The following is a 57,671-nucleotide window of genomic DNA, read 5'->3' on the forward strand; positions in this document are numbered from 1 at the left end:
CTCGCCTGCTTTTGATCTTGTTGTTGAATGATCAGCGGCAACGTTGAAGATCAAAAGCCCCTCACCCTAGCCCTCTCCCGGAGGGAGAGGGAACTGACCGTGGTAAATGCGAGAGATGTGCCAAACTGAAATACCGCGTCGTATACAGGTTTTGAACAGTCCACAAATCGGCTCCCTCTCCTTCGGGAGAGGGCTGGGGTGAGGGGCGCATCCAAAAACAAATCCCAAGCCATGCGACGCTTCTAACCACTCAACAATGAGCGCCAGCTCGAGTGCTCTTGATCTTGATCTTGCCTAACCAGCGACATCGGAAGGCTGAGTGGAGGGATCGATCCGGGCGTGGGAGCGCAGCGACCGTCTGGCGCAGCCAGACACAGCGGAAGGAGGTGCAGCGCAGCAAACCGTAGCCGCTGCGCCTGGATCGATCCCGGAGCGAAGGGACCCGAGCCTGCGAGGGCCGGACGTAGGAGCAAGCCTTTTTGGGTACTTTTTCGGCGTCTGGAAAAAGTGCCTCGCCGTAAGGGCGAAACCCTAAGCCGCCGTTACCGCAGCAACGGATATGTACCCAAAACCCAAAACCCAAAACCCAAAGATCAAAGATCAAGCCACCCGCGGCACCGTAAACCGAAACTCACTCCCCCGCCCCGGCTCACTCTCGGCAACGATCCGCCCGCCATGCGCCTCAACGATCCCCTGAGTGATATACAACCCCAGCCCCGTACCCGTCGGATTGCCCTCTTTCACCGTCCAGTACCGATCAAACACATGCGGCAGATGCTCCTTCGGAATGCCCTCACCGCTATCGCGCACAGTAAACACAATCTCGTCACCCACCGTCGTCGCATGCACACCCACAGTGCCCAGCCGCGGAGTGAACTTGATCGCATTGCCGACCAGATTCGACAGCACCTGAAACAACCGCTCAGGGTCGGCTTGAATCCGCAGATCAGGATCAGCCTCGAAGGAAATGCTGATGTCCTTGTCCTGCGCCAGCGGCGTCAGCAGCGACTGCGCCTCTTCGAAGATATGCCCGACTTCCAGCGGCTGCGGAGTAATGGTGTAGCGCCCGGCATCGATTTTCGAGGTGTCGAGCAAATCTTCCAGCAGCGTATTCATCCGCGCCGTGGCCTGCTGCATCGTGTCGATGGCTGTAGAAATGCGCCGCGAAGTATGCGCGCCGTCCGAGCTGAAGGCTTTCTGCATCATCCCGCAGAGCATCGAGATCACCGTCATCGGGTTACGCAGATCGTGGGACACCACCGCCACCAGCTCCTCACGGGCGCGCACGGCTTCCTGCTCGCGGCGCACCTGGCGAGCCAGGTCGTTTTCCAGCGCCGAGCGGCGCAGGTCGTTGGCGGCGAACAGGTCGCCATGGCTCCATTTGACTGAAATGCCGGCCATCTCGACTTTCCAGATCTCGAACGAGGTGCGCGGACGCAAGCGCAGGCCGGCGTCGGAGTTTTCCAGGTCCAGTGGTTTACGCGGGTCACCGCTCCAATTGATGTTTTCCTTGGCCTCGGGGCGGAACCACAGCACGCCGTTCTCCACCGGTTTGGGCAGGCTCAGCGCCAGCACCCCGCTGGCTACCTGCTGAAACTGCGCAGCCGGTGGGTAGACGCTGGACAGATGATGGCTGGCGTACACCGGCTCGCTGCGTTCCTGCAGCCATTTGTGCAACGCGCGGATGTCTTCCGGTTCCGGGCAGTTGCCGTAACGGTGCAATTGCTTGTCTTCAATGATCGCGATGCCGCCGGCGCCGGTCAGCGCCATCAGCGTCTCGGGCTGTTGCGCCAGGCCATCGAAAACGTTTTGCGGCGAATCGATCATCGCCTGATTGAGCTGCGCCAGCGCTTCGAGCTTTTCGTCGCGCTGACGGCTGAGTTCCAGCGCTTCCATCGCGCTGATCTGCAGCGACAGCACCTGACCGATGGTCTGGCAGGCCATGCGCAGTTCGTGAGGTACATGCAGCGGCTGGCGATTGCCGCAACTGATCAGGCCCCAGAGTCGGTCACCCTTGAGCAGGGAAATGCTCATCGACGACAGCACGCCCATGTTCTTCATGTACTGGCAATGAATCGGCGAGACGCTGCGCAGCGTGGCGAAGCTCAGGTCCAGCGGCTGCCGGGTGTCCGGGCGCAACTTCGGCACCAGTGGCACCGGCTGATAATCGGCATTGGGGATAATCCGCAGCCAGTTGGTGCGGTACAGCTCGCGGGCCTGCTCGGGAATGTCCGAGGCCGGGAAAAACAGGCCGTTGAACACTTCCATCGATGGATCGGAGGCCTCGGCGATGACCTGACCGTGGCCCTCCTCCTCGAACCGATAGATCAGCACCCGGTCGTAACCGGTCATCGCCTGGATTTCCTTGACGCTGATGTCGTACAGCGCCTGCAGCGACGTCGCCGCTTGCAGGCGTTGCAGCATGCGTCCGAGATGAGTCTTGACCCCAGCGACGTTGCGCGGCTGGAAGTTCTCGACGTGAATTTCCAGCTCCAGAATCAGCACGTCTTGATGGCGGTGCAGCAAACCCTCGAAGGCGGTGCCATTGAGGCGAAAGTACAACGGAGGCGCATCGGCATACACATCGCGTTGCAGCGCCTCAAGCACCTGCGCGCAGTGCTCCAGGCCAATCAGTTCGTGCAGCGGCTGACCGATCAATGGCTCTGGCGCGCGGCCGAGCAAGGTTTCGACGTTGGCGCTGACCTGAATGATCTGCAGCGCAGGCTCGCTCAGGGTCAGCAGCAGGCCGTGGGGCTGAATCGCCCCGGGAAACCGGATCGGCTCGTCGGCGCAGTTGGCCAGGAGTTCTTCGAAGGCTTGTTTGTCTTGCGGGGTCATGCCAGCACCTCCCGGTGCTCGAGCCACTGCTCGAAACAGCTGAATGTAGTTTGCGCAGCGCGGACGACGGCTGCACGTTCGGCAGCGTCCATGGGCCGGCTGCCGAGGTATTCGATGAAATCGCGCCAGCGGCGCCCGGTGGCCACGCCGTAGACATCGAGAAAGGCCGCGCCGTTGTCGGCTTCCAGGCCCAGTCGTGCAGCGATTTCGCGGCGCAGAATCTGCCCGCCGAGGGTCGCGCCTTCCAGTACATACAACACGCCGAGGCAGGCGGCGCTGGAATCGATGCGCGGCAACTCATCGCATAGCGGCAAGCTTGCCAGCGCTTCGGCCGTGGCGCCCAGCGTTTGCAGGTCGGCACGCAGGGTCGCAGCCTTGAGCCGTGGCGTCAGAGCGAAATCGTCGGGGATTGCATTGCTGTCTTGCAGGGCCTGTTCCACCGGCAGATAAAAGCCGTAATAGGCCTGCATCAGACGCTCAAAGGCCGGGATGTCGAGGGTGTCGGAGAAAAAAGGAAGGCGTTTTTCCAGTGCGATGTGCAGTTCGGCTGTGCCGGCCCGCAAATCCTGCAGCACCGGTGGCACATAAACCTCACGGGCCTTTGCTTGCATGTAGATCGCTCTTGGTGGGGCCGCCTGGGGCCATTCGGGGTCGGCATAACGTGCGACGAATTTATCACGGCGCGCGCCAAAACTGCCTGCCGGGCCAGTTTTTTCTGCCGCCCGGTTACCCTCTGACTGGTTCAGAGTGGCGCCGAACGGGAAAAGTTCGCCCGGCCACCTGCCCCACTGTTCAAGGCTTGAGATCGGGATCGCTGTCCAGGTGTGGCTGTTGCACCGCGTCGATGTGCGTCGGCGGGTTGCTCGGCTGCGCCTGATCGATGCCCGGTGGCGGCGTCAGTTGCAGCACTTCGCTGGTGTAGCGCCATTCCTCCATGACCTTGTCCGGGTGCTCGTTCAGGCGTGTGCCGTAGCTGGGCACGATCTGGCGCAGCTTGTCCTGCCACGGCGCCGACGCCAGTTTGTCCTTGAACACCTTCTGCATCAGATCAAGCATGATCGGCGCCGCCGTCGAGGCACCCGGCGAGGCGCCGAGCAACGCTGCAATGCTGCCGTCCCTGGACGCGACCACCTCGGTGCCGAGCTTGAGCACCCCGCCCTGCTGCTCGTCCTTCTTGATGATCTGCACGCGCTGGCCCGCTTGCCACAAGCGCCAGTCCTGCTTCTGCGCCTGTGGGAAATACGCTTTGAGCGCCTCGAAACGGTCATCGTCGGACTGCATCAACTGGCCGGCGAGGTATTGCACCAAGTCGAATTCGCGCACGCCGACCCGGACCATCGGCCAAAAGTTATGCAAAGTGGTACTGGCCGGCAGGTCGAAGTACGAGCCTTCCTTGAGGAATTTGGTCGAGAACGTCGCAAACGGCCCGAACAGAATCACCCGTTTGCCATCGAGCACGCGCGTGTCGAGGTGCGGCACCGACATCGGCGGTGCGCCGGTCGAGGCGATGCCATAGGCCTTGGCCATGTGCCGCTGGGCTATTTCGGTATTGTCAGTGACCAGAAACGAGCCGCCGACCGGGAACCCGGCGTAGTCCTTGGCCTCTTCGATGCCGGACTTCTGCAACAGCGGCAGTGCCGCACCGCCGGCACCGATAAACAGGAATCTGGCATCGGTGGCGGTGGTCGTGCCGTCCTTGAGGTTCTTGTATTCAACGTGCCACGAGCCGTCGTCGTTGCGGGTGATGTCGCGCACTTCCGAGGACAGCTGCAGCGAGAAGTTATCGCGCGATTGCAGATGGCTGACGAACTGCCGGGTGATCTCGCCAAAATTGACGTCGGTGCCGATCGGCGTCCAGGTCGCGGCGATTTTCTGCGCCGGGTCGCGCCCTTCCATCATCAGCGGTACCCATTGCTTGATCTGCTCAGGATCTTCGGAATATTGCATCGGACGGAACAGCGGGCTGGCCTGCAACGCCTCGTAGCGCTTTTTCAGGAAGCGGATGTTGTCATCGCCCCAGACGAAGCTCATGTGCGGCGTGGCATTGATGAACGAACGCGGATTTTTCAACACGCCGGTTTTCACCTGCCAGGCGAGAAACTGCCGGGTGATCTGGAACGCTTCGTTGATTTCGACGGCTTTGGTGATATCGATCTTGCCGTCCTTCTCCGGCGTGTAGTTCAGTTCGGCGAGCGCCGAGTGGCCGGTGCCGGCGTTGTTCCAGCCGTTGGAGCTTTCCTCCGCGACCTTGTCCAGGCGCTCGACCATTTCCATCGACCAGCCCGGTTCCAGCTCGCTGAGCCACACCGCCAGGGTCGAACTCATGATCCCGCCGCCCACCAGCAGCACATCGACGCGCTTGGTTTGCGCGGCATAGGCCTGAGCCATGCCGAGAGAAAAAGTCAGCGCAACCAGCGCACATTTGAGCATCGGCTTATTCATCGCAAACCTCCCGCGATCTGCTGTCGTTACGACGGTTCAATCGGCACTGTCGTTGCTTTGCAGGGCCGGGTCGCCGTTGGCCGGAATGCTGCTGTCGACGCCTTGCGTATCCTTGCCGGCCTTCTCTGCACCCGGATAGCCGGGCAAACCGCGGGTATCGGCGGGCGTCATCACCTCGTCGTTTTCACGCGCATGGTCCCAGTCGGTCGTGGCGTTAGGGTCTTCATCGCGCCCGGCAGTGCCGATAACAAAACCATCGTCGTTCGGGCTGAGGGTTTCTTCGAGCGGCTTGTCAGTGCTGGATGAATGGGTCATGGCTGCCTCCAGAAAAGTCGTGATCGGACTGGTTTGGAATGCCCAAGGCTTTTGGAGTGCGATGGAAAAGACCAACGGTGCCTGCGCTGGATGACCTGAGCTGAATCAGGCTTCGCTCGGCCCTTTGAGTTCGACCTGATTGCCGTCCGGGTCAAAACAATACAGCGACAGGCCATACCCCTCGGCGCCGAAGCGTCTGGCGGCTTTCTCCACAGTCAGGCCGCAGGCTTGCAAGTGAACGGTGAGCGCCGCTTCGTCGAACGGTTCGATGCGCAGACAGAAATGATCGACGTTGCGCCGCTCCGCCTCTGCTGCGCCGCCGCCCTTGCGGCCCAGCTCGCCTTGCAGGTCGACCAGATCGATCATCGAGGTGCCGGCGCGCAGGTGCACCAGGCCCAGCGGCTGATTGTGGCGAACCACTTCGGCGCCGAACACCTTGGCGTAAAAGTCGATGCTGCGTTGCAGGTCGGCGACGCGCAGCACGATGTGATCGATGCGCTGGAGGGTGAACGGTGGCATGGCGTTGATTCCTCACAAACGGTGATCGACTCATTGTGGTGCAGATCGGAAAAAATTCATTGTCGATTTTTCGGTGGAGTCATCGACAAAGCGGTTTTACTCTCAGCCCATGAACATACAGACCACTGCCCTGCCACCCCACGCCGAAATGGTTCGCGCCATGCTTGAACGCGACACTGCCTATGAGGGCGTGTTCTTCACGGCGGTAAAAACCACCGGGATCTTCTGCCGCCCCAGTTGCACCGCGCGCAAACCGAAACCGGAGAACGTCGAGTTTTTCGCCCATGCCGACGATTGCCTGTCGGCCGGCTATCGCGCCTGCCTGCGCTGCAAGCCGCTGGATGCCGCGGCCATCGCCCCGGACTGGGTGCAGCGCCTGCTCAGTGCTGTGGACGCCGACTCCGAGGTGCGCTGGAGCGATGCGCAATTGCTCGCCGAAGGCATCGAACCGCTGAAACTGCGCCGCTGGTTCAAGCAACACTTCGGCATGACCTTCCATGCCTGGCTGCGCACACGACGGCTGGGCATGGCGCTGGGCGGAATCAAGCAAGGCGCATCGATCGACCATGCGGCCTTCGATTCCGGCTATGAATCGCTCAGCGGTTTCCGTGATGCTTTCCAGAAGTCCTTCAACATCACCCCAGGCCGCGTTACCCAGAGCGAGCCGCTGCTGTTCACCCGGCTGACCACGCCACTGGGACCGATGATCGCCATGGCCGAGCGCCGCGGTCTGGTGCTGCTGGAGTTTCTCGACCGGCCGGCGCTGACCCGCGAAGTCGAGCAATTGCAGACGCGCTACGGTTACGCCGTCGCACCGGGACACAACGCGCATTTGCAGCAGATCGAAACGCAACTGGCGGAGTATTTTGCCGGGAGACTGAACGAGTTCAGCGTCGCCCTGCATTTACCCGGCAGCGCGTTTGATCGCCAGGTCTGGGCGGCGCTGCTGCAAATACCCTACGGCCACACCAGCACTTATGGCGCCATCGCCGCCGGGCTGGGCAAACCCGGCGCCAGCCGCGCCGTCGGCCTGGCCAACGGGCACAATCGCCTGTCGATCGTGGTGCCGTGTCACCGGGTGATCGGCGCGGATGGCGCGTTGACCGGCTATGGTGGTGGGCAGCCGCGTAAAGCCTTTCTGTTGCGCCTGGAAAACGCCGCCGCGCAGCTCACGCAACAACTCGCGTTCTGACCTTCTGTCCGATCACAAGGGGATTTCGATGAGCATGCTCGACACACCATTCAACGGCTTGCTGAAATAAGTGGCAGACACTGATCAAGCGGCCAGCGATTTTCTCGCTGCACTCGATGCTGACTGGCAGCGCCATATCGCTGCCATCGGCCCGTGCCTGCATCGCCCGCATCCGGCGCGCGATCCATATGAATCGCTGGTACGAGCGATCGCTTATCAGCAACTGCACGCCAAGGCCGGGGACGCGATTCTCGGGCGTATGCTGGGCTTGTTTGCCGGGCAGACGTTCCCACGGCCGGAGCAGCTTCTCGCCATCGACGTCGAGCGCTTGCGCGGCTGCGGGTTTTCCGCCAGCAAGATCGCGACGATTCAGGGCATCGCCCAGGCGACGCTGGATGGCGTGGTGCCGGATTACGCCACGGCGCTGGCGATGGACGATGAGGCTCTGATCGAACGACTGGTGAGTTTGCGCGGGGTCGGGCGCTGGACGGTAGAAATGTTGCTGATCTACAGCCTGGAGCGCATGGACATTCTGCCGGCTGATGACTTTGGGGTGCGTGAGGGTTATCGGCGGTTGAAGGGGCTGGAAGTGCAGCCGACGCGCAAGCAGATGGCTGAGATCGGGCTGAGCTGGAGGCCTTATCGGACGGTGGCGGCTTGGTATTTGTGGCGGGTGCCGAAATTGCTGCCCTCACCCTAACTCTCTCCCGGAGGGAGAGGGGACTGATTGGGGGATATTGGCGTAATGCGCCAATCAGAACGGTTAGCGCCGAGTGGATAATCGCCAAGCCATTCGCAGTCAAATCCATCATCGCCATAAATCGGCACGGTCATAATCGACTCGATTTCCCAGGTCGATGCACAGCGCAACACACCGCGGTCGGCCCCCTCTCCCTCCGGGAGAGGGCTGGGGTGAGGGTCAGGGCCGACGCGGTCTTAAATGACTAACCACCACGTGTATTCCACTGTATCCCGCCAGACGTTAGACACATCCACCCAACAATTCCCCACCCCAACGACACACCACCGATACACCCCGCCCTTCAAATGCACCGGTCGATTCCACTCTGAAAAACCACCGGAGCCCATCATGAGCAAAACCCTCTCCAACACCATCCAGCACCTGCACCTGCACCTGAATCTAGACCGCGCCGGCGCGTGGCTGGCGCCGTTGACCTTGCGCCTGTTCATCGCCTGGGAATTCTTCGAATCCGGGCTGGAAAAATTCAACGGGCAGAACTGGTTCGAGGACATTCAGGAGCGCTTCCCCTTCCCCTTCGACCGACTGCCGGCCACGCTGAACTGGGAGCTGTCGATGTGGGCGGAGCTGATCTGCGCTGTGGCGATCCTGATTGGTTTCGGCACGCGCTTTTCGGCGCTGGTATTGATGGTGGTGACCGTGGTTGCCACGGCCGCCGTGCATTGGCCCGCCGACTGGTCGTCGCTGAGCGAACTGGCGCAGGGGTATGCGATCACCAACAAAGGCTTTGGCAACTTCAAGCTGCCGGCGATTTACCTCGCCGCGTTGGCGCCGCTGCTGTTCGCCGGGGCCGGCAAGTTGAGTGTCGATGCCTGGCTGGCGCGCCTGTTGTGGAGGCGCGGCCAGCGCTGAGCCTCAATGCGCGCGGTCGAGGCCGGCCAGTAACGCGCTGTCGCGGCTGTAAATGTCCGGCGCATAGCGCACCTGGCCGTTGCCGTCGACTTGCGCGGTCCAGTAGGTCATCAGGATCGGCACCGGCGCCGACAAGCGAAATTCGTGGGTGGTGCCGGTCGCCAGCAGGGTTTCGGTGCGGGCCTTTTCCGCCGGGGTGAGCAGCAGGTCGCGCAGTTGCATCGGGTGTTCGACCCGCACGCAACCGGAGCTGAAGGCGCGGGGGCCCTTGTCGAACAGCGCCTTGCTCGGCGTGTCGTGCAGGTACACCGAAAAGGGGTTGGGAAAGCGGATGACCATTTGCCCCAACGGATTGCGCGGTCCGGCGTCCTGGCGCAGGAGGATGTTGCCGGGGTTTTCCCAGTCAATGTCCGCTGCCGCCAAAGGCAGACCGTTGGCGTCGAGCACTTGCAGGTTGTGGCGGCTGAGGAAGGTCTGGTCCTTGCGGATCTCCGGCAGTTTGTCTTCCTTCCAGATGGTCGGCGGCACGGTCCAGGTCGGGTTCAAGGTCAGGCGGGTTACGCGCGATTTCAGCAGCGGCGTCTGGCGATCAGCGCGACCGACCTGGGTGCGGGTCTGCCACACCGGCGCGCCGCCCTGATACAGCGTCAGTTCGGCGGCGGCGACGTTGATCAGCAGCGCGTTGGGTTCCATGTCCTGAGACATCCAGCGGAAGCGCTCGAGATTGACCCGCAACTGTTCGCGGCGCGTCAGCGGGCTGATGTTCAGTTCGGCAATCGTCCCCGGCCCTACCACACCGTCGGCCTGTAATGAATGGTTGACCTGAAAACTCTTCACCGCATCGACCAGTGCGCCTTCATAAGCAATACCCGACGTGCCGACGGCGCGGCTCAGATAGCCTTCGCTGTACAGCCGCTGAGCCAGTTCCGGTACGCGCTTGTCCTCCATCGCCGGGCGCAACAGCGGCCCGCTGCCGACCGGTTGCCATTGCGGCAAGGTTTGCAGGCGTTGCGCGGCGTAGAGCTGCCGCAGGTCCTGATATTGCGCCAGACGCGGCCGCGCCAGATCGAACGCTGCAGGTATGTTGTGCAGACCGGGAACGGCGATCGCCAATAATTCCGCCTGACGGTCACGCGGGGTGTCGTCGGCATGCCACAGCGGTTCGAAATGCGATTGCAGCAGGCGGCCGAAATGCAGATCCTGCAGCGCTTGCAGGTAATAGCGACTGATCTCGATATCGGCACATAACTCGCCGTCCTGGGGTGCCGTAGCTGCGACCGGGTAGCGTGCCGGATTGAGGCCATCGTCGACCAACAAGCGCAATTGCCCGCGCAATGCCGGCAAACGTGCCGATTCGCTGGCCCACACCGGCAGCCAGTCCTGCTGCTGATAGAACGCTTGCAACTGACTCAGCGCCGCGCCGTCGAGCCGCGTAGCAATCGCCGGGCAGGACTGGCGCAGATTGATCAATACCGCCTGTAACGGGCTTTGCGGTTCGACCGGTATTCCGGCCGCTGGCGTCGGCAGGGTTGGCAACGGCGGCAGCGCCTCCTCGGCACAAGCGACAAACGGCGCAGCGAGCAAACAAATGCTCAAGTAGCATGCGTACTTTTTGAACAACTGCTTTACTCCAATCCATGGCCGTCTCGATGACGGTCAACCTTACATCAGGTGCGCTGAACAGTCAGGCTTGATCATCGAGCCTGCAGGTATCGACTGGACGTCAGGACCGAAAGTGCCCCAAAAGCAGCAAGTGAGGACACTTCATCAATGTTGACGTTTTTGCGCCGACTTTTGCTGAGCACCGCGACCCTTGTCGCTATGACCAGCCCCGTATTTGCCGCCGGCAAGCTCTCGCCGGTTCTTTACACCAGCCTCGCGCACGCCGCGCCAGAACTCAATCCCCACGCGCTCAAAGGTGCCCTGAGCGCCATGCAGTGCGCGGTCAGCAACGGCGCAAAACCCTCGCGGCATCTGGCGATCATCGACTATTCGCAACCGTCCACCGAACGCCGCTTGTGGATCTTCGACCTGAGCAAAAAGAAGCTGGTGCTGCGCGACCTCGTCGCCCACGGTTCCAACTCCGGGGAAAACTTCGCCACCCAGTTCTCCAATCGCGAAGGCAGTTTCCAGTCCAGCCTCGGCCTGTTCCGCACTCAGGAAAGCTACAGCGGCACCCACGGCTACTCGTTGCGCATGGACGGTCTGGAGCCGGGCTTCAATGACATGGCGCGCGACCGGGCGATCGTCATACATGCCGCCGATTACGTAAACCCGCTGTGGAGCAAGCGCCAGGGTCGCATCGGCCGCAGCCAGGGCTGCCCGGCCGTTCGCCCGCAGATTGCCAGACAGGTGATCGATCGCCTGAAGAACGGCCAGTTCATGTTTTCCTGGTACCCCGATCAGCGCTGGCTGAAATCCTCGCCGTACCTCAACTGCCAGCCGCAGCAGATCGCCAGTGTTCTCAGTACCCACGCGAGCTGAATAAACACCTTCAGCACCAATCCCTGTGGGAGCGAGCCTGCTCGCGAATGCGCAGTGTCAGTCACTAGATATAGTGGCTGTGCCGACGTCTTCGCGAGCAGGCTCGCTCCCACGGGGGTCCGTATTTAGTCAGACAGACTGTCTTCTAACTCCCCGTTTCATTACAACTTTGTCATTCAGTTGTCGGTTTGCCGTGCGGATCGCTCGGTAGCCTGAAGTTGTTCCGGCGCCACTGCCGATCCACTTCAACCACTGAGTGACTGACCATGAAAACCCTCCTGATCGCCTTCACCGCCCTCCTCGCCACCGGCAGCGTGTTTGCCGCCAATATGCCCGACAGCGGCGTGATTCATGACAAAACCGGTTTCTACGTACACCTGGATATCGACAAAGTCCTGTCCAGCACCGATATTTCACAGGCCTGCGGAGTGATCCCGGCGCGCTTGAATTACCTCGACCACCAGGGCCGCGAACATGTGCTGGACTATCAGGTACAGGGCAGCGGCTGCACCAACGACCATTGAGACTGACTGATGAATATTCTGGTTGTCGAAGACGAACCCAAGGCCGGCAATTACTTGCTCAACGGTTTGCAGGAACTCGGTTACAGCGTCAGCCTCGCCCGCGACGGTGCCGATGGCCTGCACCTGGCGCTGGAGCACAGCTTCGACGTGATTGTGCTGGACGTGATGATGCCGAAAATGGATGGCTGGGAAGTGCTGCGCCGGCTGCGCAAGGAGGCCGATACGCCGGTGCTGTTCCTGACTGCCCGTGATGATATCGCTGACCGCGTCAAAGGCCTTGAACTCGGCGCCGACGATTACCTGATCAAGCCGTTTTCCTTCGCCGAACTGGTGGCGCGCCTGCGCACCCTGACCCGGCGCGGGCCGATCCATGAAGACGAACAGCTGCGAATCGCCGACCTGCAGATCGATGTGCTAAAACGCCGCGTCACTCGCGCCGGTACGCGCATCACCCTGACCAACAAGGAGTTCGCCCTGCTGCAACTGTTCGCCAGCCACACCGGCCAGGTACTTGCACGTTCGCTGATCGCCTCGCGGGTCTGGGACATGAATTTCGACAGCGACACCAACGTCGTCGACGTCGCCGTGCGGCGCTTGCGCGCGAAGATCGATGACCCGTTCCAGCTCAAGCTGATTCACAGCGTGCGCGGTATCGGCTATCGCTTCGATACCCAGCCATGAGCCGCCCTCGTGCGTATTCGCTGACCCTGCGCCTGGCGCTGGTGTTCGCCCTGCTCGCTTTCGCTGCGCTGGCCGGCCTCGGCGCCGCGCTGTACAACGAGCTGGAGCAGCAACTGATTCGCCGCGATGACACGGCGCTGGTCAGTCGCGTCGATCAATTGCGCAGTTTCCTCAACGACAGCAACACCCTGGAATTGATCAAGCACAAACCGGCGCTGTTTCAGAACATGCTCGGCAATCGCGAAGCGTTGTTGACCATCGGCGCGCCCGGCGAGCCGCCGCTGCTGGTGGTCAATCCGGGCAACCTCACCGCACCGGATTTGCCCGCCGTGCCGATCGACCACCCAATGACCCTGCGCGATGTGCAGCATCTGCCGAGCGTCAACGGCGTGCCGTTTTCGGCGGTGGCGGCGACCATTGATTCCGGCGATCTGGGCAATCTGCAAGTCACCACCGGGCGCCTGATGAGCGAGCGTACAGCGATGCTCGAAAGTTACCGTTTGAGCGTTTACGGCCTGGCCTCGCTGGCGGCGTTGCTGCTGGCACTGGTCGGTTGCCTGCTGGTGTATCGCGGCCTGCTGCCAGTGCGGCGCCTGGCCCGGCATGCCCACGGCATCGGCGTCGGCAACCTCAACGAACGCCTCGACAGCCACGGCGCGCCGCGCGAAATGCAGCCGATGATCGAAGCGTTCAATGCGATGCTCGACCGGCTCGCCACAGGTTTTGCGCAGTTGAGCCAGGTGTCCACCGACATGGCCCACGAGTTGCGCACGCCGATCAACAACCTGCTCGGTGAAACCCAGGTCGCCCTGCACCAGAACCGCAGTGTCGAGGCCTATCAGCAATTGCTCGCCTCCAATGTCGAAGAGCTGGAACGCCTGACGCGGATGCTCGACAACATGCTGTTTCTGGCCCGCACCGACCCGGTCAGTGCCTTGAGCCAACGCCAGGAGCTGGACGCGGCAGAGGAAATGCAGCGCATCGCCGATTACTTCGAGGGGCTGGCGGCGGATGTTGGCATGACCATCGAGGCCCGCGGCGACGGCGTGATCTGGGCCGAACCGATGCTGTTGCGCCGCGCCCTGGCCAACCTCTGCGCCAACGCGATCAAGTACGGCGCGGCGGATTCGACGCTGCTGGTCGAAGCCCTTGCCGAGGCGGATGGCAGTCATCTGCGGGTGCGCAACCAAGGCGCGACGATTGCGCCGGAGCATCTGGCGCGGCTGTTCGAGCGTTTCTATCGGGTTGACCAGTCGCGCGAGCGTTCGGCGCAATCCAACGGCTTGGGTCTGTCGATTGTGGCGACGATCATGCAACTGCATCAGGGGCGCTACAGCGCCAGCAGCGAGAACGGCGTGACCTGTTTCGAGCTGTTTTTTCCCGCTCGTCAACCGCTGGACTGACAGCCTACACAAACCCCTGTGGGAGCGAGCTTGCTCGCGAAAGCGTCAGATCAGCCACCACAGAGGGTGGCCGTACTGGCCTCTTCGCGAGCAAGCTCGCTCCCACATTGACTTTCATTTGTCAGAGGAATCTTCGCAGCTATCGTGCATCCCCGCCCGCGGGCTTATAGAACTGAAACTTGCCAATCGCGGCCGTGCGGCGATATTCGTTGGCCCAGCCCGGGTGCACCCTGCGGTCGTGGAAATACATGGCGCCGTGGGTGCGATCCTTGAGCTGGCGGTTCAGCGCCTTGCCGGCGATTTCCTTGGCCAGCGCGTATTCGGCGTCTTCCTTGACCTGATCGGGTTTGCCGTCGCACCACCAGGAAAACTGGCAGCTTTTGCTTTCCGAGCCTTGTTTGACCACTGCGCACACCGTATCGGGAAAACCGTCGTGACCGAGACGATTCATCACCACGCTGGCCACGGCTTCCATTTCCGGGGTGTCCTTGCCCTTGGCTTCCCAGTAGATGCTGCGTGCCAGACAGGTTAACGGATCGTCCAGCGGCGCCGCGCCGGCCGGGTCAACCGCCTGCGCCTCGGTCGGGGTGATGGCTTCGGATTTCGGCGCCGGGGCGCTGCTGACCTTGTCCGCCGCTTTCTCCTCCAGCACCTGCGCTTTCTCTTCGGCCTTGGCCTCGATCGGCGCCTGCTCGGTGGCCGATGCCACGCCTGCCAGCAAAGTGAATACCAGACAACCCGCCAAGCGTTTCAATCCCATGTCAGTTCTTCCGGCAGCGCCCGTTACGGGCTGGATGTTTCGTCGGTGAGACGCCCGGTTTTCGGGGTCTGCGCAGAGTGTAGCCGGCAAAAATGGCAGAAACATCCCGGATAAAAAAACCGCCGGATGCCGAAAAAAGACGTTGCACCCACCGGGGGCCTTTCGCGCATCATGGGCGCATTCAGCTCAAGGGAGATCTCCATGCGCTTCATGCCATCTGTTTTGCGTCTTGTCGGGTTATCGCTGGGCGTTGTCTTCGCCGCCTCGGCAGTCGCTGCCGATGAGTTGCAACTGATCGAGTCGATCAACAGCTACCGCAGCCAGCCGCAGCGTTGCGGCACGCAGGCATCAAACGAATTGCCGCCGCTGTCCGCCGACCCACGCCTGCGCCTGCCCGCCAGCGGCGCGGTCGATCTGCAGCAAGCCATGGCCAGTGCCCGCTACCCGATGGTCAATGTCCAGGCGATCACCCTCAACGGCCCGCGCGACGCGGCGTCGGCGATGCAAGCGATCAAGGAAAGTTTTTGTCAGGTGGTGCTCGATCCGCAGTTCGTCGATATCGGCGTGAACCGCGTCGATCGCGACTGGCGCATCGTCCTTGCACGGCCGCTGCTCTCGGCGAAGCTCGGCGACGGGCAAAGCGAAGGGCAGAAACTGCTCGCCCAGCTCAACGCCGCCCGCAGCCAGCCGCGCCAATGCGGCGGCCAGGCCTTCGTCGCTGCCGCACCGCTGGCGTGGAACGCGACACTCGGTACCGTGGCGCAGGATCACAGCCGCGACATGGCCAACAACAATTACCTCGACCACAAGGACCGCGACGGCCGCACCCCCGGCGACCGCGCCGAACTCGCCGGCTACAGCGGGCAACTGGTCGGCGAAAACATCGCCGCCGGGCAAGACACCGTCGGCAAAGTCGTCGACGGCTGGCTCGCCAGCCCCGGGCACTGCGCCAACCTGATGAACCCGCAGTACAAGGAACTTGGTGCGGCGTACGCGACCGATCCGAAAAGCAGTGCCGGCATCTATTGGACGGCGATGTTCGGTGCGCAATGACGGCATCATCGACCGTATCAATCAACCGGTCAGCCAGAGTGATTGGACGACAACGGGCGCGGACTTTACCCTGCGCAACTGCGCCAATTGGCCGCACCTGACACCCACGAGGCGAACCCATGACAGAGCGTGAATTGATCGATGGTCACAACCGCCGCGTGGATTATTTGCGCCTGTCGGTGACTGATCGCTGCGATTTCCGCTGCGTCTATTGCATGGCCGAAGACATGCAGTTCCTGCCGCGCCAGCAGATCCTCACGCTCGAAGAGCTATTTCAGGTCGCGCAAAGCTTCGTCGCCCTCGGCACGCGCAAGATCCGCCTCACCGGTGGCGAACCACTGATCCGCCCCGGCGTGGTCAAGCTCTGCGAACAGATCGCCGCCCTGCCCGGCCTGCGCGAACTCTGCCTGACCACCAACGGTTCGCAACTGGGCAAACTCGCCGCGCCGCTGTTCGACGCCGGGGTCAAGCGCCTGAACATCAGCCTCGACAGCCTCGACCCGAAGCGCTTCAAGGAACTGACCCGCACCGGTGATCTGGCCCAGGTGATCGACGGTATCGACGCCGCACGCAAGGCCGGTTTTACCCGCACCAAACTCAACTGCGTGGTGATGCAGGGGCGCAACGATCACGAGATCAACGATCTGGTGAACTTCGCCATCGATCGTCAACTCGACATCTCCTTCATCGAAGAAATGCCGCTGGGTACGATCAGCGAACACAGCCGCGCCGAATCGTTCTTCTCCAGCGCCCAGGTGCGCGAGAAGATCGCCGAGCGCTACACCCTGATCGACTCCGCCGAATCGACCCAAGGCCCGTCGCGCTACTGGCGCCTGGCCGAAGCACCGGAGATTCGCCTGGGCTTCATCTCCCCGCACAGCCACAACTTCTGCGCCACCTGCAACCGCGTAAGGCTGACCGTCGAAGGCCGGCTGCTGCTGTGCCTGGGCAACGAACATTCGATGGACCTGAAAGCGGTGCTGCGCGCGCATCCGGGCCAACCGCAACGCCTTGAGAAAGCCATCATCGAAGCAATGAAGCTGAAGCCGTATCGGCACAATTTCGAAATCAACGATGACGTGCAGGTGGTGCGGTTCATGAACATGACGGGGGGTTGACCGGCCACCCCAGCGCGCAAACGGGACCGTTCAATGATCGTCAGGCCGAAACCCAATCAGTTCGGGGCTGAGGTTTTGGGTAGGTCAGACATCGTAGCCCCTCACCCTAGCCCTCTCCCGAGGGAGAGGGAACTGATCGGGGATGCTGGCGAGCTCCGTCGAGGTGATGGTGCTGTAGTGAATCCATAATCGACGCGGTCATTCAGGTCGATGCATAACGCCAGACACCTCGGTCGGCTCCCTCTCCCTCGGGAGAGGGCTGGGCGGGCGGCGCTCCGATGAGGGGCCGCGGTTTGACCACCACAGATGAACCAAAACCTGCTTAGATACCCGCTCCGCCGAGCCCACCGCAGGAGCTGCACTTGAACCCAACCCCCGAAGCCCCGCCGCGCCCAGCCCCCATCACCCTGCAACACGCCTGGCGCTTCTGGCTAAAACTCGGCTGCATCGGTTTCGGCGGTCCGGCCGGGCAGATCGCAATCATGCATCAGGAGCTGGTCGAGCGGCGGCGCTGGATTTCGGAAAAGCGTTTCCTCCACGCGCTCAATTACTGCATGTTGCTCCCCGGCCCCGAAGCCCAACAGCTGGCGACCTATATCGGCTGGCTGCTGCATCGTTCGTGGGGCGGTGTGATCGCCGGTGTGCTGTTTGTGCTGCCGTCGCTGTTCATTCTGATTGCACTGTCGTGGGTCTACATCGCCTTCGGTGACCTGCCCGCCGTGGCCGGGGTGTTTTACGGAATAAAACCGGCGGTGACGGCAATCGTCCTGCATGCCGCCCATCGCATCGGCTCGCGTGCGCTGAAGAACGCCTGGCTCTGGGCAATCGCCGGGGCGTCGTTCGTAGCGATTTTCGCGTTCAATGCTCCGTTCCCGCTGATCGTGCTCGGCGCGGCGCTGATCGGCTATCTCGGCGGACGCTTCGCCCCGCAGCGTTTCAACGCTGCCAGCCCGCGCAACAGCAGCAAATCCTTCGGCCCGGCGCTGATCGATGACGACACGCCGACACCGGAACACGCCCGCTTCAGCGTGGCGAAGCTGTGGAAACTGGCGCTGATTGGCGCGGCACTGTGGTGTTTGCCAATGGCACTGCTGACGACATTGTTCGGCTGGGACGGCACCTTCACGCAAATGGCCTGGTTCTTCACCAAAGCCGCATTGCTGACCTTCGGCGGCGCGTACGCGGTGCTGCCGTACGTTTATCAGGGCGCGGTCGGCCATTACGGCTGGCTCACACCAACGCAGATGATCGACGGCCTTGCCCTCGGTGAAACAACGCCCGGGCCGCTGATCATGGTGGTGGCGTTTGTCGGTTTCGTCGGCGCTTACGTGCAACCGACGTTCGGCCCCGAACATGCCTTTGCCGCCGGTGCCTTGGCGGCGACATTGGTGACCTGGTTCACCTTCCTGCCCTCGTTCCTGTTCATCCTCGCCGGCGGGCCGTTGGTGGAATCGACGCACAACGAACTGAAATTCACCGCACCGCTGACCGCCATCACCGCCGCCGTGGTCGGGGTGATCGTCAATCTGGCGTGCTTCTTCGCGTACCACGTGTTCTGGCCGAACGGTTTTGCCGGCGCCGTCGACGTATTTTCGATCGTTTTGGCGATTGCGGCAGGTGTGGCGCTGTTCATGTTCAAGCGTGGGGTGATCAGCGTGCTGATCGTTTGCGCCCTCGCCGGGCTGGGCTTTCACCTGATGCGCTGAGGCGCGGCGCGATAATCTCCCGTTTACATGCCCGCGGATTCCCCCTTACTATCCGGGCACACCGGTCGGCGGGTCAGCAAGCCACCGACGTTTTCCGCCAACGGAAACACGCGTTATGAGTACGTCACCTCAACAACCACATTGGTTGTACGTCTCACCCCCGCGCGCCCTCGTCAGGAGCGGCGTATGAACCGTATCGTCAATCTGCCAATGGCCCTGCGCCGTTCCAAGCTGCGTCACTCCGCACGCCCGCCGGATATCGCCCTGCCCGTCTGATCGCGTCGGTCAAAAACCCGCGACAGCCTTCTGTTCCCTGATATCTCTGCCAGGACAGCCACGCCTTTTGCCGCGTCGTGTCCGGCCCGATTCTGCGCGCCTGTGCGGCGCCCCCGTGAGTGATTGCCATGAAATTCGCAGCCCTTGAAGACGCACGTCTGTTCCTTGCGCAAAACCCCGATATCGACATGATCGAGCTGTTCATCCTCGACGCCAACGGCGTGCCGCGCGGCAAGCTGTTGCACCGCGAAGAACTCCTCGCTGTGTACGAAAGCGGCCGGCCATTGCCGAGCACTATCCTCGGCCTGACCGTGCAGGGTGAAGACGTGGAAAACTCCGGTCTGGTCTGGGACGTCGGCGACATCGATTGCCGCGCCTATCCGCTGGAAGGCAGCCTGGTGCGCCTGCCATGGCGGCAGATTCCGACCGCTGCTGTGCAAGTGAGCATGCACCCGACTGAGGGCCTGCCAGCGAGTATCGCCGACCCGCGACACTTGCTGATCAAGGTCATCGACGCGCTCAAAGCCGAGGGTTTCCACCCGATCATGGCTTGCGAGCTGGAGTTCTATCTGCTCGACGCCAAACGCGATCACAACGGCCGACCGCAGCCGGCGCTGGACGCTGACGGTGGTCGACCGCGACACACCCAGGTCTATGGTCTGCGCGAACTGGAACAGATCGAGCCGTTCCTCGCCGACCTCTACAGCGCCTGCAAACTGCACGGCATTCCGGCGCGCACGGCGATCTCGGAATACGCGCCGGGACAGGTGGAAATCACCCTCGAACACGGCGATGCACTGGCGGCGATGGATCAGGCGGTGCGCTACAAACGTCTGGTCAAAGCCGTGGCGCACAAGCACGGCATGCAGGCGACATTCATGGCCAAACCGTTCGATGACCTGGCCGGTACCGGTATGCACATGCACGTCAGCCTGGCCGACGGCGGCGGACACAATCTGTTCGCCTCGGAAGATCCGGCCGGCACGCCGCTGCTGCGCACGGCGATTGGCGGCATGCTCGCCTCGCTGCTCGATTCGCTGTTGCTGTTCTGCCCGAACGCCAATTCCTATCGACGTTTCCAGGCCAACAGTTACGCGCCGCTGGCGCCGACCTGGGGCGTCGACAACCGCACCGTCAGCCTGCGCATACCCGGTGGCCCCGCGCACACCCGGCACATCGAACACCGCATCTGCGGCGCCGACGCCAACCCGTATCTGGCGGCGGCGGCGATCCTTGCCGGGATTCATCGCGGCATTCGTGAAAACCTCGATCCGGGTGCGCCGGTCGAGGGCAATGGCTATGCGCAGGCCAAGGAGTTGCTGCCGACCGACTGGCTGACTTCGTTGCAGGCGATGGAGAATTCGGTGTGGGCGCGGGATGCCCTGGGGCAGGAGTTTCTGGGTGTGTATCTGGCGGTGAAACGGGCCGAGTACCGGCAGTTCATGGCCGAGGTGGGTGAGCAGGATTGGCGCTGGTATCTGACCGAAGCTTAACGATCCGACACCGAACCTGTGGGAGCGAGCTTGCTCGCGAAGGCGTCGTCACATTCAACATTTTGGGTGACTGACACACCGCTTTCGCGAGCAAGCTCGCTCCCACAGGGACTGCACTCCGACTTCCGAACTTTGTGTGGATACTGACATGACTCAACGCTGCAATTCCTACTACACCGCCACCCTCAACCGCGACACTGACTACCCGACCCTGCAAGGCCGGCATTCGGTGGACGTGGTGATCATCGGCGGCGGTTTCACCGGCGTCGCTACCGCTGTCGAACTCGCCGAAAAAGGCCTGAAAGTCGCCATCGTCGAAAGCCACAAGATCGGCTGGGGCGCCACCGGGCGCAACGGCGGCCAGGTATTATCCGACCGACGAATGTTTTGTTGACTATTTATATTCTCTTCATTGTAAACGGGAAGTATTGGATTGTTCGGTCAACAAAATGCCGAAAACTGTGATATCAACACTACATTTATACGTCGCATACTACATGTTGACTATTATATAAATTTAGCCGAAGCGCGAATCACTAGTTGATTCATCTACAATCCTGTGCATAATCGGTCACAGTGGCAGCCCCGGCGTAGGTCTGCCCGGTCCATCAGCTAGTTCAACTTGAAATACTGAAATCAGTGTGCGAGTGATCAGCGTTGACTTTGATGTTTACTTTATCAAGGAATCGTTGATATGCCTCACACATCCGTTATTATTGAAAACCCTCAATTTAACATCCTACCAGATTGGACTGAAGCTACTTCATCAGAAATATCTGACTGGTATTTTTTTCCAACATTAAATAATAAATCAAAGAAACGAGCCTCCCCTTCACTACTTTCGGTGCAGGAGCCGGCATGAAAGTATTTGAAAATGGCATCAGCCAGCTTGCAGGAACGTTAAGGACCTACATTTACGTAAATTTTTATGTTGTGATGCCGTGAAGCATTTCCCGCGGTACTGCCCCAATCCACGTAACTCAGAGGCGCGCCTGTAATTCGGTGAGGCTCTTTACCCAAAACTGGTACCACTCATGTATCACGCTGCCTTGGCGAGTTTGCTGACGTGAGCTTCACACCTTGGACACTTGGCCCCCTTGAGGGTGGCTTCAGATTTCACCATAAACTACGGGACCACAAAGCCAGCGAAATTACTGCTCACTTATCTACAGCATTCATTAAGAGTTTAAATTAAGTAATTTGATTCGAAACCGATTGTCAAATACCGGCAACGCAGCCAAAGACTACCAATGCGATTACGACAATGGCAATAGTGAGCAACCAGTCTACAACAGGCATACACCAACTCTTCATTAACGCAGTTTCTTTGAATTTAATTTCGACGCACCGGGCCAGCTCAAGGCTATCCAGAAAAGCTAAATATCGCATACACTACTCTGCAGACGGAATTTTACACATGCGGTTCAAGCCCATCAAGATGAAGAGCTTTCAGCCCGTAGCAACTCCATCCCATTCCAGATTTATTTTTCAATTTTTACTAAGCCGAATTTGAGGCCGAAGCATGTAGTTTTTATTTACCATCAACTTTAGCAGACGGGCCGCAGGCCGTAAAAAAACCTTTGCACGAAAATGACGATCCAGCCAAGCATTGAGTTCGTAAAATCGCACCGGCGCCATACCCGGGTAAGCGCGAAGAGCTGTGAACACTTCACTCTCAGCTTGAGATCTGAAATGTAAATGCCTACTTTCGACATACTGTTTGACGAACCTATTGATGTCACAGGTTTCTTTATTCGATATGAATATTGTGCTCAAGCTATCCGGAAACTGACTTTTAAATTCGTGCACCACCCTCAACTCCTGCTGCAATTTAATACACAACCAAAACTATTAAACACCAGATTCTATGGAGTTTATTGATCCTGAAAATCAGAGACCAGCAAGTAGAACGCTCCGATCGCTATGAACACCTTCCCCGCTGGACTTAGTTTTTAAAATACTTTGCGGTAGCCATCAAATTTACGTCAACAGATTCAGGAATTTACGCTGAATCTTCGAAAGAACTCCCCCCTTCCAGACCTGATGCCATCATATCACTTCACTAATAAGCAATCTGCAAGACACCTTTCTTTATTGCCACTAAAGAATTAAGTACTGAATGGTTCGGTCGAATTTACCCGAAACCGAAACTAATGACCTTCGACACTCTGGACAGCCTTATAAAGCCGACAACACCTACTACCCACTTCCTATTAACCACACCGCATGGGTTCCGAGGACGACAACCTTAATAGAAGCCAGTGAAAGTAATAACTTCGTGAACAGCAACATTTCCGATAGAGATACCCCGCCAGCATTATTTCAGAAGACTTATCGAATAAAATTACCAAATCACATGCTTTCGACTCAACCATCAACGACTGGAGTGACTCGAAATCATCCAGGTTCAATAGAACCAATGCGAACAGCATCTCGCCATAGCACTTTTTAATAATAGGGTGCTTACAGGTGCGAGCGCTATCAGGCAATCCTTAAAAATAGTGAGACGTGGAATTTACTGAAACAGATTTGCCTCCGCACAAAACGTGATCAGCTCCTGATCGCTGCTCACTCTGAGCTTGCGCATAGCGGTGACCTTTTGAGTGCTGATGGTCTTGGCACTACGGCTCTGATCTTCGGCAATGTCTCGCAAGCTCATGCCGGCAATGAAAAGACGCAGGATCTCCAATTCACGAATCGACAGCGACGCCAAGCGCTCCTCAACATTCAGATGGCTCGCGACAACTGAGCGTTTTGCGATTTTCGGACACTCATAGTCGCGCCCGTGAATCACGTCGTTCAGTGCCTTATGGATCTCCATGTGCACATGCCTTTTCTGCACCACACCCGCTACGCCAAGGTCCGCCAGTCGCGAAAGAATCAGGCCATTGGAAATCATGGTTAATATCAAGATCTGCAAGGGAGGAAATTTTTTTCGCAGAAACTTGATTAGTTTCAAGCCATCCCCATAGACAGAGCTTTCGGGCATGCTGTAATCAGTGATGAGGATGTCCGGCACTCGTTTGTTCAGCACTTGGACAAGTTCAGTAGAACTCGCCGCCTCGCCGATCACCTCGAAACACTGAACACGCTGTACCAGCGCGCGCACACCCAGCACCACGACTGGATGATCATCAGCGATGACGATAGTTTTTTTTTGCATGTTCATTGCTATGTCCATGAAAATCGATGCGCGCCTTTATATGCACTGCAACTGTTCAGCCTCTGACCTGCTCTGCTTCAGCCACTCAGACTGCAGCAACCCAGCGCTCCCGCGCTAGCAGTCCAAAAACGTCCGACAGCAGATCCGCTGCGATAACGGCAAGCGAATCACTATCAACAATGCAGAAGTTGTTTGGGGCCGGTTGACTTGCCATGTTCAGGAAACTACGCGCTTACGGCATCCATCACCGATAAAGATGCGGAACGGCAATGGGACTCAATCATCCAGACTCGCGCCTTAAAGTCGGCGCCTGTGGACCAAGTCCATGCGAGTCTTGAATGAGTTCTGCTGACAGCGGGGGCTCCGTTACAGGATCATTGATAAGGCGGATTGGACGCAATGGCGAGAGACCGGAGGTAAGCAGCCGATTGATCCGATTTCTGTTGAGGTATCCAAAAGCACGTTCAAAAAGCTGTAGGTTCCAGGATTTATCAGTTGAGCTCGCCCCACGTGTAGTTGATCGAGGAGTGTGCGTCAGCCTGTAGAACAACGAAAACCTCATACGACCACACACGTCATTGCTGAAGACTGAACCAAGCGAAATTGCCGCGCCTACGGCTCTGCATGGAGCAATAACTTGGGCAGACAGCCATAACAATAAGCGCGCGAGTTTGGGCGTCGACAAAACGTAGAAATCAGGGGTACGAACAATTCGCTTGAGTTTCATGGCGCAACGATATAGCCCGCAGCCCGAAGCGGGCAATCAGGCAAACCCTAAAATTACCAAAAGGGCTTGCCGAAGAATATATTTACCGGCTCAACCAGCATCCCGTTGCGGATTTCGCAGCCTACTCAACTCACCCTCCGGCCCGAGAAAGCCTTTCATGGCACCCGAATATTCCACTTGCATGTGCGCAGTAAAAAGATCGATCAATTCGATAAGCTCCGGGCCTGTCTTTTCGCCGCCGTACAACACCGCCGCCAGCCGCCCCATGATCTCGGCATTGAGCCGCAAACGCTCACGCACCGCCTGCGGTGTCGGTTTTTTGCCTACACCTTTAAACACCACCGGCACCAATGCACTGCCGATGGCGCCGATCAATTCGCGTATATCCAGATCGGCTATTTCCATTCGTCCTCCTCCACCCGCCCCTTTATAGGGCGAGTTGCTTGATCACTAAAAAACCACTGTTGATCGCCTGGCCTGTGCAAACGTGATCAACGCTGCAGCTGAGTCGCAATCCCAGCGCCGATGGCACCGCCAACGCTGGCAGACACAGTTGCGAGCAACGCAGCAAGAACAATCGCGCTCTGAAAAATCTTGCGGGAGCGTTTCTCGAAACACTCCATGGCAGAGCGATGTTTGACCTCGGAGATGCACAACACACTGCAGAGCTGCCGTGCGCCTGCACCAGTTCGTTATTGGCCACCAGCATGTTTACCGCAAGATCGTTCGCAGCCTTTGTCACCGAGCTTCCAATATCAGCAACGCTAGTCACGGCGCGACTGACTTCCGCTACGAACGGATCAAGACCAGGGAAAGGCTGTTCAGAGCATTGATCTGTCATCGCAGTGGGTTGACGTGAATTGTCTTCTTCCATCTCTACCTCAAAATACACATGACAGTCTTTCGAGTTGCCACTGGAGTCGCGCCTGCGGATAACTCAGGTCCGGAAGCGTTTGGCCAGGTCGGCCATGGCAACTGCCAACTTCGAAAGCTCATTACTGGCAATTGCCGCCTGGTTAGCGCCGGCTGAAGTTTGTATCGACAGGTCGCGAATGCTGACGAGATTGCTATCGACCGAACGAGCAACTTGAGCCTGTTCTTCCGAAGCGGTAGCAATCAGGAAATTTCTTTCGTTGATCTCGATAATCGACTTGGCGATTTCCGCCAACGCAGCGCCCGCCTCATTTGCCACGCTCAATGTGTCCTGCGCATTTACACAGCTATTAGACATCGCCAGTACAGCCTGGTCTGCCCCCGCTTGAATGTCTGCGATCATGCTCTCGATTTCCTTGGTCGACTCCTGAGTTCGATGGGCGAGCGCCCGCACCTCATCAGCAACAACGGCGAAGCCCCGCCCTTGATCACCCGCTCTCGCAGCTTCGATGGCCGCGTTCAACGCGAGCAAGTTAGTCTGCTCAGCAATACTGCGAATGACATCCAGAACCCTGCTGATGCTTTGCGCCTTGATCGCCAGGCCCTCAACGTCAGTACTGGTCTCTTCCACTATCACGCTGAGACTCTGGATCGCCTCGACTGTTTTAGAAACCCGATCCGCTCCGGCGCGGGTCGAAAGCTCCGACACCTGCGCAGACTCCGAAGCGGACACAGCATTGCGCGCCACCTCCTCGACGGCGACACTCATTTCATTGACCGCAGTAGCGGCCTGCTCGATTTCGTTGTTTTGTCGATGAATGCTGGCACTCGCCTCTTCAGTGACGGAATACATTTCCTCTGCCGCCGCGGCCAGCTGGGTAGATGAATCGCTCATGTGGCGAATGGTTTCACGCAGACTGACCTGCATCGCTGCTGTCGCCGCCATCAGATCTGCCAGTTCGTCTTTACCGGTGACCTCAAGATCGGAGCCCAGGTCGCCTTCGGAAATCCTCCTGTTGACGTCCAGCAACACTGTCAAGGGCGCCGTAATACTGCGCGCAAAGATGCCCCCTAGAAAAATACTGATCACCATGACCAGTAGGTCAATGCCAACCACTGTAATGATCGAGCTTTGATAGATCTCTTCAGCTTCGATGCCGGTTTTCTCGCCACCGAGTCGGTTCAACTCAATCAGCTTGCCGACAGCAGCCTCTAGCTCATTCGTCTGTACGCGTATATTTCGTTCAATATAGTTGGCCGCGGCTTCGGCATCTCCTGCCTGCGCGAGCTCAAGAAAAGTGTCAAGTTTAGTGTTGTAGTTGGTGACGCTGGATTTGACCAAATCGTAGATGACCTGTTCTTCAGCACTGCTGACATACGACTGATAGGCATCAACCAACTGTTTCAATTTGAGCCGGGTATCGATAACAGAGCTTGCGGATATACGCTTGACATCGGCGCTACTAGCGGTAACCAGCCGGGTGCTTTCCAGGCGAAGGGTCAGCACCATGGAATTTATAGCGCTGGCCTCGCGAATACTGTCCATCCAGTTATCTTCGATCTCTAGCGCTGCCGCCCGCACGCGGCTCATTTGCCACAAGGCAATACCGCCGAGGGCCACCACCAATATATTAATGATGAAAAAAACCAATATCGCTCGTTTAGCGAGCCTGAATTTCCTAAGCAGCATCTTCTCAGTCCTACAGTAAAGCGAGTTAGTCGCAACGTGATTTTATAAGGGTCAATCACCAAAAACGATCAGGCAATCCTTAAAAATCGTGAGTGGACGCTGCTTATATTTATCGGCTCTTTCAAAAATGGGCGTCGACCTTCCTGTCGACGCCATGGATTATGAATGGTCTTTTGATGTAACCACGCTGTAGGTCGAAGCGGAAACATTATTAAGCGACACTGAGGTAAATCAATGTACATACATAAAAAAAACAGCCCAATCAGGGCGGCTTTTCCAGTTATTTACCATCAATGTAGTCTCTTAGCATCTGATCCGGAGGCATATCAATCACAGCGTCGATATCAGGACCTCCATTTTTCAAGTAGGTCACTTTAGCAAACTCGGGAATTACAACATAATGGTATGCCCCCCGCCACGAAACTTGTGCATATCCTCGATAAAAACTTTCTGATAACAGATGGTTTTTTCTGGATGCTATCCTTCACCGGCAATCCACTGCGAAAAGAAATAGTTCCGCGGACAATTTCTCTCTTAAGATCGAAGAGCAAACTCACGCAAATACCTATCGGCTCGCGCCAACCGACCTTGTAAATGCCGGGAGCAATGTACAGCATTGATTTTTCTAATTGGTTACCCATCGACCACCGACCAATCATCCGGTGTCGAAATTTGCGGACGCAACAGTAAAACCCGGCGTACCCGCTCGCAGCCTACGACAGGCAGCACTTGCAATACACCATGTTCGCCGCTTAAGCACGCACCCACGAACTGGCCGTTATCCAGACTTCCAATGACGCCGACCTGGCCATTATCGAAAAGTAGGCGTTGTACGAGGTGTGTGATGTAGGTGTCTACGACTAAGAACAGGCATAATCCTGAATCACAACGCACCCTGTCCCGACAACTAGGACCGATCAACCGCTTACTGCCACAGCAGCGTAATTTACTAAGGGTCTCAAAAAGCAAAGTAAATCGCTCTTCAGATGACTCTGTGCTCCTTGCAAAACGCGAAAAGCTCCTGATCGGAATAAACGCCCAGTTTACGCATGACGGAAGTCTTTTGCGTACTGACTGTTCTCGCGCTACGTTGCAGATTAGTGGCGATATCTTTGACACGGACACCGGCCAAAAAAAGACGCAGAACCTCGGCCTCTTTGGCCGACAGGCTTTCGATCCGCTCGCTGGCCAACGACGTAGACTCCAAGACGCTTTCAGGTCCAAGTGAATTAATACTTTTAAATATTTCTCCCCTGGAAATTGCCAGAAGCGCAGTATTTATTTCACTGAGGTCAATGCTTTTCTGTAAAACGCCACGCACACCACAGTCGTAGAGACTGCCAAGAAGTGATCGATTGCTAAGCATTGTCAGCACCAAAAAACGCACATTAGGAAAGTGTCTAACCAAATAATTGATAAAACGCACTCCATCACCGTAGTTTTCGTCTCCAGGCATATAGAAATCAGTGATGACAATTTCCGGGGAGTGTTCCGTGATCGCGCCCACCAACTCACCAGACGTTTGGGCAACTCTGACGACCTCATAAAGACCTGTACTTTCAATCGTCTCTTTTACCCCAGCCAACACGATGGGATGGTCATCAGCCAACACCACTTTTCTTTTTTTCATGCTCGAACTACCTTCGTGAAAGAATGAATTGCTGAGGACTCTTTCCCTACCCGTCATAGTTCTTCCATTTCCTGCTTGATGCTTGCCAAGACCTCTTCTATTTCTCGCGCACTGTCATCGCCCCAGCCGTGGGCATTCAACCGCGCCTCAATAGCTGCGCAGCGATCCAGAAGGCTTTGTGCTTGAACGACCGATAATCCCCCTCGTATCCGATGCATCAATGCACACACGGCATATACATCCTTGCCTTGCAATGCAGCCCGAATTTTTACTAGATCTTCGTTGAAAGTCTGGATAAAAACCTCGCGTAGTTGACTGGAAACCTGCAGGATGCCTTGGCCTGCCAAGGGGTCCTCGCCAGGCAATACCGCGCCGTCCAGATGCCCACAAAGCGACAACAACGCATCATGCAGAGTTGACAACAAAATGGGTTTGACAATGCACGCATTCATGCCAACTCCTACGCAACGTTCTTCCTCTTCTCGCATTGCATTGGCCGTCACACCAATAATGGGTGTGTGACTGTCGTCGCGACGTATCGCAACAGTCAGTTCGTAACCATTCATCTGCGGCATGTTGACATCAGTCAATATCACGTCGAACGCATCATGTTCCCAAAGTCGCAACGCCTGCACACCATCGGACGCCAGTGTTACGCTGCAACCCAATTGCTCAAGCTGCTCTTTGAGCAGTGTCTGATTGATCGGGTTATCCTCAGCCACCAACGCATGTAGGCTGAACCGACACCAACGACTTATAACCCCGACGCCATCATCCGCGGCCAGCGGCACGCCTTGAGATAATGCAACAGCGCGCAGCAGGTCCCTTAAGCTATATAGGCTGATCGTATAACCATTAGAAGTGTGCTGAGGGGTAAGCAGCCCGCTTTCCGAACACGCAATTCGCCTACCACTCCAAGCGAGATCTGATAATAGCTCAGGCATTACATCAACCAGCACGGCATGCGGGTAACGCCCTTCTGAGACATCAGTACCGATGACCGCCAGCGCCCCGAAACGCGTCAGCCAATCACGCACGCAGACTGCCAGTTCCTTGATGGGCGCACGCACTACCACAGCCTCGCTTCTCAGTGCCATCTCTGGCAGCAGAGCACGCTCTCCGGGAACTACCGCAAGGGGAAGCTCTAAAGTGAAACTGCTACCTAGTCCCTTATCACTTATTACTGAAAGGCTGCCACTCATCATTTGTGTCAGGCGCCAGCAAATTGAAAGGCCTAACCCTGTGCCACCAACGGTATGTTGCCGATTGTGTACTTGATAGAAGGGTTCAAACAGGTGTACCTGATCTTTACTCGCAATACCACAGCCTGTATCGGTGACTTGCCATTGGCAGTACCAGACACCCTCTATCCGCTCACTCTTTAAACGCAAAGCGATGTATCCGACATCCGTGAACTTGATCGCGTTGCTGACTAGATTACTGAGTATCTGGCGGATTCTATTCACATCGCCTATTACCCGTAGTGCAATGTCAACATCCACGCAGCCATAGAGATGAAGGCCCTTAATAGCCGCTGCAGCTGAATAAGACTGGAGAACTTCCTCAACCATTTCCAGAGGCGAGAACTCCTCCTGCTCAAGCGCCAGCTGTCCTGCCTCGATCTTCGATACGTCTAGGATATCGCTGATGATTTGCAACAAGATCGTCGAAGATTGCTGCATGGTTCGCACTTGCGACTGTTGCACGTTGTTCAGCTGAGAAAACGATAGAAGCTCAAGCGTTCCGAGAACACCGTACAATGGTGTGCGAATTTCATGGCTCATTGTTGCCAGGAAAATTGATTTTGCTTCGCTCGATGCGTCAGACGATTGTTTTGCTGCAGCCAGCGCCTGCTCAGCGAGCTTGTAAGAACTAATGTCATTAAAGGCACAGAGCACCACTTCTTCGCCTTGGTAACGAGAGAGTGAGAAGCTGACTTCAAGCTGTCTGTCATTAATTCTGATCGAGATTGGCATGAGCCTCTGATCCGCTTCATTACCTGGTTCCACAGACCTCCATACACGATTCAATTGAAGGATACTTTGCTCATCCCCAAACCAAAGGCGCGCCAATTCGTTTTCCATGACGACGGTGTGATCCTTACGTGCCAACACACACAAGGCCACTGGTGCTCCCTGAATAATTGTTCGACTAAAGGTGTCGCTTTCTACGATTCTTTCGTGGGCACGGCGGGCCGGTACCACCACTTTTAAGTTATACCAGCGTACAAAAAAATAGCCGGCCACAACAACAACCAACCAAACCCTTAACAGCGCCAGCAGATGCCATTTCGTATACTTAAAAAAGCTGCCATACGTCAGATGATAGTAGCCGCGCCAGCCATCTTGAGCAGTGACCTTGATCAAAAGACCTGCACTAGTTAAAGTCAGCCCGTCTTGCGTTTCGTGGAAGCCCGGAATTCTACGCGTGAGCATCAACCCTTCAGGGGTAATCAACTCCATCGTATCGAATACTGTCAGATCGCTCAGTCGCGACGTGTCGAAAATAGAGTTCAAGTCCAACAACGTGCTTATAACTAATTGACGCTTCTGATTGTCAAACCATAAGTTATCCGTGATATCAGTGTTGGTATAAGCAATAAATTGTATAGGCGGCCCGTCTGCTTGCGCAGGGATTGCTGGCGCCCATCGTACGTGTCCCTCGTCCATGTTCTCGGGACGATATTGTAGAATTTGTCGTTTAATCGCTTCGCTCTGTTCCAGAAAGCTCGTTTGCGCGTCCAACTCTGCTCCCGAGGAAATTTCGGCTGCAGGAATGCCCATACTGATCGAACTATCAAGATCAATCAGCAACGTTTGCGGCGCCACATAAGACGATCGGCTCCAAAACGAACCATAATAATTGGCGATCAAAACGCCGTAACGTCCTATGTCGTTGACTTCATCTAATGAAGCTACTTTCGTTGGCATGGCGAGCGTGAACGGCATTGCGAAAGAGAATTCAATGCCCTCGAAAATCGAGATACCTCGCACTTCTTTCAACAATCGATTATGTAGGGGAATAACCGCTTGGTCTTTTTTCTTGGTGGCGTCATCACTCTGTCTGACAGCTCGCATCAAAAATGCTTCATGCTCGTGAACCGTGCCCATCAGGCGTGAAAAGTGAAAATCAATCTTCGACACTTGCTCCTCAAGCAAGCGTTCGACAGCCACATATGTCACCGCGAAAAGTAGAAACGCTGAAGAGGCAGATAATATGAGCAGTCTGTTCAGCCGTAACGCGGTACGGATAAATTTTCTAAAATGATTTTCCTGCCTCATGGCATCTTCCACATTACGCAACCGATTGACTAGCATGGTGCATGGACTGCATCAACGCCCTTATTGTTGCAACAAATCCGAGAGCGCTTGCGTCGGCAAAGCTTTGGATATCAAAAACCCCTGCACTGCATCACAATCGAATTGACATAAAAGCGCTAACTGCGCAACATTTCCACCCCCCTCTGCGACGACTTCGAGCCCCCAATACTGGGCCAACGCTCTTATCCCCTTTTGCGGCACACCAATACTTTCTTCATTTTCGCAGTTAGCAATCAAGGCGCGATCGATTTTTAATTCTGTAAAGGGTGTATTGACCAAATGGTAATACGATCTGAACCCTTGTCCAAAATCATCTCGAGCCAAGCCAAACCCTTTCAAGCGCAAGCGGCAGACTCCCGCGATGTAATGAATCTGCAATTCGGTCATAGAACACTCTGTCAATTCAAAGCATAGCTTAGTAGGTACTCCGTTCAAGTGTAGAACATGCACCAAAAGCCGGTCAGGCAAGGTCTCATCATTCAATAAGTGCGCTGGGAAGTTAATCGATACCGGTACCCGATAACCGATGTCCTGCCACGCGAACTGAGCCTCAATCGCTTGCTCGATCATACTGAACAACAATATCTCCGTGAGTCCAGCATCGATCAGCTGCGCTAGAAAGGCCCCGGTAACAAGGTGCCCAATCTCGGGTGGTTCCACCTGACCAAGGCTTCGGCAGAGGCGATCCGACCGCTTCGCAAAGACGTTTTCGGCTGGAACCCCCGTTTTTTTGGGCATGTCGAGTAAACTCTAAATCCCTTTTTTGCATTACGTTATCGCCAATTATTGCTACCGGAGACACAGTAAGGCGTGCTCCAAAGCAACAATGGCTTCTTCAACTTGCCCAACCAGCTGTTGGAGCCGTACCAATGAAACCTTTGAGTCCTGACATGCGACTTCCAGTCTTCTGCAGCACTCTACCAGTTGTTCACCCTTTACTACGCGGGCGGCGCCTTTTATCCGATGGGCCAGCTCTACAAGATTTTCTATTTCACCGTTTCGCAGTAATGCCTTCATAAGTAGGCAGTCATTTCGATTGCTTTTAATCAGTTCAGCAAGTATCTGTCGAAATTTGATCGGCTCGCTACTGATCATAAGCTCCAGCGGCGCAAGATCGATCAGCTTGAGCGGGCCAGGTGTGGATATTAGTTGCTTTGTTTCGGGCAAATCGGCTTCATCAACCACATAGTGCTCCAACAAGCGTGCGTCCAGATCATCAACACCGATCGGTTTGATCAAGCAATCGTTCATGCCCGCTAGAATGCACAGCTCTAGCTCCTCCGGCTGTGCATCGGCCGTAAGGCCGATGATCACAGTAGGTTCCAATGCGCTTTCGAGTTCTTCTCGCCGGATAGCCCGTGTCAGTTCGACACCGCCCATGACCGGCATATGGCAGTCAGTAATGACAATATCAAATGGTTGCTCACGCCAGTGTTCTAAGCCCTGCTGGCCGTTTTCAGCCTCGCTGACATCGTGGCCTAGAAATGCCAACTGCTGATACAACACCTGTCGACTGACCTGATGATCATCTACCACAAGTACTTGCAGACGATAACGTTGCTTGTTCGGCCCGGACGCTAAAAGTGGCGCGACGCTGATGCACTCAAGAACTTGTAAGCGCAAGTTAATGTCGACTCGAGTGCCTCGGCCTAGAGTGCTACTCATAATTAACAAGCCACCCATTAGTTCGCAGAGTGAACGAGAGATTACAAGGCCCAAGCCAGTGCCTTCGGCGTGCTGTACTTGGACAAATGGGCGAAACAGGCGCTGCTGATCGGTCGGACTTATACCGATCCCTGTGTCTTCGACGCTCAGGCTTACGTTGAGCAGGTTGCCATCGATCAAGACACCTATAATACTGACCCTGATCTCTCCCTCTTCGGTAAATTTTATCGCGTTGCTGACTAGATTAGAGAGGATCTGCTTAAAACGTAAAGCATCAATTAACACATCGCAATTTACAGTTGAGTCGATCTCGAGAACTAAGTTCAGACGTTTCTGTCGGGCCAGCCCTTCAAACACCCGGGCGACCGACTCAACCAACACTCGTAGATTGGCGCGCTTGGGCGAGAGACTTAGGCGACCAGATTCGATACGCGCAATATCAAGAATATCGCCGATTAACTCCAGTAGGCATTTCGCTGAGGTATGGGCGATTTCGATACTAGCGCGATCGATAGATTCACTATTAGCGCGCTTGAGCGCCAGCTCCAGAATGCCGATAACGGCGTTCATTGGCGTGCGAATTTCATGGCTCATCGTCGCCAGGAAATTGCTTTTGGCCTTGCTGGCGTCGTCTGCATAACTCTTCGCCTCTTGCAACTGCTGCACCAGTTGTCGATGCTCAGTAATATCCAACCAGCCGCAGATAAGGCCCTTAGTGACGCCCTGTGAGTTCTGGAATGGTTGTACCCAGTGACTAATCCACACCTCTCCACCTTGTAGCTGAATAGCATGTATCGACTCAATCGTCTGGTCGTCACGTATGGCATGCAGGTAATCGAGATGAAATTCAGGCGGAGCCTCAAAATTTTTTCTGGGTAGCCGATCCGAGGTCTTGTTTAGCACCTGCTCAGTACTCAAACCTACACTCTTGAGGTAACTACGGTTGCACGAGAGGATGCGTCCGTTTAAATCACACACGTACATGGGGGGCGGCATAGAGTCAGTCAAGGTCTGAACAAACCGGAGTTGGTCGTTGAGCATCCGCTCAGCCGTGACCCTTGCTTTGATCTGCCGACGTAGATAAATCACCCAGAACAACGCTAGCAACAACAATAACGCAGCGCCTAATATAACTTGACGGATCACCCGCTCGTAATCGATCCATGTTTGCCCGTTCATGTTAGGTAGGGGACGCCATCGATTATAAATCGCGTTGAGCTCGTCCGGCGCTATACTCTGGAGTACTTTGTCGATGATGGACTGTAATTCCGCATCACTTCGGCGGTAGGCAAAGTTAATCGTGCCTGGCCCCACATCAAGCACTTGATTGATGGCTAGCTTGTCACGAAACAACCTCTCGATGTAATAGCGCGCTGTGGGTAGCGCCGTTACAGCGGCGTCAGCCTTTCCTTCATAAAGTAGACTCATTGAGTTCAGTGTGCTGCCGGCTTCGATCAGTATCGCTCTGGGATATAGCTCACGAAGTCTTTTTAACGCGACATGGCCAGTCGCTATTGCGATGCGCTTATCGGCCAAGTCTACTAAATTTCCTTTTTCTTGATTGTTGGTGAGCAACACAAACGGATCGGCGAACAGCGGTCGGGAAAAACGCAGGAATTCTTCACGCTTAGGGCTGGCGGTCATCAGTGCCAAATCAGTCTCGCCACTTTGCAGTGCTTTTATGATCTGCGGAAACCCCCCGCTATACGATGTAACCTGAAAACGCAGACCGGTACTGAGTGTTATGACTTCAAGAAGACCGGCGACACCACCGATAAACATCCCATTGGAGTCGAAGTATGCACTTGGGGCCAAGTCATCATTCACCACTAATCGGACAACCGGATGACGCTCAATCCAGCGCGACTGTTGCATAGTGAGCTCGATAGGCTCTTCTCCAGGAATGAAGCTGTTACCGACCCAGCGCATCGCTAAACGCCTCAGTCGACCATTACCGATCACGGCGATGGCGTTGTTAACCAAGCCCTGCAGTCGAGTGTCGTTACCACGAAAGGCATAGCTGTAACCGCCAATGGATAGCTGACTGAAGCGCTCAAAGCTCAAATAACCGTAAAACGAGCGGTTAATTTGGTAATAAGCGCTATACAGATCGTCTAGATAAACATCCGCCTCACCAAAGGCGGCGGCGGCGATCGCTTTACCGTGGTCAGCGTATACTTGGAAGTTAGCGTGAGGATAGCACTGTTTTAATTGGTCGATGTGCTCACGAGTGACAGCGACCCTTAAGTCGGCTAGATCGATGGGTAAATTACGTGACTCTCCTCTACGTTTGAAAACAGCGAGTCGATCCAGAGTGTAAGGAGTGCTGAAAATCAGATCATCACGTGGTGCCAGGCCGCGCTGCCCGCTGATCAAATCTATGCTTCCCGCTATCAGCGCCTGTTCAGCATCTTGATCGTTGGCAAATGGTACGACCTTCAACTGCACTCCCAATAACTGCGAAACAAGTGCAGTTGCATCAGCACTGATTCCCTCATACTGATTCTCCACTGCATTGATCGAGAACGGCGCAGATTCGCTGGGCGTTACACCGACCCTAAGCTCACTTTTGCGTCGTAGCCAGAGCCAATTCTCAGGAGAAACCTCCATATCGTGGAGGTCAATATGTAATTCGCTGGCAAGCGCATGAAAGGGCAGAGGCAGTGGTGCAGATGCCACTGAGGTGGTTATCAGGAGTGGACACAAAATCATCCAGAGAGAGCGTAAGTACATATGAGTTCAAACCGAATGTGCCCAAGGATGCTGAAGCCAACGATTGCGGCAGTGGCATCCGGGAGTCATGACCTAAAATAGTAGCTGTCAGTGACTATGGATAGCGCGATTATAGTTCAATACTATTGCCGTTGTTCATTCATCAACTGGTGACTCGGCCCCGAAGTGTGTGAATTCATGCAGTATTTTATGAAATGACTTCCCGGCATCGGCCGGGCAAATAGAAAGCCTTGGGCTGTAGTGCAACCCAGATCAATCAGGCGAGCCTGCTGGTCCACGGTCTCTACACCTTCGATCACCAAGTCGATGTTCAGAGATCTAGCCAAGGCCACCGAACAACTGATGATTGCGGCGCTTCGGGGTTGGCTTTGCATCTTGCGTACAAATGCCCGGTCAAGTTTAATCTCGCTGAACGGTAGTTCGCTGAGCCTATCGAGAGATGAGTAGCCTGCACCAAAATCATCCATGGAGAGACCACATCCGAGGATGCGCAAGCGGACTAGGTTATGCAGGCTATTGACCGGTGCACTGATCAGGCCTGACTCGGTGATCTCGAACATCACAAAGGACGGTGACACACGTGCCTGCTTGAGCAGCATCGAAATGCGTTGACTCAGTGCACTGGAGGCCAGTTGCATCGGATGTAGATTAAACGCCAAGCGCGCCTCCAAACCCTGCTCTGCCAGTCGCTGATGCAGCGCCAAACCCTGCTCGAACATGTGCCAGAACATTCTATCGATAAGGTGGTGCTGTTCCATCACCGGTAAAAAGTGTGCAGGTGTTAGAATCCCTAACTCCGGATGCGCCCAGCGCGCCAGCACTTCCGCGCCTACCAACGTTTGCCCTTGAAGGGAAACTTTTGGTTGGTAATAAGCCTCGAATTCGCAATTGTCCAAACCTAGCAGTACATCGTTCAAAGTTGGCAGTTCAGCCGGCGGCAGTAATCTAGGCGTAGCATTATCGTTTGTCCGGTAGCGGGTGATAAATTCTTTGAAGCCCTCGTTGCTGAATGGTTTACCCAAATCACCGAGATAGGTTATGCCTAGGCAGCGGATCATCGATGCAGTGACATGACGAAGCATTGGATCCAGTTCGCTGCACAGCGCCACTGCCCCCACTTTTCCACTCCTGCCGGCATAACTCAGAAAGGCTAGCCCATCCGTACCTGCCACTTTAAGGTTGCAGAGCACAATATCTACGTGGCAGCGAGTTTCGAGGATGGCAATTGCTTCATCGCCGTCAGCGGCTTGTAGAACCGGGCCCGACAGTAAACTCTCCAGCGCGGTCACGGTGACCAGACGTTGGAATGGTTCATCCTCCAACACCAAAACAATCAGGTTTTGCATTGCACGTCTACACAAAAAAGGTGATTCAGTATGGGAGTGTGCTGCTGGAGTCTAAATGAGAAATTTCCCATTCTTCCTAGGAAATTTCCGAAGACAAGCAACCAAAGGTCCTACGGCAGGCCCCATTGAGCTAATGATGCTAGCCTTAGCCAACCCTAATTTTGCACAGCTGCGCACTGGCGCGCTAACTAAAGAGGCTAAAAATTACAATGCACAGCGTTCTAATTGTTGACGATCACCCCGTGATTCGGCTAGCGGTCAAGACACTTCTGGAACAACACGACATGCGCGTGGTGGGCGAAGCAGACAATGGAATCGATGCCGTTCAGTTAGTGCGTGAGCTAACGCCACAAGTGGTGATTCTCGACATTGGCATTCCTAAGCTCGATGGCTTCAGCGTCGTCACAAGGATCAAGGCCCTGAATGTACGCAGTGAAATACTTATATTGACTTCACAGCCAGCCGACGCAGTGTGTCGGCGATGCATCCAGCTCGGGGCCCTTGGCTTTGTCAATAAGGAAGAAGGTCTCGACAAACTGATCACCGCCATCAAGGCTGTGGACGCTGGCTACACCTTTTTCCCTTCACTGCCATCTGACAGGGTAACTCCAGCGGATGAGTTGACCGAGCTTAAACAGATTCAATCGTTGACTGACCGAGAATTGACAGTATTGAAATACCTGGGCCAAGGCTTCTCGAATAAGCAGATTAGCGAAAAGCTATTTCTCAGCAATAAGACCATCAGCACATACAAGACCCGCCTATTGCAAAAGCTTGGTGTTGCATCGCTAGTCGATCTAGCTGAGTTCGCCAAGCGCAATGCGCTGACTGCCTGATCGGCGCCCGGAATTATGTAGGAAATTTCCTAGCCGATCTTCGGCAACGTCCTAGGTACTTCTGCGGTCCTCGCTCCTAAGATGGCTCCAGCTCAGAAATATCGCGATACCTGAGCTTACTCATGGACAACGAAGCCAATTTAGGAATGAAAAATGAAATTAAACAAAATCGCAGTAGCTGTAGCCCTCATGTTAGGTGCGTCCACTGGTATCCAGGCTGCAAACGCAGCTCCAGCTATAGTCAAAGCAGGAGATCAGGGTCACGGTAAAATTACGTTTACCGGCTCTATTATTGATTCGCCATGCTCTATTGATCCCAACTCTGTTGATCAGACGATCCAGTTGGGTGCTGTCTCTAGCGTGGCACTGGTTGATGGTGGTACCTCCGCCCCAAAACCTTTTGAGATTCGCCTCGAAAAATGCAGCCTGGACACCGCTAAAACCGTTAAAACGACCTTTAATGGTCCGACAGGCCAGGGTGATTTACTCGGTATCACCGGTGACGCTAGCGGCGCCGGCATTGCACTGACTGATGGTGACGGTGCTTTGATCAAGCTGGGTACTGCCTCTACGGGTCAGTTGGTCAGTGTAGGGGCTTCCAACGCCACTTTGGCCTTCAGTGCCCACCTCAAAGGTAACGGTGGTGGTGCTGATAGCATCATTCCGGGTGAGTTCAGCAGTGTGGCCACCTTCATGCTGTCCTACAACTAAGGGACTCCCAAGCCTGGGCTCGCAATGCATGTGGACGCACCCACATGCATTCCTGGTCTGAAAATACAATTTACCAACTGTAGAGTTTGGTTAAGAAGCTGTGTTTGGGGACCTCTCGACGCCTGCTAGGCAATCAAAAAAATCTGAGTAAAGGCTTAATTAAGTTCTGTGATATCCCGTGCGTTGCGATCGAGCGAGCGTCATATCTCGTAAGTTACTGGCATACTTTGTGGTGTGAATATAAATGACATGGCCTTATTAATCGTGAGTACGCAGCACTGGACACGTGTATCTTTTCGCACGCGCATTTTGTGCTTTTCTATAGCTTGCGCACTCAGTGGCGCCGGGCAACTCGCCAGTGCAGAGGAAGTACAATTCAATACTGATGTTCTGGATGTTAAAGATCGCAAAAATATTGATTTGGGCCAGTTTTCCCGCGGCGCTTATATAATGCCTGGCAACTACGAGATGCTCGTGCGTATCAACAAGGAGGAACTGCCTGAGCAGTCTGTGGCTTTTTATCCCTCGGAACAGAATGTCGACGAGAGTGTGGCCTGCCTCAGTCCGACTCTGGTCGATAAGTTCGGTTTAAAGCCGGACATCAGCAAAAAACTCATATGGTGGCACCTAGGGAAATGCCTGTCACTGGACAGTCTGCCAGGTGCAACAGCCCACGCGGAACTTGGTACTTCCAGCCTGATGGTAAGCGTACCGCAAGCCTATCTGGAATATGCCGTAGACACCTGGGATCCGCCATCGCGTTGGGACGAAGGCATCCCCGGCCTGTTCGTTGATTACTACATGAACGGCCAAAGCCAGCGCCAGGAACATGGCGGTGGCACTTCTTACAACTTGAGTGGCAATGGCACGATGGGGGCCAATATGGGCGCTTGGAGGCTGCGTGCCGACTGGCAAACGCGGATGGATCACCGGCGCAATAGTCAGGGGCCGGGTAATAGCTGGGACTGGAGCCGCTATTACGCTTACAAGGCGTTGCCAGCCCTTGGGGCGCAGTTTTCGCTGGGTGAGAACTACCTTTATTCCGATATCTTTGACAGCTTTCGCTTTACCGGCACCAGCCTGATCACCGATGAAAGCATGCTGCCGCCGAACCTGCGTGGATATGCCCCGGAAGTGGCAGGCGTGGCGCGGACCAACGCCAAAGTGGTGATCAGCCAGCAGGGCCGGGTGTTATATGAAACCCAGGTCGCATCGGGGCCGTTCCGCATTCAAGACATTAATGATGCCGTTTCCGGGCAATTGGATGTGCGGGTAGAAGAGCAAGATGGCAAAGCGCAGTCGTTCACTGTCGAAACCGCCAGCGTTCCCTATCTGACCCGGCCTGGCTCTATACGTTACAAGGTGAGCAGCGGACGTCCATCGGACTTCAGCCATAGTACCGATGGACCAATGTTCATCACCGGTGAAGCTTCGTGGGGGGTGAGCAACGGCTGGTCGCTCTACGGCGGTGGTCTAGAGAGCGGTGATTATAAAGCCCTGGCCTTTGGGGTGGGTCGTGACCTGATGACATTTGGGGCATTGTCATTTGACGTTACCCAGTCGCGGGCGCGACTGCCTCAATCGGATCAGGACACACTGAGCGGTGCCTCTTACCGGCTGCGCTATTCGAAAAACTTCGACAAATACGATAGTCAGGTGACCTTTGCCGGGTATCGCTTCTCGGAGAAAGACTACATGTCCATGAGCGACTATCTGGATGCCCTTAACTTCGGCACCCGCAATGAAAACAACAAAGAGTTATACAACGTCAGTTTCAGGCGGAACTTCAGCGACAGCGGGTTGAGTACCTACCTCAACTACGACCACCAGACCTATTGGGATACCAAGGCTAATGACCGATACACGATTACAGCGTCAAAGAGCCTCAGCTTCGGTCAGTTCAGGGCAATAAATCTGTCGGTGACAGCGTACCGAAATAAATACGGCGGTTCCGACAAAGACGGCATGTACCTCTCTCTCTCTATGCCGCTGTGTGGCGGAAACAGTTCTGTCAGCTACAGCGGCGGCTATGACCGCGATGCTAACACTCATCAGGTGGCTTATTACAATCGTCTCAAAAATGGCGACAGTTATCAGCTCAATGGCGGCAAAAGCAGCAACGGTAACTCTGCCAGTGGTTTCTACAGCCATGACGGGACTCTGGCCCGGCTAAATGCCAACACCAGTTACCAAGAAGGGCGTTACGCCTCCGTCGGTATGTCGCTTCAGGGTGGGGCGACGGCCACCATGAAGGGGGCGGCGATACACCGCTCTAACATGGTCGGCGGCACTCGAATTCTGGTCGACACCGACGGCGTAGCGGACATTCCTATTTCAGGATATGGCACAGCCATCCGCACTAACCGATTTGGTAAAGCAGTGGTCACCGACGTCAACAGTTATTACCGCAGCCAGGTAAGCATTGACGTCAACAAGTTGCCGGAAAGCGCCGAAGTGGCGCGCTCGGTGACTCAGGCCACTCTGACCGAGGGGGCCATTGGTTATCGCCGGTTTGAGGTTGTGGCCGGTCAGAAAGCGATGGTGGCGATCCAGCTGGACGATGGTTCAACCGTACCCTTTGGTGCCACGGTGAAAAACCACAAGGACCAGGAGGTGGGCATCGTCAGCGATGATGGCAGCGTCTACCTCAGCGGTATCAACCCAGGTGGGAAAATGAGCGTGCAGTGGAATGGTCAGGCGCAGTGTGAACTGCAGATACCAGCGCAGATTTCCGAGGGCGACATGGCAGAACTGGTGTTGCCATGCACCCGGCTACTCGCCAGCGATTCGCCAAAAAAGGCGCGGGTTGACCCCGTACGGCTAACACATCTGTAGTGGTTGGGGCAGGCCAGTGTGACGCTCTCTTCAACGGCCTGCCTTTGAAATTTTTACAGTGACACAAACAGTGAGTAATAAAGGATGAACATTCTTAGCAATCCCCATTTTAGCGTGGCTGGCGGCCTGCTGTTATGCATGCTGGGTCTGCAACAGGCGCAGGCGGCCGTGGCATTGGACCGTACCCGGGCGGTGTTTAACGATGGCGAAAAGTCCATCAGCCTCAGTATCAGTAACGACAACAAGACTCTGCCTTACCTGGCGCAAGGCTGGGTGGAGGATGCGCAGGGTAACAAGATTACCAGCCCATTGACCGCTCTCCCCCCCCTGCAGCGCTTGGAGCCAGGAGCCAAAAGTCAGATCAAGATACAAGCCCTGCCGGGTGCCAACCTGTTAGCGCGGGACCGCGAGACGTTGTTCTACTTCAACTTGCGCGAAATCCCGCCTAAGAGCGAAAAGCCCAACACCTTGCAGTTGGCACTGCAGACGCGCATCAAGTTGTTTTATCGGCCAAAGGCACTGGGCGCAACGACCGGCATGGTGCCCTGGCAGGAACAACTGACCCTGAGCAAGCAGGGCGACAAATACCAGGTGAACAACCCGACACCCTATTACGTGACGATAGTCGACGCGGGTAGCGAACCTGGCCCCAACGGCGCCGATGGGTTTGAGCCGATCATGTTGGCGCCACAGGGAAACGAGATGCTGAACCTTGGGGCTTCCGTGCTGGGCCCGACGCCGGTGCTGACCTACGTCAATGACTACGGCGGTCGCCCGCAACTGCAGTTCACCTGCAACGGTAACGACTGCAAGGCAAAGCCCACCAAGCCAAATTGATCACTGGAGAAATGGTGTCTTGACGCAATGTAGGAGCCAAACATGGAACAGCGAAAAAAACCATTACCGGCCTGTCACTCCACCCACGGCAAGATCAGCGGGTCAGGCCGGCGGCGCGCAGGGTACCGCCGCTACCGAATGCCCACGCAGAGAGTCATACCGGTGTGGACGGCATCGCTGGCGTGTGGCCTGTACATGACACGTTGAAAATGACCTCGTCGCACCAGGCTTTGCGACAAGGAAACATGGGCAGCACCCGGTTGAGCCAAGCGGGGTGGTATTCAGCCCAGTGGAACTTGCGACAAGAGTCACGGGAGAAATATGGCCACTGAAAAACCACTCCGCTATGCGATGCGTGCCCTGTACATTGCTTTGTATGTCGCTCTGGTTGTATTTGGGACGACAGTTCACCCGGTCATGGCTGCTTCACACAGCACCATCAACGTAATAGTGATTCTCACGGCGCCGCCTTGCGAAATTAACCACAACAAGCTTATCGAAGTTAACTTCGGCAACGACGTGCTTACCACCTTGGTGGACGGCAACTATAAAAAAATGCCGGTGCCGTACACGGTGCAGTGCCCAACTGGTGCCACCAGTGCGATGAGTATCCGTATAGAAGGCACAGGCGCGGCGTTTGATCCTGACGTGTTGATGAGCAATATCACCGACTTTGGCATTGCCATATCAAGTAACGGGACCTCCCTGCCGATTAACAGCTCGAAAAACTTCACCTACCCGAATTGGCCGCAACTTGAGGCGGCTCCGGTCAAGCGTAGAGGCGCCACCTTGAGTGGCGGTGTCTTCTCCGCGGGGGCAGTCATGAAGGTGGAGTACCGATGAACATGCGAGACGTGATGAAACTGTATGCAGGCAGGGTGCTGTTACTGCTCAGTGCCACTTTGAGCGCGCCGGGCATGGCGGCGGACAACATGAAGCTCTTCGGTACTCTTATTGAGCCACCCCCGTGCACCATCAACGACGGTGGTCAGGTGGAGGTGAATTTTGGCAGCCGTGTAGGTGTGAAAAAGGTGGATGGCGTGCACTACTTGCAAGTGATGAATTACCAGATCAAGTGCGATCCAAGTGCGAGTGCCCGAGACATGACATTGGAAATCATGGGTACCCCGTCGGATTACGACACCGCGGCAGTGACCAGCAACGTGACTGACCTAGCGATCCAGATCAAACAGAACGGCAAGCCTTTTGAATTGAACAAGCCAATCGCCATTAGCCTGACCAGCCCGCCGACTCTATCGGCCGTGCCGGTCAAACGGGTGGGCGCAACGCTGAAAGAAGGGCCGTTTGAGGCCACTGCGACCTTGCGGGCGGCGTACCAATGAACCAGCGCAAGAAACATCTGTATTCCCTGGCGTTAATGTTGATGCTGATGTTGAACCAGACGGCGCAGGCGGAGAATGTTCGGCTGTACGGCGCCTTGGTGGCTGAGCCTTGCGTCATTGCACCCGGAGGCGAGAGCGTGACATTGGACTTCGGCACGGTGACTGACAAGTACCTGTATACCAACCAGCGCACCCTCGGCCAGCCGTTTGATATACGCCTGACGGAGTGCGATGTGAGTCTCGGTAAAACGGTCAAGGTGACCTTCAGCGGTATTGAGAACCCGCATCTGCCGGGGTTGCTGGCGATTGACAGTGCCAGCCAGGCCAACGGTATTGCCATTGGCATGAAAACCCGGGCCGGTCAGAAGTTACCGCTGAATAAGACCATCGAAGGCGTCCGGTTGGTCAACGGTAGCAACACCCTGACGATGATTGCCTTCGTGCAGGGCGAACCGGCGGCAATTGCCAGCAAGACCATTGGGCGCGGTCCGTTCAGCGCCATTGCCACCTTTAGTCTGGAATATGAATAAGGCTGAGAGTGGCTGGTTGGCGGCGTATTTCTGGTTGGGCAAACGATGCCGGCATGCACCGTCAGATGCAGTTGTTTGGCACCCTAGTTTCCATTGGCGAGACAAGGTGAGGCTTTGTATCGGCAGGTGTGTCGCGGTAATTATCTCTTGCAACCGATGCAGGTACATCGGTACCACCACCATCGCTGGGACGGTGATGCGCCGAAGACGGCCTTTTGCTGAAATGGGTTGCGCTGCAGGTAGAAAATTGGCTGACGCTGCACGAACGCTGCCCCACATCAAAGGCTGGGATGGGGGACGGTAGTCGGTAGTCGGTAGTCGGTAGTCGGTAGGTGGAGTGTGGAGAGCACTAGACTCGGGGGACTTTTCCTTAATATATCGCACGGATATTCGCGGTTACTGCCGCCATGTCCTCGAGCAGAAGTTGCTGAGTCATGTACTCCAGCACCTTGGTAACAAGGTACTTGCCGAGCTTGTCGAGCAGTATCTGCATTACAGCGTCGAGGACGGTAGGGATATTTTTACGCCTGACCATGGGGTATGTCGTGGCTGCGCACCCAGTCCGCTGATGGGTGCCGCCCTGCTGTACCACGTTGAAGGCCATTTGCTATTCGGAAGGCCATCTTTTACGCGCGCTGCATGGACGATTTTGTGCTGCAGGCCCGCACGCTTTGGCAACTGCGGCGCAGCGCAAAGCAACTACATGAATTTTAACTTGGGTGGCTTTAAACCCCATCCTTACAAAACGCAACTTGGGAGGATAGAAAATAGTTTTGACTGGCTGGGCGTCTGGTCTCCCCCACGGGGACCCCCATCGCGCCTCGCGCATCAGAAACCATCGTGCACAACACCTGCGGCTTTAAGAGCAAGCTCGAAGACGGGAACTGTCAGCGACAGAAACCGCCGCGCCGGTCCTAGCGTATGAGGCACGGTGGAACAAATGGGCAATGCGAATGTTGGGGGCAAAATAGAGTTTTCTCCTCCAGCATAAACGGAAGCCTTTTTGCTGCCGCCCACCGATACGCCGAGAGGAAACGACCAAACGCAACAGGGATCGACCAACTTGGAGGACGCCCCTCCCCCCCCCCCCGAAAACCGAACAAGGGAATACCCAATGAATATAGCTCAAACCCTCGTAAACGTAGCGGCAGCGCTCGCAGTCTCCACGACGGCAAACGCGGGATCTTTGATCCTTGGGCCACTAGGCCATACACCGAATGGGGATGCCCAGTACAGGATTGATTGGATCGAACTGCAACTCGGAATCGGGCTAGACTATGGGGGCAGCGGGGCTGGATTCGCCCTTACCAACACCGCCGGTACAGTAGTCTTTAGCGCCTGCGGAAGATATATCGGGCAATGGGGAACGAATTGCAACCGCGTTCCGTGGCCTATGTCCACTTTTTGCGCTACAAAGAGCGATGCCGAGCGAGAGCTCAACCAAGCTAGGAATACTATCCTCTACGTGCCCGCGTCTACCGCAAGTCTGGCCCCCAAATGGGCATGGCGTTTTCAATGCGATAACGGCGGAGGGATGGTATGGCAAGCATCGGGAACACTACCGAATCCAGACCCAACCCCCCCACCCGCGTCATGCACTAGCAGTAACTCATCCATCACCCTGACCGGCAACGTTGGGGAAACAGTCCTTGGGGCTACCACGTTTATGATCCAATGTGACCGAAAAACCGACCTAAAGCTGAGTATTGCTAACCGCGGCCAGGTAGCTATCTCAGGGGGGGGGCAGGTCCAGCTGAAATTCAAAAAAAATAACGGGACTGCCCTAACCATAAACGCGAAAAGCACGAGCATCGGCCTAGTTGGTGAACTGACCAAATCGCCAACCACTGCTGGAACCTACCGTGGCTCAACTGTCCTGTCTCTCGACATTTTGTAAATCCAGTAGATCACCGCCGAAAACAGCCCCGTTGTCGATCCCGCCGACAAGCGGTGAAATCCGGTTGCGAACCTAGTAGGTCGAAACACAACTTGGAAGTGGGGTTGGGCTCTACAATTAAACCCCGCCGGGATCTGTAGGGTATCAACCCAAAGCACCATAGATCTAACTAAAGTAGCTTGGAATTGGTCACTGGACTGCCACACTGACCGAGGTTGTCGGCGTGAGGGATTGGAGCAGATCATGCGACTAACCAAAGTGGCTGCAGTTGGCAAGCACCGAACAAGACTTTGGCTAATTTATTGTCGCTACCGGCAGGGCAAGGCTTGCCCTACAAATCGCACCGACACCCGCCTGCTTGGCTTTCTCGCCGCTGGCCGCAGCTCTCTTGAGCCTCTGGGTCCATTGTCAGGGAAAAAAATATCTTGCACGGTGGAGAAAGACGATCATCCGATTGACTAGCCTCCATCCAGTCGCACGCATAATTCCGTCCCCACCGTATGGCGCTTGGGTGACGACTCCACCTACCCTGAACCGAGGGATAAACATGAACACGGCCGTCATTTTTGATGCGTTCGGCACATTGCTGAAAATCGATGGCGGTACACACCCCTTACGCGAAATCCTCAAACTCGGCATTGAACAAGGCCGCCGCCCAAAAATTAACGACGCGGAAAACCTTCTATCCTTACCAATGGATTTGCACGAGGCCGCCGATTTCTTTGGCATCCATGTCGAGTCAAACAAGATGGCGCAACTGCAGTCTGGTTTGCGCGCCGAGCTGGCTGGCATTCAGGCATATCCGGATGGTTTAGCCGCCGTTGAGCGTCTTCAAAACGCCGGAGTGAAGGTCGTGTTGTGTTCCAATCTTGCGAAACCTTACGCTGCCGCGATCGAACGCCTCTATCCGAGACTGGATGGCTACATCTACAGCTTTGCCATCGGGGTCATCAAGCCAGGTTTCGAAATCTACCAGCAGGCAATGCAGCTGAATTGAGAACAACGAACCTCACGCGGTTGGAAATTGAATCCCTTCTGTCAGTGTAAACATCTATCGGCTAGTCCTTCGTAACCAAACCGAGATTACCTGTGAGATCGTGACCATCCTCATTGAACAGATTTTGAGTTCTCCGCTCCTGCTTGAGGTGGGCCAGAGTTTGGAAGAAACATTCCTCACACAGGTGCAGTTCATAACGCTCCCCAGCATGGCTAGTGCCATAGCCCCAGTGAGCATGCAGTGTGCCGAACTGAGGCACGCCAACCAAGTAAGTGGAGCAACGACAAACATCGCATAGGACATCTGTCACGGGCTCGACTTCGACGCTTTCAGTTATTTTCATCGTTACCCCCTTCAAACATCTCGGTTGACGCAGCGAATTTCTAGCAATAAGGTATGCTGACTTGCTCTGGGACTCGCGGGCCAAAAGCCTCCCCCTAGAGACATATGACAGGCTCACCGTGATAGTGGGTCTTTTTTTATGTCCAAAACTCTACTCCCATGCTAGCCCTGCCCCATTTGCTAGTCGAGATGGGGAGGAGTGATCACCATTTGCAATTTCAGCCCTTATCATTAGGCTTCGCCCGGAATAGAAATCCGTGAAAACGAGGATTCATAACCGCGGTTTCTCCATGACTATTACTCCAGGTGAGCCCCTCCCAACCTGGTGCGGCGACTAGAGTGACCGCCTACACTCCACGCCTAAGGCGGCTGGCAACGTCACGAGAATGATGTCCTTGGTCTTACGAACTATGAGTTCGACAGTCGCGGTTTCGAAGTATCTTCCCTCCTCTATCAGAGCGCTTCTGATGGTTGTGGGGAAGGCATGAGAGGATGCCAGGTGCTCTGTGGAATGACTTTTCCGCCGTCGGAAAGCCTGCTACCTGTTTATCTAACAATTTTCATGTATATCGAAATTAGGGAAATTATCCTTCGGACATAAACTCACTAATTTTAGTACACATGCGCTGCATCCATGCAGTTTTCACCTGCGCTGGAATTATTGCGACGGGCCTTCCTCCAAATCAAACGCAGCAAGGGCAGATAGTTAACTGAAATCATCCGCAGCCTCCGTCGGATGCATCTCATTCACGATACGACTGATGACGGTCGACAGCCATATCTGATGCGCAACCAGTTCAGTGTCGTCGGGCCCCTCTGCGCTAGCTACCTGATAGAGTGGGCCAATTGCGCTGGCAAGTAGGCCATGGCAGGCGAGTTGAAGCACCGTGATGGCTCCTCCGGAACCGACGCGTTGCCTAGGTAAACCGAGCACTAAGGCTTGAAGTTGCTCGGCATCCAACTCGACTTCAGAGCCGTGCCGCACGCTTGGCCAAAAGAAGCGCCCTTTATTCAGCGCCGGGCTGCAAGCCAAATCCCTACGCCGTCATGCACCAACACTTTCATACGATTGGCGCGGCGGTTGGCGAACAGATAAGCACAGTTCGGCTTCGCCGCACCGAACACTGCGACAACTCGCGCCAGCGCGGTTTCAGTGCCGGCGCGCATGTCCATGGGCTCGATGGCGAGCCAGATGGAATCGATACGAATCATCGCAGCAGGTCTCGCAGAAAGCGGAACATGCCGCTGCATTTTCTGCCGGCCAAATCACCACGACTACGCCTTTTGAATGAGGCACTTCGATTCGAATCGTGGCCGAATGGCCGCTGTCGAAGACAATGCCTTGACCGGAATAAAGGCAGTTTGCAGTGCCAGGTTTTTCTGCGCATGCACCCGAATCCATTTCTGGGCAAGGTTTGCATTGAGGTTGTGGGTCAAGGCGACATTGGCAATCGAAGTGTCAGCCTGCGCGCACTCGGCGATGACCTGGGCCTTAAAGGACTTGGAATAGGAACGGCGTTCTTGTGGCATGGGCGTCCGCTTAAAAAGGCTGAAAATGGTGTCCACTTAAATTTAGGTGGAAACCATCGCCTTAAGCGATGGCATCAGGAAGGCGTGTTGCCCGGACGGTTACTTTGTTCCTGCCAAGGGTATCGGCATCCTGATGCTGGCGAATAAGAATTATCCCATCCCGTCCAGGGTGAAAGCTGCCCACGAAGTATTGGCGGCCCTGGATGCTCAGATTGGATCGAGTACACGTTAGAGCGTTTGAAACTCTACGCAAATTAGCGAGCCAGCCCGGATGTAATTGGTGGACAACGCTTTTTTGTCCACCAGCTTCCTTCCAAATAAGCTGATGTTTGACCTATGCAAGCTAGCGAAGCTCTCAACCGCTACTCTTGAATGAGATGAAAAAAATGGCCCTCGAAGAGCCATTTTTTGTATTCAAACAAGCCTCACTTAGTCAGCCAGGACTCAACGGTCGCGGAGCCGTGTTCAGCTTTCCAATCCTTTAATGTCTTGTGATTGCCGCCCTTGGTCTCAACGACTTCGCCAGTGTGGGGGTTCTTATAGACCTTCAACTGACGAGGCTTGCGACTACCGGTTTTGGACTCGGCGGCTGGAGCGCGACGACCGGCTTGCGGATCAAGCAGGTTGATCACGTCCTTTAGGCTATAGCCGTATTTTGCGAGTAAATCACGTAGTTTGGTCTCGAACTCAATTTCTTTCTTGAGGCCAGCATCGCCCTTGAGGGCTTCAAGTGCTTGGAGTTGCTCGGCGAGGTGTTTTTCAAGTTTGCGGAATTCGGCAAGTTTGGACATGGAAATTCTCGATGTGAGTAATATTTAGAGGTTACAGTGAGAAAGCGTCAGCCGACAGCACTTCGGCCCACTTGTAGCTGTAGTAGCCTGCGGCATAGCCGCCCGCGAATACATGATTGAAGGTATTTGCAAAACGGTTATAGGCAGGGATAGGTACTACTGCGATACGCTGCCGCGCGCTTTGCAGCACTGCCTGACAGGAACGGTCATCGTCGTGACTCATGTGCAGTTCGAAGTCGAATAGCGCGATTTCGACCTGACGCAAAGTATTCATTCCAGCCTGGAAATTCCGGCCTGCAACCATTTTTTCCAGAAGATCAGTTGGCAAGGGCTCGCCCGTCTCGTGGTGACGCGAGATCAGGTTCAGCCCCTCTGCCTGCCAGCACCAGTTCTCCATAAATTGACTTGGCAACTCAACCGCATCCCAAGCTACCCCGCTGATTCCGGATACCGCACTTTCCTCTATGCGAGTCAGAAGATGGTGCAACACGTGCCCGAGCTCGTGAAAAAGGGTGATCACCTCCCTGTGATCAAGGAGCGCTGGCTGATCACCCACCGGCGTCGCAAAGTTGCAGGCCAGTTGGGCAATCGGCAATTCAAGCTCACCCTGAGCGTTGCGGCGGCGATCGATGACCTGGTCCATCCAGGCTCCACCCCGCTTACCGGCCCGGGCATAGAGATCTATATAGAACCGGCCCGTTAGTACACCCTCTTCAAATACATCAAACAGGCGAACATCCGGGTGGTAGCGATCGAAGTCGAAGCGCTCGGAGAACTCGATACCGAACAAACGGCCAGCGATCTCGAAAAGGCCCGCGAGTACGCTATCGACTGGGAAATACTGACGAATGACCTGTTGCGACAAGTCGAGCAGATCGTTGCGCATTTTTTCGCTGTAGTAGGCGATATCCCACGCATTGAGCTCGGAGGCTCCGTTTATGGTCGCGTAGGTGAGCAGCTCGTCATACTCGCGATAAGCGCTGGTTTTTCCATACGCCCCCAGTTTCTCGATGAACTCAAGCACTTGCTCACTGGACGCCGCCATCTTGGTCGCCACACTCAAGTCCGAGTAGTGCCGGTAGCCCAGAAGCGTCGCAATCTCATGACGCAACGCAAGAATTTCAGCAATGCTCGTCGTGTTGTCGTACATGCCTGCCTGCGGGCCCTTCTCAGACGCACGTGTGGTATTGGCCCAATACACCTCTTCGCGAAGGTAGGTGTTGTCGGCATAGGTCATAACAGCTTGCACGGCAGGAGGGTCCAACGTTACTAACCATCCGTTAAGGCCTTGGGCTTTAGCCAAGCGCGCCATCTGCTCCTGTGTCAATGTTGGCACCCCAGCGAGCAGCGTTTCGTCTATGACATGTTTGGTCCAGCCTTGGGTGGCATCTAGTGCATTGTTGGCAAAGCTACTGGAAAGTTCCGACAGTCGAGCGCTGATTGCCTTGAAACGCAGCTGATCAGTAGTGGCTAAATCGATGCCAGAGAGGCGCAGATCCCTTAGCTTCAAGCTGATGGACATCTTTTGTGATGCACTAAAACCTTGGCTTTGCGGACTGTTCGAGAGTGCCAGCAATGAATCGAAAAGATCTTTGTTCTGGCCAACGTCGGAGCTGTACTGACTCAGCGCTGGCAGGCACGACTCATAAGCAGCCCTGAGTTCCTGGGTGCTGCACACATTGTTTAGATGGCTGACTGGTCGCCATGCGCGCTGCAACCGGTCGTCGACCTCATCCAGCGCTACGACCAGACCCAGCCAGGTTGGTGATGCCCCCTCCCGCTCCAAGATCAATTTAATGGCGATCCGGTTTTCGGCAAGGATGTGATCGATCGCTGGTTTTACATGCTCGGGTCGAAGCTGGGCATAGGGAGGCAGAGGATGGTGTTGAAGTAATGGGTTGTTCAAGGTCGGCCTATCCAAAAGATAATAATGAGTGAAGCCGCGGGCCGGTTCATTGCCACCGTCAAGGCTCAGCAATAACTCTGGCGAAGACGTAAATAACTTCACGACTACCGGATAGTTTAAGTTTGGGAGGGCAGAACATTTTTGCCTTTTGGGCTTGGAGGGCACTCGACTAATGAAATACTTTTTCAGTCTGGTGCTGCCGGACGCAAAACTTATCCACTCCGATTGAATCCGCTCAATGAAGGCTTATAGCCGCTTTGCCCACCATAAGCAGACTCACCGCAATGCACAGTAATGAGAACAGTTTCTGCAAGAACTGGCCCGATACCTTCGGTGCGACTAGACGACATCGACCTTCAAGGCGTCTGGATTTTTTCCGCCCCCTCACAACCGTGAATGAGCAGATGATTTTGATCGACTGCGTCGGGCGTGACCGGCTGCAATGGGAGGTTTACTGCTCATTATGAATGGCAGCTATTGGCCGATTCCAGACCTTCGTGACAGGCAGCAATCGGCCAGAAGCGGACGCTCGTCTTGGTCCGATTTCGACCCAAAGTTGACGGTGGCGACATTCGAAAAACCACCCAATGTGGTTTGTAAACCGAGCTAAGGTAAGCGAGCGAGGGGCTGCGCAGACCATACTGTCGTGAGGCCAGGGCGAAGGCCGCTGTTGACTCACAATGTGCTATCACTAAAACGGAAATTCAACCATGAGTGAAGAGTGGATTCTGCAAACCAAGGAAACCCGTAGGGCCTTTTCTAACGCGGCGTGGGTTCCTTTGAGAGCGTCAGTTGAGAGCAAGAAAAGGGATGTAAAAGACGTAGGTCATGTCAGTGAATATTTCGGCTGCGGCTCCGTTGCATTCCCGCCAGAGCATCGCCAGCTGGTTGAAGAACGTCTTGGATGGAGCGACATAGGCATTGGGCACACTGTCGCGCCATATGCATACGAAGATGGGTATTATGCGTCCATAGATCAGTATCAATACAACGATAAAGAACCAATAGGCATTAACTTAATTTATGAACACCCGCAACTTGTTGTCGGTGGTAGAAAATGGATTTTGAGCCCTGACCTAGTGGTTGCGCTGCGCCTGATCAAAGAAGGTGACAATTGGGTTAGACCTGAAGAAAATTTCGTTGTAGTGGCCCGCGAGACAGTAAGTGAAGATGGCGAATACTGTCAGATAGAAATCAAAAGGGAGTTTCTACTTGATTATCTAGCAGCTAGGAACCTTTCGCTTCGCCTTGCATACTACCGACAGAGGGTAGAAAACATCCCTGTACTAGAAGACAGCGCATATTCGAATCTTCGGCCTCACAATGAGGAAAGAGATAATGGCAAATTCACCCTAATCATTCGCAAGCTTGATGACGTCTTTGGGGGAAGCTGGGCGATGTTTCGAGCCTGGCGAACTGACGTAGATGAGGATGAAGACGCCCCTGTGATGGGGCCTGAGAATAACTCGAACACTGACCATGAGAGTTCAAAGGGGCACCGTGGAGGCTATGAAGGTGTAAGGGTAGAGGGGGAGTTTTGGCGTGAGGAGTGGATAGACCACCAATCCAAAAGTCAGCGCGTTCGTGGAGATGCGGATCCAAATCTACCGCAATTCATCGTGGAAACAGATGGAACGAGAATGAGGTCAGCAGAGCTTGATAACGAGGACGTGGGTCGCTGGCTGTGGTTTCGGTCCAGCGTTGTTACCGAGCTTCTGAACAATCGAGGATTCAAGCTGGCATGGTACACCGCTGAAACTGGAGCTATTCAATCCACGTCAGGATATAAAACTCATTTTGGAATCAACAACTCTGATCTGATCACCGTATATGCTTATGACATCGCTCGCCTCGCCTCATGGGAGCAGCATGTTTGGGCAGCGCATAATGTAGCTCCTGAAGGTAAAGTATCAAGTGAGTTGCTTGAAGCACAGATGAAAGCGCAACCAGCATCTACACATGCTGTTGAAGAAATGTTTTTTGGAAGCATGAGACTTCTCGAAGACAGCTTTAGAGATAAATATAATATCTCTCTGTTCAGCCACGACATTGATGACTTCGAAGCAGGTCAGCAAATATCCAGGTTTGCCAGCAAAGACAGAGCGTCCCTGCTCAGGCTAGCCAAGGACATTATTCGCGTATTCTCGGACAGGCTCAACATAACCGAGCTACGCAAACTTTCTACACACGAAGAAAAAGCCAAGCTCGGCTCAAACAAATTACTCCAAAGTATTTTAGCGGAGAAAATTGGAGACGCCAAAGCCAAGCGAGTGTTTGCTGAGATAGCCGGTGCTTATGATATGCGAGTGGGAGATGCACACCCGACTGGCTCAAAGGTCACTGACGCGATCAAGCTGGCGGGCATCGATGAAGAAAACTCGCCCTTACGGCAAGGAGAACAGCTTATCCACAACGTTGGGCGGTCTGTTTGGTACATCGGAAAATTCTTGTTCGCCGAGACAGATGGCTCGGACGAGTAGCAGTCATGCGATCCGAGGGTGTAACCCTGCTTCCGTCGGATCACTCGGCGATGGCATGCAGAGCCGCTGGCCAATTCGCGCAGCGGCTCTGTTCCCAGCATGCCTGGGTTCGGGTAAGTTGAGTTGTTTCCACACCAGGTAGATGAACTTTCGAAAATCCTCCTGGGCGGGGTGGACGTTAACGCGGTCAGCCATACGGCAAAGTAACTCCTTTGGCCCACGCAGGAGCGAGCTAAGGCTCAGCCATAGGGCAGCCCAGTACGCGCCTGGGGGCACCTATTTTTGTTGTAATGGGATTAGGGTATTGTGCGTTCCCTATCGCGCCAAGAGGTGCTCAGGGAGAAAAGGTCGATGTCGGGTAAGGGCGTACCTACGCTGGATAGAGCGAAGGTTCTGGAAAATGCTGTAACGTCCATTCAGCTGGGGATTGAGGATTACCAGCTCACGCAGGGTGATGACGGGAACCCCCTCCGAGCCGTTTCATCCGCTCGTAACCTCTTCGCAGGGGTTTTGCTGCTGTTCAAGTACAGGATTGCAATGCTCGCGGACTCTCCCGAACATGCGGCCAGCCTCATCTACAAGGCAAGGAAATTCAAACCCTGCCGTGACCAAGATGGCGTAATCGAGTGGCGTCCCGAGCTTGAACGAAACAAGACAATCGACGTAGCAGACATTGAACTGCACTTTGAGGGTCTTGGCATCCGCACTGATTGGACAGCCGTGAATACCCTGCAACGGTGCCGGAACGATCTGGAACACCTCCACCCCAAGCATCCCCTGGAGGAGATCAATAAATTCTTGCTCGATCTGTTCCCACTCCTGCGGGACTTCATTACACACGAGCTATCAGAGAATCCGGCAGCCTTGCTAGGCGAGACCTGGGAAGTCATGCTGAGAAATCACCAGTTCTTTGCCCACAATCTGGAGGAGGTACAGCGCCAGTGGGAAGACCTGGGCGTCATGGCGCATACCCGCGAGTTGTTCAAGGCTTGTTCATGCCCTGCCTGTGGTTCCCCGCTGCTTGAGCCTAACCGGGAAGACCTCCAGGCTGGTGTGCCCTTCGACTACTCAGAGTTCCGATACAACTGCCTCGCATGTAACCAGTCAGATTCGTTCATTGAGTTGATGGAAGAGGAGTTACGAACCACCCGAGAGAACCCGTTCGACGACGAGGAAATCATCACGGACTGCGGTAGTTGCGGCGCTCCGATGTTCGATCTATCCGAAGGGCATTGCCATCTCTGTGGCTACACTTATCAGCCGCCGAAGTGCTCCGGGTGCCACACCTCCCTAGAGGGCTACGAAGCGGAGAATGGGGCTCTATGTGATAGGTGCTCGGAGTACGCACACTACGATGATGAGTACGAGCCTCACATAAGCTAGCCATTGTTCCGCACTAAAGCGCTTCTGAGTATCCTCCGGCAAGAGCCGCTGTGGGTAAAAAGCTGTCCCCCAGGGATATGCTGGAGTGGGATGGAAGCTCACCCATTAGCACAGAGAGGCCTGTCGCTTATGAATGAATCCGTGCGGACAATCGTGAAATTCCAGGCCCCAGGCGACACTGCCTAAATAAAGTTTTAGGAATGTCCGCTTTGGGCTTTCTGTCGGTCATGTCCAAGAATAATGCTGGTCAAATCCGATGCGAATGACTGGTCAGGTCAAATGAAAATTGGTAGAGGCGAGTCTGAGCAATTACCCATCCGCCACGGACCAAAGTGGACAACTAGATCAGGTGAGCATACCCGTCGCTCGAATGGGAGCATGTTTTAACATTTGATCTAAATAGGCCGCCCCTTGACGCGGCCTAATAACTTTTAACTCTCGAAGGGCTTAGGATCCCGAGCAACGTGCTTTTCCAGCCGTCCGTTGATCAATGCAAACAGCGCCTCGAATTGCTCAAGACTTTGCTCTGGCAATACAGTTTCCGGTTCCGACGCCATCTTTTTGAGGAATAGCCGTGTCGGTCGAGTTTTATGGAAGGGGATTTCAAGATTCGCAAGGCCCTCCTCAATACGCTTGGCGATCCGCGGGATATTGAGATTTAACTTCAACGCCTTCCCCTTCAACTCTTTGCTGTAGGCCTCTCGCACAAGCGCCTCATACACTACCGGATCTAGCAAGTCCTCAATATCTGCTTCGTTCGGCCGGGACGAAAACGCTTCCGAAACAAATACGACGTTCTGATCGCGAATGAGCTTCGCCTTGAGAAGCTCGTCCTTGGTGACCCTTGAGTCCCGCTCAGTGTCTAGAAGAACCAACACGTTGAGAGCCTGCGACGTCAGTAACGCAACCATGTAAGAGACCTTCTGCGCACCTCCCGCTGGAGTCATTGTGAGAGCGGTACTCAGTGCCGTTCTTCCCTTTTCGGACATATAGGCGCTAACAGCGCTCATGATCCAGAAGTCCGTAACCCCCTCGACAACAAGATTGTTGGGGCCGACAAAGAGGCTTTGGGCAAGGTCATAGCCGAGCGCTGCCTGCAGCGGGAACAGCGTCCTAGCATCTCCCGTCGGATCGTTCGTGACTGTGGTTCCAACTTCCTCCGAGATGTTGACGGTACGGACTGAATCGAGCGCATGCGTCGGCACCATAAAGGGTGAGTGCGTGGAGTAGAGGATTTGATTGGAGAAGTCCACCTCTAGATGATGGAGGAGATCTGATTGGGACTTGGCATGCAAATACAGGCCGGGCTCATCCAGCAGGAGCACAGCATTCTCCGCATGGCCTCCGTCTGTGTCAGCCGAAAACGTGATGTAGAAGGCGAAGAACCACTGAAAACCTCGGCTCCTGTCGTTGAGATTAACTTCAACGTCATAGGTGCTCGTTGGATCAGAGATGATGGTATCGATGTGGGGGCCGTCGAGGTTAAAACGAATCTTTAGCGCGCGATCTTTCCACAGCCGCTTAATCTCACCTGTGACAACAGCGCTGGCACGGTTCGCGAGCTGATTCCGCGTTTCATGATCATTTTGCCCATGGAGCTTCTGCAGCTCATCGGGATTGAGGCCTGCGACCTTGCACAGTTTCTCAAAGTTTCGGTCCGCATCCTCAAGCTGCCCCTGAGACTTCCGTT

44 protein-coding genes and 2 pseudogenes (1 of these 46 running past the window's edge) are annotated in these 57,671 nt (G+C 55.4%); 23 read left to right on the plus strand and 23 right to left on the minus strand.

Annotated features, from left to right (window positions below; translation table 11 throughout):
• Positions 1 to 600: 600 nt before the first annotated feature.
• The 5 genes from V6F91_RS23235 to V6F91_RS23255 all read right to left on the minus strand — a co-directional run bounded on the left by V6F91_RS23235 (position 601) and on the right by V6F91_RS23255 (position 6,114).
• Positions 601 to 2,838, minus strand: a complete 2,238-nt coding sequence (locus V6F91_RS23235) for an ATP-binding protein (protein ID WP_332768543.1) — start codon at positions 2,836 to 2,838, stop codon at positions 601 to 603.
• Entirely contained in the window at positions 2,835 to 3,449 is a 615-nt protein-coding gene (locus V6F91_RS23240) for a biliverdin-producing heme oxygenase (protein ID WP_332768545.1), read from the minus strand. Before V6F91_RS23240 ends, V6F91_RS23235 begins: the two co-directional genes overlap by 4 nt.
• A 181-nt stretch (positions 3,450 to 3,630) precedes the next feature.
• The gene (mqo, locus tag V6F91_RS23245; RefSeq protein ID WP_332768926.1) at positions 3,631 to 5,268 is read right to left on the minus strand and encodes a malate dehydrogenase (quinone); all 1,638 of its coding nucleotides are present in this window, start codon (positions 5,266 to 5,268) and stop codon (positions 3,631 to 3,633) included.
• 48 nt (positions 5,269 to 5,316) lie between these two features.
• Entirely contained in the window at positions 5,317 to 5,595 is a 279-nt protein-coding gene (locus V6F91_RS23250; protein ID WP_332768547.1) for a hypothetical protein, read from the minus strand.
• Between the two features lie 105 nt (positions 5,596 to 5,700).
• Positions 5,701 to 6,114 (minus strand): VOC family protein, encoded by a 414-nt coding sequence (locus V6F91_RS23255; RefSeq protein WP_332768549.1) that lies wholly within the window; start codon positions 6,112 to 6,114, stop codon positions 5,701 to 5,703.
• A 109-nt stretch (positions 6,115 to 6,223) separates the two neighbouring features.
• Here V6F91_RS23255 and V6F91_RS23260 point away from each other — a divergent pair, with 109 nt between their 5' ends.
• From V6F91_RS23260 to V6F91_RS23270, 3 genes are all read left to right on the plus strand, one after another.
• Complete coding sequence (locus tag V6F91_RS23260; protein WP_332768551.1) at positions 6,224 to 7,306, plus strand: methylated-DNA--[protein]-cysteine S-methyltransferase; 1,083 nt, start codon at positions 6,224 to 6,226, stop codon at positions 7,304 to 7,306.
• A gap of 70 nt (positions 7,307 to 7,376) precedes the next feature.
• Positions 7,377 to 8,006, plus strand: a complete 630-nt coding sequence (locus tag V6F91_RS23265; RefSeq protein WP_332768553.1) for a DNA-3-methyladenine glycosylase — start codon at positions 7,377 to 7,379, stop codon at positions 8,004 to 8,006.
• A gap of 390 nt (positions 8,007 to 8,396) precedes the next feature.
• Positions 8,397 to 8,918 carry a DoxX family protein gene (locus V6F91_RS23270; protein WP_332768555.1) on the plus strand — a complete coding sequence of 174 codons (522 nt, stop codon included), beginning with the start codon at positions 8,397 to 8,399 and terminating at the stop codon, positions 8,916 to 8,918.
• Positions 8,919 to 8,921: 3 nt separating this feature from the next.
• Here V6F91_RS23270 and V6F91_RS23275 read toward each other — a convergent pair whose 3' ends face one another.
• On the minus strand, positions 8,922 to 10,538 hold the full coding sequence (locus V6F91_RS23275; protein WP_332768558.1) for a L,D-transpeptidase family protein: 1,617 nt from the start codon (positions 10,536 to 10,538) through the stop codon (positions 8,922 to 8,924).
• 150 nt (positions 10,539 to 10,688) lie between these two features.
• Between V6F91_RS23275 and V6F91_RS23280 the strand changes: the two genes are divergently transcribed.
• From V6F91_RS23280 to V6F91_RS23295, 4 genes are all read left to right on the plus strand, one after another.
• Complete coding sequence (locus V6F91_RS23280) at positions 10,689 to 11,402, plus strand: murein L,D-transpeptidase catalytic domain family protein (RefSeq protein WP_332768560.1); 714 nt, start codon at positions 10,689 to 10,691, stop codon at positions 11,400 to 11,402.
• Positions 11,403 to 11,668: 266 nt separating this feature from the next.
• Positions 11,669 to 11,926, plus strand: coding sequence for a DUF2790 domain-containing protein (locus V6F91_RS23285; RefSeq protein ID WP_258448819.1), 258 nt, complete (start codon positions 11,669 to 11,671; stop codon positions 11,924 to 11,926).
• Between the two features lie 9 nt (positions 11,927 to 11,935).
• Positions 11,936 to 12,607: a heavy metal response regulator transcription factor gene (locus tag V6F91_RS23290; RefSeq protein WP_332768563.1), complete on the plus strand. Its 672-nt coding sequence runs from the start codon at positions 11,936 to 11,938 to the stop codon at positions 12,605 to 12,607.
• Complete coding sequence (locus V6F91_RS23295; protein ID WP_332768566.1) at positions 12,604 to 14,010, plus strand: heavy metal sensor histidine kinase; 1,407 nt, start codon at positions 12,604 to 12,606, stop codon at positions 14,008 to 14,010. The genes V6F91_RS23290 and V6F91_RS23295 overlap by 4 nt, the downstream gene beginning before the upstream one ends.
• A gap of 139 nt (positions 14,011 to 14,149) precedes the next feature.
• Here V6F91_RS23295 and V6F91_RS23300 read toward each other — a convergent pair whose 3' ends face one another.
• A complete protein-coding gene (locus tag V6F91_RS23300) occupies positions 14,150 to 14,770 on the minus strand; it encodes a cell wall hydrolase (protein ID WP_332768568.1) in 621 nt (206 codons plus the stop codon).
• A 201-nt stretch (positions 14,771 to 14,971) separates the two neighbouring features.
• On the opposite strand from V6F91_RS23300, the gene V6F91_RS23305 reads away from it, so the two are divergent.
• From V6F91_RS23305 to V6F91_RS23330, 5 genes and pseudogenes are all read left to right on the plus strand, one after another.
• Positions 14,972 to 15,823 (plus strand): CAP domain-containing protein, encoded by an 852-nt coding sequence (locus tag V6F91_RS23305; protein ID WP_332768570.1) that lies wholly within the window; start codon positions 14,972 to 14,974, stop codon positions 15,821 to 15,823.
• A 119-nt stretch (positions 15,824 to 15,942) separates the two neighbouring features.
• Positions 15,943 to 16,941, plus strand: coding sequence for a GTP 3',8-cyclase MoaA (gene moaA, locus V6F91_RS23310; RefSeq protein WP_332768572.1), 999 nt, complete (start codon positions 15,943 to 15,945; stop codon positions 16,939 to 16,941).
• A 362-nt stretch (positions 16,942 to 17,303) separates the two neighbouring features.
• The gene (chrA, locus tag V6F91_RS23315) at positions 17,304 to 18,647 is read left to right on the plus strand and encodes a chromate efflux transporter (protein ID WP_332768574.1); all 1,344 of its coding nucleotides are present in this window, start codon (positions 17,304 to 17,306) and stop codon (positions 18,645 to 18,647) included.
• A gap of 404 nt (positions 18,648 to 19,051) precedes the next feature.
• The gene (locus V6F91_RS23320) at positions 19,052 to 20,416 is read left to right on the plus strand and encodes a glutamine synthetase family protein (protein WP_332768576.1); all 1,365 of its coding nucleotides are present in this window, start codon (positions 19,052 to 19,054) and stop codon (positions 20,414 to 20,416) included.
• A gap of 148 nt (positions 20,417 to 20,564) precedes the next feature.
• Positions 20,565 to 20,783 (plus strand): annotated as a pseudogene (locus V6F91_RS23330) (NAD(P)/FAD-dependent oxidoreductase); the annotation flags it as partial.
• A 2,148-nt stretch (positions 20,784 to 22,931) separates the two neighbouring features.
• Here V6F91_RS23330 and V6F91_RS23335 read toward each other — a convergent pair.
• From V6F91_RS23335 to V6F91_RS23370, 10 genes are all read right to left on the minus strand, one after another.
• Complete coding sequence (locus tag V6F91_RS23335) at positions 22,932 to 23,579, minus strand: response regulator (RefSeq protein ID WP_332768928.1); 648 nt, start codon at positions 23,577 to 23,579, stop codon at positions 22,932 to 22,934.
• A gap of 817 nt (positions 23,580 to 24,396) precedes the next feature.
• On the minus strand, positions 24,397 to 24,711 hold the full coding sequence (locus V6F91_RS23340) for a hypothetical protein (protein ID WP_332768578.1): 315 nt from the start codon (positions 24,709 to 24,711) through the stop codon (positions 24,397 to 24,399).
• Positions 24,712 to 25,243: 532 nt separating this feature from the next.
• Positions 25,244 to 26,869, minus strand: coding sequence for a methyl-accepting chemotaxis protein (locus V6F91_RS23345; protein WP_332768580.1), 1,626 nt, complete (start codon positions 26,867 to 26,869; stop codon positions 25,244 to 25,246).
• A gap of 280 nt (positions 26,870 to 27,149) precedes the next feature.
• Positions 27,150 to 27,329, minus strand: coding sequence for a phenolic acid decarboxylase (locus V6F91_RS27580; RefSeq protein ID WP_423815356.1), 180 nt, complete (start codon positions 27,327 to 27,329; stop codon positions 27,150 to 27,152).
• Complete coding sequence (locus tag V6F91_RS27585) at positions 27,244 to 27,528, minus strand: phenolic acid decarboxylase (RefSeq protein WP_423815351.1); 285 nt, start codon at positions 27,526 to 27,528, stop codon at positions 27,244 to 27,246. The genes V6F91_RS27580 and V6F91_RS27585 overlap by 86 nt, the downstream gene beginning before the upstream one ends.
• A gap of 323 nt (positions 27,529 to 27,851) precedes the next feature.
• The gene (locus tag V6F91_RS23350; RefSeq protein ID WP_332768581.1) at positions 27,852 to 28,499 is read right to left on the minus strand and encodes a response regulator; all 648 of its coding nucleotides are present in this window, start codon (positions 28,497 to 28,499) and stop codon (positions 27,852 to 27,854) included.
• A gap of 53 nt (positions 28,500 to 28,552) precedes the next feature.
• Positions 28,553 to 31,780, minus strand: a complete 3,228-nt coding sequence (locus V6F91_RS23355) for a hybrid sensor histidine kinase/response regulator (protein ID WP_332768582.1) — start codon at positions 31,778 to 31,780, stop codon at positions 28,553 to 28,555.
• 60 nt (positions 31,781 to 31,840) lie between these two features.
• The gene (locus V6F91_RS23360; protein WP_332768584.1) at positions 31,841 to 32,398 is read right to left on the minus strand and encodes an EAL domain-containing protein; all 558 of its coding nucleotides are present in this window, start codon (positions 32,396 to 32,398) and stop codon (positions 31,841 to 31,843) included.
• 210 nt (positions 32,399 to 32,608) lie between these two features.
• On the minus strand, positions 32,609 to 36,217 hold the full coding sequence (locus tag V6F91_RS23365) for a transporter substrate-binding domain-containing protein (RefSeq protein WP_423815352.1): 3,609 nt from the start codon (positions 36,215 to 36,217) through the stop codon (positions 32,609 to 32,611).
• A 122-nt stretch (positions 36,218 to 36,339) separates the two neighbouring features.
• Complete coding sequence (locus V6F91_RS23370) at positions 36,340 to 37,563, minus strand: EAL domain-containing response regulator (RefSeq protein WP_332768588.1); 1,224 nt, start codon at positions 37,561 to 37,563, stop codon at positions 36,340 to 36,342.
• A gap of 209 nt (positions 37,564 to 37,772) precedes the next feature.
• On the opposite strand from V6F91_RS23370, the gene V6F91_RS23375 reads away from it, so the two are divergent.
• The 7 genes from V6F91_RS23375 (at position 37,773) to V6F91_RS23405 (ending at position 44,655) form a co-directional block, all read left to right on the plus strand.
• The gene (locus tag V6F91_RS23375; protein WP_332768590.1) at positions 37,773 to 38,399 is read left to right on the plus strand and encodes a response regulator transcription factor; all 627 of its coding nucleotides are present in this window, start codon (positions 37,773 to 37,775) and stop codon (positions 38,397 to 38,399) included.
• A gap of 153 nt (positions 38,400 to 38,552) precedes the next feature.
• Complete coding sequence (locus tag V6F91_RS23380) at positions 38,553 to 39,110, plus strand: fimbrial protein (RefSeq protein ID WP_332768592.1); 558 nt, start codon at positions 38,553 to 38,555, stop codon at positions 39,108 to 39,110.
• 249 nt (positions 39,111 to 39,359) lie between these two features.
• Positions 39,360 to 41,945: an outer membrane usher protein gene (locus V6F91_RS23385; protein ID WP_332768593.1), complete on the plus strand. Its 2,586-nt coding sequence runs from the start codon at positions 39,360 to 39,362 to the stop codon at positions 41,943 to 41,945.
• Positions 41,946 to 42,029: 84 nt separating this feature from the next.
• A complete protein-coding gene (locus tag V6F91_RS23390; protein ID WP_332768595.1) occupies positions 42,030 to 42,782 on the plus strand; it encodes a fimbria/pilus periplasmic chaperone in 753 nt (250 codons plus the stop codon).
• A 321-nt stretch (positions 42,783 to 43,103) separates the two neighbouring features.
• Positions 43,104 to 43,625 (plus strand): fimbrial protein, encoded by a 522-nt coding sequence (locus V6F91_RS23395; protein ID WP_332768597.1) that lies wholly within the window; start codon positions 43,104 to 43,106, stop codon positions 43,623 to 43,625.
• Positions 43,622 to 44,125 carry a fimbrial protein gene (locus V6F91_RS23400; RefSeq protein ID WP_332768598.1) on the plus strand — a complete coding sequence of 168 codons (504 nt, stop codon included), beginning with the start codon at positions 43,622 to 43,624 and terminating at the stop codon, positions 44,123 to 44,125. Before V6F91_RS23395 ends, V6F91_RS23400 begins: the two co-directional genes overlap by 4 nt.
• Positions 44,122 to 44,655 carry a fimbrial protein gene (locus tag V6F91_RS23405; RefSeq protein ID WP_332768600.1) on the plus strand — a complete coding sequence of 178 codons (534 nt, stop codon included), beginning with the start codon at positions 44,122 to 44,124 and terminating at the stop codon, positions 44,653 to 44,655. Before V6F91_RS23400 ends, V6F91_RS23405 begins: the two co-directional genes overlap by 4 nt.
• 370 nt (positions 44,656 to 45,025) lie before the next feature.
• Here V6F91_RS23405 and V6F91_RS23410 read toward each other — a convergent pair whose 3' ends face one another.
• Positions 45,026 to 45,259, minus strand: coding sequence for a hypothetical protein (locus V6F91_RS23410; protein ID WP_332768602.1), 234 nt, complete (start codon positions 45,257 to 45,259; stop codon positions 45,026 to 45,028).
• Between the two features lie 1,840 nt (positions 45,260 to 47,099).
• Here V6F91_RS23410 and V6F91_RS23415 point away from each other — a divergent pair.
• A complete protein-coding gene (locus V6F91_RS23415; protein WP_332768604.1) occupies positions 47,100 to 47,549 on the plus strand; it encodes an HAD family hydrolase in 450 nt (149 codons plus the stop codon).
• A gap of 1,353 nt (positions 47,550 to 48,902) precedes the next feature.
• Here V6F91_RS23415 and tnpB read toward each other — a convergent pair.
• A complete protein-coding gene (gene tnpB, locus V6F91_RS23425; protein ID WP_332768608.1) occupies positions 48,903 to 49,103 on the minus strand; it encodes an IS66 family insertion sequence element accessory protein TnpB in 201 nt (66 codons plus the stop codon).
• Positions 49,104 to 49,166: 63 nt separating this feature from the next.
• Positions 49,167 to 49,421, minus strand: a complete 255-nt coding sequence (locus tag V6F91_RS23430) for a transposase (RefSeq protein WP_332768610.1) — start codon at positions 49,419 to 49,421, stop codon at positions 49,167 to 49,169.
• A gap of 103 nt (positions 49,422 to 49,524) precedes the next feature.
• Here V6F91_RS23430 and V6F91_RS23435 point away from each other — a divergent pair.
• Positions 49,525 to 49,653 (plus strand): annotated as a pseudogene (locus V6F91_RS23435) (class C beta-lactamase); the annotation flags it as partial.
• Positions 49,654 to 49,846: 193 nt separating this feature from the next.
• On the opposite strand, the gene V6F91_RS23440 reads toward V6F91_RS23435, so the two are convergent.
• Positions 49,847 to 50,212, minus strand: coding sequence for a histone-like nucleoid-structuring protein, MvaT/MvaU family (locus tag V6F91_RS23440; RefSeq protein WP_332768612.1), 366 nt, complete (start codon positions 50,210 to 50,212; stop codon positions 49,847 to 49,849).
• Positions 50,213 to 50,243: 31 nt separating this feature from the next.
• The gene (locus V6F91_RS23445; RefSeq protein ID WP_332768614.1) at positions 50,244 to 52,118 is read right to left on the minus strand and encodes a M3 family metallopeptidase; all 1,875 of its coding nucleotides are present in this window, start codon (positions 52,116 to 52,118) and stop codon (positions 50,244 to 50,246) included.
• Between the two features lie 710 nt (positions 52,119 to 52,828).
• Between V6F91_RS23445 and V6F91_RS23450 the strand changes: the two genes are divergently transcribed.
• Both V6F91_RS23450 and V6F91_RS23455 read left to right on the plus strand, forming a co-directional pair.
• Positions 52,829 to 54,598 carry a hypothetical protein gene (locus V6F91_RS23450; RefSeq protein WP_332768616.1) on the plus strand — a complete coding sequence of 590 codons (1,770 nt, stop codon included), beginning with the start codon at positions 52,829 to 52,831 and terminating at the stop codon, positions 54,596 to 54,598.
• A gap of 351 nt (positions 54,599 to 54,949) precedes the next feature.
• Positions 54,950 to 55,981 carry a hypothetical protein gene (locus V6F91_RS23455; RefSeq protein WP_007915620.1) on the plus strand — a complete coding sequence of 344 codons (1,032 nt, stop codon included), beginning with the start codon at positions 54,950 to 54,952 and terminating at the stop codon, positions 55,979 to 55,981.
• A 431-nt stretch (positions 55,982 to 56,412) separates the two neighbouring features.
• Here the strand turns inward: V6F91_RS23455 and V6F91_RS23460 are convergent, their stop codons facing one another.
• On the minus strand, positions 56,413 to 57,671 hold the 3' portion of the coding sequence (locus V6F91_RS23460; protein ID WP_332768619.1) for an AAA family ATPase. It continues 766 nt past the right edge of the window; the window shows 1,259 of its 2,025 coding nt (coding positions 767–2,025); its start codon lies beyond the right edge, outside the window; the stop codon is at positions 56,413 to 56,415.

The organism is Pseudomonas koreensis (assembly GCF_036668835.1).
Taxonomy (GTDB): Bacteria; Pseudomonadota; Gammaproteobacteria; order Pseudomonadales; family Pseudomonadaceae; genus Aquipseudomonas; species Aquipseudomonas koreensis_I.

Bases quoted from the DNA above. Each gene is read 5' to 3' on its own strand.
- V6F91_RS23285 (WP_258448819.1), top strand. From the start codon at position 11,669: ATGAAAACCCTCCTGATCGCCTTCACCGCCCTCCTCGCCACCGGCAGC.
- V6F91_RS23340 (WP_332768578.1), bottom strand. From the start codon at position 24,711: ATGGAAATAGCCGATCTGGATATACGCGAATTGATCGGCGCCATCGGC.
- V6F91_RS23270 (WP_332768555.1), top strand. From the start codon at position 8,397: ATGAGCAAAACCCTCTCCAACACCATCCAGCACCTGCACCTGCACCTG.
- tnpB (WP_332768608.1), bottom strand. From the start codon at position 49,103: ATGATTCGTATCGATTCCATCTGGCTCGCCATCGAGCCCATGGACATG.
- V6F91_RS23260 (WP_332768551.1), top strand. From the start codon at position 6,224: ATGAACATACAGACCACTGCCCTGCCACCCCACGCCGAAATGGTTCGC.
- V6F91_RS23370 (WP_332768588.1), bottom strand. From the start codon at position 37,563: ATGCAAAACCTGATTGTTTTGGTGTTGGAGGATGAACCATTCCAACGT.
- V6F91_RS23410 (WP_332768602.1), bottom strand. From the start codon at position 45,259: ATGGCCTTCAACGTGGTACAGCAGGGCGGCACCCATCAGCGGACTGGG.
- V6F91_RS23290 (WP_332768563.1), top strand. From the start codon at position 11,936: ATGAATATTCTGGTTGTCGAAGACGAACCCAAGGCCGGCAATTACTTG.
- V6F91_RS23380 (WP_332768592.1), top strand. From the start codon at position 38,553: ATGAAATTAAACAAAATCGCAGTAGCTGTAGCCCTCATGTTAGGTGCG.
- V6F91_RS23335 (WP_332768928.1), bottom strand. From the start codon at position 23,579: ATGCAAAAAAAAACTATCGTCATCGCTGATGATCATCCAGTCGTGGTG.
- V6F91_RS23280 (WP_332768560.1), top strand. From the start codon at position 10,689: ATGTTGACGTTTTTGCGCCGACTTTTGCTGAGCACCGCGACCCTTGTC.
- V6F91_RS23400 (WP_332768598.1), top strand. From the start codon at position 43,622: ATGAACATGCGAGACGTGATGAAACTGTATGCAGGCAGGGTGCTGTTA.
- V6F91_RS23385 (WP_332768593.1), top strand. From the start codon at position 39,360: ATGGCCTTATTAATCGTGAGTACGCAGCACTGGACACGTGTATCTTTT.
- V6F91_RS23415 (WP_332768604.1), top strand. From the start codon at position 47,100: ATGAACACGGCCGTCATTTTTGATGCGTTCGGCACATTGCTGAAAATC.
- V6F91_RS23390 (WP_332768595.1), top strand. From the start codon at position 42,030: ATGAACATTCTTAGCAATCCCCATTTTAGCGTGGCTGGCGGCCTGCTG.
- V6F91_RS23250 (WP_332768547.1), bottom strand. From the start codon at position 5,595: ATGACCCATTCATCCAGCACTGACAAGCCGCTCGAAGAAACCCTCAGC.
- mqo (WP_332768926.1), bottom strand. From the start codon at position 5,268: ATGCTCAAATGTGCGCTGGTTGCGCTGACTTTTTCTCTCGGCATGGCT.
- V6F91_RS23365 (WP_423815352.1), bottom strand. From the start codon at position 36,217: ATGTACTTACGCTCTCTCTGGATGATTTTGTGTCCACTCCTGATAACC.
- V6F91_RS23450 (WP_332768616.1), top strand. From the start codon at position 52,829: ATGAGTGAAGAGTGGATTCTGCAAACCAAGGAAACCCGTAGGGCCTTT.
- V6F91_RS27585 (WP_423815351.1), bottom strand. From the start codon at position 27,528: ATGATTGGTCGGTGGTCGATGGGTAACCAATTAGAAAAATCAATGCTG.
- V6F91_RS23255 (WP_332768549.1), bottom strand. From the start codon at position 6,114: ATGCCACCGTTCACCCTCCAGCGCATCGATCACATCGTGCTGCGCGTC.
- V6F91_RS23350 (WP_332768581.1), bottom strand. From the start codon at position 28,499: ATGAAAAAAAGAAAAGTGGTGTTGGCTGATGACCATCCCATCGTGTTG.
- V6F91_RS23375 (WP_332768590.1), top strand. From the start codon at position 37,773: ATGCACAGCGTTCTAATTGTTGACGATCACCCCGTGATTCGGCTAGCG.
- V6F91_RS23455 (WP_007915620.1), top strand. From the start codon at position 54,950: ATGTCGGGTAAGGGCGTACCTACGCTGGATAGAGCGAAGGTTCTGGAA.
- V6F91_RS23395 (WP_332768597.1), top strand. From the start codon at position 43,104: ATGGCCACTGAAAAACCACTCCGCTATGCGATGCGTGCCCTGTACATT.
- V6F91_RS23320 (WP_332768576.1), top strand. From the start codon at position 19,052: ATGAAATTCGCAGCCCTTGAAGACGCACGTCTGTTCCTTGCGCAAAAC.
- V6F91_RS23355 (WP_332768582.1), bottom strand. From the start codon at position 31,780: ATGAGGCAGGAAAATCATTTTAGAAAATTTATCCGTACCGCGTTACGG.
- V6F91_RS23300 (WP_332768568.1), bottom strand. From the start codon at position 14,770: ATGGGATTGAAACGCTTGGCGGGTTGTCTGGTATTCACTTTGCTGGCA.
- V6F91_RS23440 (WP_332768612.1), bottom strand. From the start codon at position 50,212: ATGTCCAAACTTGCCGAATTCCGCAAACTTGAAAAACACCTCGCCGAG.
- V6F91_RS23295 (WP_332768566.1), top strand. From the start codon at position 12,604: ATGAGCCGCCCTCGTGCGTATTCGCTGACCCTGCGCCTGGCGCTGGTG.
- V6F91_RS23240 (WP_332768545.1), bottom strand. From the start codon at position 3,449: ATGCAAGCAAAGGCCCGTGAGGTTTATGTGCCACCGGTGCTGCAGGAT.
- V6F91_RS23430 (WP_332768610.1), bottom strand. From the start codon at position 49,421: ATGCCACAAGAACGCCGTTCCTATTCCAAGTCCTTTAAGGCCCAGGTC.
- V6F91_RS23305 (WP_332768570.1), top strand. From the start codon at position 14,972: ATGCGCTTCATGCCATCTGTTTTGCGTCTTGTCGGGTTATCGCTGGGC.
- moaA (WP_332768572.1), top strand. From the start codon at position 15,943: ATGACAGAGCGTGAATTGATCGATGGTCACAACCGCCGCGTGGATTAT.
- V6F91_RS23235 (WP_332768543.1), bottom strand. From the start codon at position 2,838: ATGACCCCGCAAGACAAACAAGCCTTCGAAGAACTCCTGGCCAACTGC.
- V6F91_RS23345 (WP_332768580.1), bottom strand. From the start codon at position 26,869: ATGCTGCTTAGGAAATTCAGGCTCGCTAAACGAGCGATATTGGTTTTT.
- V6F91_RS23405 (WP_332768600.1), top strand. From the start codon at position 44,122: ATGAACCAGCGCAAGAAACATCTGTATTCCCTGGCGTTAATGTTGATG.